Origin of the sequence: Streptomyces sp. NPDC001407 (genome assembly GCF_042895325.1) — a bacterium.
Lineage (GTDB): Bacteria > Actinomycetota > Actinomycetes > Streptomycetales > Streptomycetaceae > Streptomyces.
Genome location: NZ_JBIAWF010000014.1, coordinates 55082 through 112752, shown reverse-complemented (window position 1 = coordinate 112752; position 57671 = coordinate 55082). Strand labels below are relative to the sequence as shown.

Below are 57671 nucleotides of genomic sequence, written 5' to 3'. Positions count from 1 at the left end.
AGCAGCACCTCACGCCGCACGCTCAGCAGCGCATCCCGCAACAGCGGGTCGGTTAAGACCTCCTGCTCTTCCAGGCGGTCCACCATGGCCTGCCGCGCCTGCGCGGCCTCCTGGAGCTCGGCCGCGGGCGAGGGAGCGGGGGATGGACGGTGGGACACAGCTGCCTCCAGCAAGGGGTCGTCGTGGTGGTCGGGCCAAGTGCCGGTCAGCGCCGGGGCATCACCCGCTCCAGGACGGCCGAGGGCCGGCGGAGCGGGGGAGAGGTCACCGGGGCCAGCCCATGTCCGTATACGGCCAGCCCTGTGCGATGCCCTCCAGCGCCGCGACCGTGTACTCCACCGTCGGATCGGGGAGATCACGCAGTGGCCACCACTGCCACTGCACGCACCGGTCCGGCTCCATCACCCGCGGCTCGCCCTCCCACTGGTGGACGCGGAAGAACAATCCCAAGCGCGGCACGGCACCGTCGGCGTCGAGCAGGTGCACGGTGTGCACGAGCTCGAGGTCGCTCTCGGCGACGGCGACGCCGAGCTCCTCGCCGGCTTCCCGTACCGCGCAGGCCCGGACGCTCTCCCGCTCGACGTGCCCCGCCGGCACATGCCACACATTCGCCCCGAACAGTGCATCCGGCGGCCGGAGCCCCAGCAGGACGTCGCCCTTCCGCTCGAACATCAGATGCGCGCCAACGATGTTGGGCAAGTACGGCACGATCTCCCCTTTCCCCTGGCACGGCCGCCGCTCAGCGACGGCCTGGATGCCTCGACTTGGCGTGCCCGCTCACGGGCCGCTCCCGACGGCGCGGTCACGGGCGCAGCGGCGTTCCAGCGGCCGCCCCCGGCACCCGATGCCGCCTGCGCCACGTCGAACGCATAGATGAAGAAACCGTCAACCGCGCCCACAACCCCGCTCTCCTGCCGAAGGGAGATGTTCGAACGTGGCGGCGCAGAGCGGAGGCATTGGGCACAGGGGGCACGGGTCCTCCGTGGGCGAGCAGTCGAGGTGGACGTCCGACACAACGCTGCTGATCAGTAGGGCGTAACGGGCACGGCCGGGCGAACGATGGAACGAAGGTTCGACGACCGCCTGCACTCCAAGGCGTACCGAGGCTTCGGCGTCTGGCGGCCTGTTCGAAGCCACTCGTGCGAGGTGTCTCACCCTTCCGAGGGATTGCCCTCTTCGTGCACACGATCGCTTCCCAGTAGCCTCCCGGGTCAAGACCTCTCACCGCCCGTTGACGTCCGTCGGCACGCGGGGACAGCCGCGTTCCTGTCCCAGACCGTGCCGACGCAGCCACAGCCGCACCGCCGGATAGACCCGCCGGTTGGCATCGGTCACGCTGCGCGAGAAGGATGTGCGCGCCCCGCAGACGCCACAGCGCAGCACCACGAAGTTGCGCCGCGTCGTGGTGAGTTCGAATCTGGCGCGCTTGGCCTTTCGGGCGAGATCGGCGAGGCGCTTGCTGCGTGCTCCGCGTAGCGGGTCCGTGGTCCCCATCTGCTCACCGTCGTCTTGAGGTGTCAGGGCAGGTCGCGCAGCCGGCCGCGAAGGCGGTCGGCGTCGCGGGAGCTGAACGGTTCGTAGGTGTTCAGGGACTGGGTGAACAGGTCGCGAGCCGCGGGGACGTGGCCGGCCTCGTGGTTGGTCTGGCCGAGCATCTCCAGGCTGCGCGCGATCCAGCGGCGCGATCCTGCCTGGGTGAACTCCTCCACGGCGGTGCGGCCGTGGTCGAGCGCGACCTGGGTGTCGCTGCTGAGGGCGTGGGCGCGTCCGAGCCAGGCCAGGGCCCGGGCGGCGTTGTGCGGGTCGTCGACCTGCAGCAGCAGGGCGCGGGCGGTGGTGAAGCGGGTGATGGCCTGGTCCGGCTGGCTGTCGTCGAGGGAGATCTCCCCCAGGACGATGTCGGTCAGCGCCTGGCCGCGCAGATCGTCGAGCTCGACGCGCTGCTGGCGGGCAGTCAGGAGGAGGTCGTGGGCCTGGCGGCGTCGGCCGGCGCCGTGGTGCGCGACGCCGAGTTCGTGGACGGCCTGGGCCTGCCCGGCGGCATCCGCTGCGGCGGTGGCCATGTCCCGGACTCGGGTGAAGGCCTCGATCGCGGCGTCGTGCTGGCCGGCGCTGCGCAGCCCCACGCCGTAGGTGTTGAGGAGCGCCCGGTGGGGGAGGCCGGCACGGTCTCGGTGGGCGGCGTCGACGGCGAGCCGGTGGGCCTCGAGCCACAGGCTGTAGGCCTGGCTGTGATGCCACAGGGGCCACAGAGCCCACACCAGCATCCACACGCACGGGTACAGGCCGGCGGCGTGGCCCGCGCGGATTGCCGCCATGAGCTGGGTCTGCTGGCCGTCCAGCCAGGCCAGGGCCTCCGTGCGCTGGGTGAACGTGATGGGCTGGGCGGGTGGGTAGGCGAGGGGGCGGTCGAGTCGGCGGTGAGCGGGTGTCAGCACTTCCTCGGCGGCCGTGGCCCCGGTCTGGAACCAGTCCAGGGCGCGGTGCAGGACCTCCTCGGCGGTGCCGTCGGTGTCCTCGTGCCGGGCCTGGGCGCGGGCGTGGGCGCGGGAGGCGTCGTGGAGGCGGTGGACGCGGCCGCGGACGGGGTGGTCGGCGACGTCCTCCAGGAGCCGGGCCGCGGACAGCGCGCGCAGGGCCTGGTGGGCTTCCTCGGCCGTCAGATTGCAGATGGCCGCGGTGAGCGCGGTGTCGGTCTCGGGCAGGGGTAACAGTGCGAGCCGCCGGTAGACGCGGGCGACGTCCCGCGGCAGATGCCAGTAGACGCGGTCAAGTCCGTGGGCCATGGCTCCCTCGAGGCTGTCGGCTCGGTGGCGGGGCGCGGCGCCGGCGTCCGGTCCCGCGCTGGAGGTGAGGAGGTCGGCCAGTGGCCGACCGGGGTGCGCGGCGAGCTCGGTGACCACCAGGCCCAGGGCCAGCGGGAGTCCGAGCGTCGTGGCCGCGATCTGGCGGGCGGCGTCCGGTTCGCGGGTGATGCGGCCGGAGCCGAGGCACCGGGCCAGGTATTCGCTCGCGGCGGCGGGATCCAGCGGGCGCAGTTGGTGCAGCCGGGCGCCGTCGCGGGCCAGGTCGGCCAGTAGTTCGCGGCTGGTGACCACCACCAGGTGCCCGTCGCCGCCGGGCAGCAGGGTCCGGATCTGCTCGGCCGAGGCGGCGTTGTCGAGCAGCAGGCACACGGGCTTGTCGGGGCGGGCCGCGGTCACCGAACGCCACCATGCGGAGAGTTCCTCCGTGGTGGCGGGCAGCGGTCCGGTGCGGCAGGAGCGCAGCAGCCGGACGAGGACCTCGTCGGTACGGGCGGGGCCGTCGGCCGCGTGACCGCGCAGGTCGGCGAAGAGCTGTCCTCCGGGGAACTGGTGGCGGAGCCGGTGGAGCCACCATGTGGCGAGCGCGGTCTTCCCGACGCCGCCGGCGCCGCTGAGGGACGCCAGCCGCACGCCGTGGGAGGGCTGTTCCCGAAGCCACTGCGAGAGGTCTTCGACATCGGCGTTCCGGCCGGTGAACGCCACGGGTACTGGGGGGAGTTGGTACGGAACCGGGGGCGTGGCGTCGGTGGCCGTGGGTGCGGGGTGGACATGGAGGGTGCTGATGTCGCGGGCCTGCACGCTCGTGGACACCGTGGCCTGTCCCTCGATGGCGTTGGCCACGCCGCGCTGGTCCGGGCTCATGACCGAGGTCCAGCGGAGCGCGGTGCCCGGCGCCGCGTCGTGCGGGCCGGCTGGGGCAGTCTCACGGTGGCGGGGGGAGCGCCGGTGAGAGCGCGCTTGAGGTCGCGCGGGTGGGTTCCTCCGTCCTTCTCGGGCAGGACGAGCCACCGGACGTCTTTGCCGTGGGTGGTGGTCGGCGGGGGTATCTCCACCATGGTTCCCGGGCGCAGCAGGCGCGTTCCGTGGACGTTCCAGACCGTCAACAGGTGCAGCTCGATGAGGAAGGTCACGTGGCCGGCGAGTTCGTTCGCGATGACGGGGCCGATACGGACGTCGTAGGACTGGAGGGCTCGCAGGGCGCAGCGCCCGTCGTCGTAGGGGACGCGGATCGCGTGCCAGCGGTCGCCGGCGGCGATACTGCGGACGCGGTCGAGGGGTACCCAGCCCGGCAGGTTGAGGAAGTTGAGGCCGTGGGCGTGGGAGGAGCCGTCGGGCCAGTCCGGTTCGTACCAGTCGTCGTCATCGAGGTCCGAGGGGCGGGGACGGGCAACCGGGGTCCGTTTCTTCATGCTGTGTTCTCTCGTTCGGCTGGTCGTCGGTACACGCCTGCTGATCCGTACCGGGTCAGGAGCCCCGGCGGTTCGCCGTGGTGTGAATGCGGTTGACGGCGGGCTGGATGGTGGGTCACCGGCGCACGGCGCGGATGAGCCAGCTGGCCACGGCCTGCTTCGGGTGGTCCGGGTTGGCCAGCCGCTGACGGTGCTGGACGGTGAAGTCGCGGTCGAGCAGGTGCTGCCAGAGGGAGAGGCTGAGGACCCAGCGGGGCAGCGTGACGACGGCGCCGTCGTCCTGCGGCAGGAGCGCGGAGGAGCACGACAGCACAGGACTGGCGGGGGTTCCGTCGGCGTGCTCGGCCATGGTCGCCAGGACGAACACGCCGCCCGGGCGCAGCGCGGCCGCGACCACGGGCAGCAGGAGAAGCGGGTCGGTGAAGCAGACGGCGCCGAAGCGCGAGTAGACGACGTCATAGCCCAGGGGTGCTGCGCGAGGTGACCGATCGCGTCGGCTGCGACGTAGCTCAGGCGGGGGATGGCGCCGAAACGGGCGGTGGCGACCTCGGTCGCGACGGGCGAGATGTCGAGGCCGACGCCGCGTGCGCCGTGCTCGTGCACGAGGTGGGCGATGGTGCGTCCGGCGCCGCTACCGAGGTCGATCACCCTGCGGTCGGCGAGGGCGCCCAGGAGCTCGGGGCCGGGACCGGTGCTGTTGTAGAGGTCCCAGCGGAACGGGGCTCCGACCGGGTGGATCTCCTTGAGGGCTTGCTGGTGCGCGTGCTGGTTCCACAGGTCCAGGGGCGGGCTGATGGGAGGCATGGGTAGTCCCGTGAGTCGGTGTGGAGGATGGCCGGGCGGGCTGCCCGGGGCTCTAGGCCGGGATGGGCATCGAGAGGTCGGTCGTGGTCAGGAGGTAGTGGGCGGCCTCGGTGACGGTCGCAACCACGCGGTCCGGCCGGGCCCCGCCGCGCTGCAGAGGCTGCCCGTGGGAGACCCAGACGGTGTGCAGACCCGCGGCCCCGCCGCCGGCGATGTCGTCCTCGAGCGAGTCGCCCACCATGGCGGCCGTGCGCGCCCGCAGTGAGTCGAGCGCGATGTCGAAGAGCTGCCGGTCCGGCTTGCGGGGCCCGTAGTCGCCGCTGATCACGACCCGGTGACGGGGGAAGAAACGGTGCAGGCCGCTACGCCGGAGCTTGATCCACTGGGCGTCCGGGGAACCGTTGGTCAAGACCGCCATCCGCCAGCCCGTATCGGACAGTGCGCGGATCATCCGGCACACCTCCGGCCGGTACGGCGTCAGTTCCGCGCAGTCCCGCCGGTAGTCCGCGTGCAGCTTCGTGATCGTGGCCTTGAGCGTGTAGCGGTCCCTGAGGTCGGCGAAGAACGCGTGACGAAGCCCCGCGTGCAGCGCGTTGACCGCCCGCACTTCGTCCACCGGCACGCCGTGCGCGTCGGCGAAGCACTGGGACCACGCTGCGAACGCGCCGGCCGTATCGACGAGGCAGTCGTCGAGATCGAAGACAGCAGCAAGGACAGGGGACGCGGGGGACATGACGAACAGCTCCAGGGAAAGAGAGGGCGGCGAGGTTCAACAGGGGGCTTGGCTGCCGCGCGCGGCGCCGTGGCGGGCGAGGTAGGTGTGGGCGGCGGCCCGGGCGAGGTGAAGGGCGACCGGTTCGTGGGCCGGATCGCCGAGGGTGCGCAGGTAGTGCTCGTGCAGCAGGGCCCGCACCACGGCCCCGGTCGGCCTGCCGCCCGTGGCCAGGAGTTCGCGGTAGCCCGTGAGAGCCCGCGGACGGGTGCCGCGCGGGCCGGTCAGCCAGCCGATGCCGGCGCGCGGGGCCATCTCCGGCGGGACAGCGGCGGGGACCAGATGGCGCGTGGCCTGCTCACGCAGCCGCACCGGCAGTTTCATGGGCAGGACGGGCTTGGGCTGCCCGTCGAACCAGCGGGCTCCAGCCACGATCCCGCCGCACAGGCCGGCCGCGATATCGAGCATGTGCGCGGCCGCGAGGATCCGAGAGTCGAGGGCCGCAGGACGGGCCAGCAGCCGCGCCACGACACCGGAGTCCGCGGCGAAGCACTCCTCCGCCGCACGCAGCAGCGGGCCCTCACCCCACAGACCGGTGTGCGGCCGGTACGGCACGAAGGCGAAATCGGACAGCACTCCCGTCTCGGTCAGATGCTGCGCCCAGGTCCCGAGCTGCTGCATCACGCGGATCGGTGCCGCTTCGTCGTCGCCACCGTCGGCCCGGAGGTACAGCTCCAGGCACGCGGTGGTGGTGCCGGTGCCGTGGGGCCGGTACCACCAGCGGCAGGTGCCGAGCCGGGAGAGCAGGTCCGGCAGGTGGCGGGAGACCAGTTCGGCGCGGTCCTGGGATGGTCCGTAGAGACGGGCGCACAGGTAGGGCCCGGCCCCGGGGAGGCGGCCGTGGCCGCGCGGGATCACCGGAGCGTCCTGCAGCCGGGGCGCCGGGCTCGCGGGCGCGGCCGAGCGCAGCAGGACGGCGAGTTCGGTGGGCCGTCCGCCGCACCAGCCGAAGGCGTCGTCGGTGGGCGCCTCGACGAACGCGAGCGGGCCGGGCTGCTGGCGTTCGAGCTCGTGGCGCAGCAGCTCCAGGTGCGCCGGATCCTCGAGGTCGAGGGGCAGGCGCATGTCGTAGAGGGTCAGGAACACCTGTGCGGGAATGTCACGGCGGTCGCGCAGTGCGGTGAAGTCCTCCTGCCACCGGGCCGTTCCAGTGCTGTGGTCTGGGAGGTCGTTCCGGTTCCAGTGCCATGTCCGGGGGGAGAGGACGGTGCGGCCGTGGCGCAGGCGGGGCAGAGCCGGGAGGTGCCCGGCGGCGCCCCAGTCGAAGGGCATGAGCGTGCCGGGCGGGCCGGTGATGCGGGCCGTCTGGCCGCGCACGAGTTCGTCGAGGAACCGGGCGATGGCTGGGGTCTGGTATTCGATCTGCAACGGGTGCGGGAAGGACGGCTCCAGGACCTGTCGGCGCGCGCGGGAGACCAGGTGCAGACGGTGGCCGTCGCAGGTGACCGCCAAGTCGTGCACGGGCCAGAGGGTGGTGCCCGGCCGCGGCTCGCGGTATTCGGACAGGCTGATCAGGTCCGGCAGCAGCTCGGGGGTACGGATCAGGCTGGTCGCCGAGGGGCGCAGCGCCGGGAAGACGAGCTGGACCGGCGCGGCGCCTTCGGTGCGAGCCGGCCGGTCGGCCAGTGCCGCGGAGAGGCGGGACGAGGACGAGGCGGCGAGCAGGCCTGCGAAGCGTCCCCCGGTGAAGTAGCCGAGCCCCCGCGAGAGCCCCCGGACCACGGCCCGGAAGTCACCGGCGTCCAGGGCCTGTTCGGAGGGGCTGTGGACCTCGATCAATACCTCGGTGTGCGGCGGGACTTCCATCCGCACGGGATCGCCCGCCGCCAGGGCCTCGGTTGTCGCGTCATCGAGCTCCAGGTCCCGGCCCTCGGCCAGAGCCTGGTGGGCGAGTCTGAGCAGCTGTTTGTCGCGGCGGGAGACGGCCGGCCGCGCGGCAGGAACGCCACCGAGGAAGTCCTCCGGCAGCCCCAGCCCTGTCGCAGGGTCGAGGAGATCGGTCAGCGGCACCAGCACGCCGGGGCCGTACCGGCCGAGAAACCGCTCCCGGTACGCCCGCCAGGGCGCGGTCCCGTAGGGCTCGGGGCTGACCCGGGCCAGGGCCGCCACCGCGGACTCCACCTCCCACGCCACCGCCCGTGGGACCACCACCTCGCCGTCGAGATGCATGTCCACCTGGAGCGGCTCCGCCTCGGACAGGTCCCTCATCCGCGTCAGCAACGCGGCCCGGCGCGCGCTCCCGTGAGCCGCCGGGAGCTGGTTGTGCTCGCCCACCAGGCGGTGGATCTCCCGCAGACCGGCGACCAGGCCAGCGGCCTCGTCGACACGGTCGATGCCGCACCGGCCGAGCTGAGCGACCAGGTAGCCCAGGGGGTCCGGCGTCGTCGACGTCGGGTGGAGGTTGCTGATCAGCACCCGGCAGACGATCAGTTCGTCCAGCACCTGCCGGACGCTGTCCTCGCTCGCGTCGCCCTGGGCGAGGACCTTGCCCAGCACATCCCTGTAGGGCACCGGTGCCTCGGCCGTCTCCACCACCGCGCGCACGAGCGGCGTGTACCGCACGGACACTTCGCGCACCGTGGTCGTCGTCGCCCCGGGTGTCCGGGGCTGCCACGGCACCACCAGGCGCTCCCCGCGCGCGAGCACCATGTTGTTGGCCGTGAGGAGCAGCCGTTCGCGCACCGCGGGGATCGCCTCCAGGAGCGCCACCACCTCGGCCATCCAGACACCGTCGGCCTGCGCAACGGCGCGGTGCCGTTCGCCCCACCGGGCCGTGGAGCGGTCGCCGAAGGAGCCCTTGGTGATGCCGGCGAACAGCCCTCGGGGGGTTGGACGGCGCATCCTCAGGCAGTACGCGGCGAGCGACAACCCGGCCTTGCCTACGTCGGCCGTCTCAGGGGAGGGCGTGCGCAGCAGGGCATCGATCTCGGAGGCGAACCCCGGAGCGGCCAGCCGGACGGCGTCGGCAAGGTCCTGGTTCTTCCAGGTGGCGCTGATCCATGTCCGCCAGCTGGAACCGTCCTGGGACGCGAGGCCTTCGCCGTCGGGTAACGCTGGCGCGGGGTCTACGGCGTGGTGCACCGCTCGTACCAGCAGGCTCTGGTCGCTGCGGAACCGCAACGCCCTTGCGCCCCGGCCGGAAGGAACGGGCGGAGCCTTGGCGACGGTGTCGTCGTCACCGCCGAAGAACATGGCGAAGGCGTGCTCGGTGCCCGGTACCGCGGTGTCCTGCACATCGAGCGCGTCGGCGCCTTCCGGTGCCGCTGTCATGACGCCCCGCTGAAGGCGAAGCTCCGCGCGTGGCTGGCCAGCAGTCCGGGGAGCTTGTCCAGGAGAACGCCGAGCTCGTAGCCGACGTCACCGATGTCCGCGCCGCTGCTGGCGTAGAGGCCGACCACGTCGGTCTGCGCGATGGTTCCGAACACGCACAGTCCATAGTCGGTTTCGACGATTACCTGCCTCAGCTCGCCCATGCCCTCGGCCTTCGTCATCGCCGACGCGAGGCTCGCCAGCGAGCTGGCCATGGCCGCGCGCTTCTCCGCCTCCCCGTCGTTGTTCGGGGGGCAGACGGGGCTGTGGAACCGCAGCAGCCCGTCGACGCTCACCACCAGCGCGCATCGCAGCTGAGGCACCCTCTCGCGGCTGTCGTCCAGGAGCTTCTGGACCGTGCTGGTCACGTTCATCACCGGTTGTGTCCTTGACGTTGGAGGTGGCCGAGGGCCAGGAGTTGACGTTGAAGAAAAGCCGGGGGCGTCTGTTCAAGTGGCGGTCACCGCGTGCCGGGACCGCGGGAGGGGGCGCTGCTGTGTCGGCGAAGGTGGACCGGCTGCCGCGGGCGTATTCACGCGGCAGCCGGGACGCGCGACGCTCGCCGTGACGCGTTGCCGTCACTCCGGACTCCCGGATCGTCGGGCGCAGGCTGTCGCCGACGCCCCGGGGGGACAGGAAGACCGGAGCCCACGGTGGACGCCCGGTCCGCGGGGAAGAGAGAGGAGGAACCCGCGCGCCGGTGTCCGGACCGGGAGAACAGGGACGCTCTGAGCTGTGGGCGGCAAAGGCTTCTAGCGCGGGTGCGGGGGCGGCCTGCGCCGATGCGCGAGCAGGCCAGGCGGGTGCGGGGACGGCGACGTCATGACGGGACTCCGAAAGGGAGGGGAGGTCGGGGATCCGGCTGCCAGCCTTGCGGAAACCGCTGCGCATCGATACGGCATCTGTGCCTCATCTGTGCCTCATCTCGCCGCGTGACGACACAACTCCGCAGCTCCTTATCGGCTGGTTCGTCGGCAACTGTGCGGCGGGGCCGAGCCGTGAAATGAGGCACAGATGAGGCACAGATGCCGTATCGATGGACAGCGGCATCGGGAGAGGCTGGAGGCGTGCCGTACTCGGATCGCGAGGAGACGCCCGTGCCACCGGCAGACACCGCCAGCCCGTGCCTGGGAGCCCTACTGGACCACCACGCCGTCGACCTCGACGGCGTGAAGGCCCCTCAGAAGCTCGCCCGGGACTCGGTACGTGCGACGTGCAGCGAGCACGGCGGCTACAGCCGCGACAACGTCGCCCTTGTAGCCGATGAACTCGTGGGCAACGCCGTCCGGCACACCGAACACGGCCCCCGCGAACTCCTCGTCGACGTCTACCAGCGCGGCATGACCGTCGGCGTCGCCGACTGGGACCCCGACGTCACCGCCGTCCCCGCACGCCCCGCGCAGCGCCCCGCACCCCCCGGCGCCGACGACGACGAGGACGTCCCCGCGAGCGGCCGCGGGCTCTTCCTGATCGACCTGTACTCCACCACCCGCACCGTGGAAGAACACAACGGCGGCAAGATCGTCCGGGTGTCCATCGCCCAGGCCGGGGCGAGCTGATGGCGGCAGCATCCCTCCCGGCGCGCCGCTTATGCCGGCAGACGGCCGTGCACCCGCTCGGCGTGCACTGCGCCACCGTCGGCGACCGTCCCGGCCCCCACGATGAGCTCTTGCGCCGCGGGCTGTGGAGCGCGGCCGAACACGGTGCGACCCTTCTGGACACCTCCGACTCCTACGGACTTGGGCACTCCGAACGCCTCATCGGCCAGTTCCTGCGCGAGTGGACCGGCCACCGCCTCCAGGTGAGCAGCAAGACCGGCCTGGTCCGCGGCACCGCCCCCCACCCCTACGCCGGCCGCCACATCCACCACCAATTCGAGCAGACCATCGAGAACCTTTACATCGAACCGCCCCTCGACCTTTTCACCCTGGCGTCCCTGGACTTCGGCCCCGGCGACCGGTACCTGTACAGCGCGATCGAGCAGATGCGCATCCTGCGCCGCAACGGCGACATCACCGCGATCGGCATGCGCGGCCCCCACGCGGACCTCGGCGCGCCCCTGGAGGAGTGGCGCCGGCAGGCCGCGCGCTTCGTCTCGCTGTTCCGAGCGATTCAGCCGGACGTGGTGTGGACCCAGTTCCACGGCCTCACCCCGGCCGTGCCCCTGACCGACGAGGGCGAGGACCTCTTCACCTTCACCCGTCGCCATGGAGTCGGTCTCGTGCTCGCCGCTCCCCTGGCCCATGGAGTGCTCGTCGGCAGGCCCTTCGGCCCGCGCGATGGCGGTGCCCAGCCCTCCGACCTGGTGGCCGCCGGTCTGCAGGAACTCCGCGGTCACTTCGGTGACGCGCCGGGGACCCTCAGCCGCCTGGCGCTGCGGCTGTGTCTGCAGAAGGCCGACCACGCCGTCGTCATCGTCGGCGTCCGGGACCAGGAGCAGGCCGAGGAGAACTTCGGCTGCCTCGGCGATCCGCTGACCGACGACGAACTCGAGGTCGCGGAGAGTGCCTATGCCCGGATACGGGCCGGACTCCAGGACGCTGACGCACCACCGGCCTGGGAGGCCGCCGGATGACTGTTCACTGCCGCTGTCCGTGATTCACGACTCGGGCCGCATGGCCCCTCGGCGCACAACGAAAGAGGACCACGTCCACTCGCCTGACCGGCAACCCTCCGGAGGCTCACAATGCACGTGGCACTGGTGTACCCGGAAGTCCTCGATCTGGCCCGATTCAAGGAAAAGCGCAGGGAGTTCCCGCCCTTCGGCGTGCTCTACCTCGCCGCGGTCGCCGAACAGGCCGGCCACGACGTCTCCATCGTCAAAGTCACCCACGGCGACCACGTCCGCGACTTCTCCGGCGCTGATGCCGTGGCCTTCACCATCCCCTCCTCGGCCACCTACGGCGTCATCCGTGACTCCCGGCGCGACAGCCGCTACAGCGGCGATCCGCTGATCCTCGTGGGCGGGGTGCACCCGAACTTCTACCCCGAGCAGACACTCGCGGACATCGAGCCCGACGCGGTCGGGATCGGCGAAGGGGAAGAGACCTTCCTCCAGCTCCTGGGCCACGCCCGCAGCCGCCGCTTCGACGACGTCGACGGCATCTGCTACCTCCAGGACGGCAAGGCCGTCCGCACGCGGCCGCGGACGCTGCTGCGCAGCATCGACACCCTGCCCTTACCCGCCCGGCATCTCCTGCCGGCCGAGGACCTGGTGATGAGCGACCGCCTCGCGGACACCGACCTGAGCATGGCGCACGTCATGTTCAGCCGCGGCTGCCCGTTCCCCTGCCGGTTCTGCGCCGCGGCCCAGACCCGGATCCAGTACCGCTCCGGCGCCAGCGCCCGCCGCGAACTCCTCGACATGATCGAGCGGTTCGGAATCGAGGGGTTTGCCATAGTTGACGATAATTTCATCGTCAACAAGAACAAGGTCCGCGACATCGCCACGAACATCGCCGACCTGGGGCTGCGCTGGTCGGCACTCTCCCGCGTGGACACGGTCGACGAGGCGCTGCTGGCGGACATGGCCCGCTCCGGCTGCCTGGAGATCAAATACGGCATGGAGTCCGGCAGCCCGACGATCCTCAAGGCCATGCGGAAGAACATCACCGCCGACCAGATCCGCCGCACGCTCCGCTGGAGCCGCACCGCGGGCATCAACGTCAAGCTCTTCCTCATCCACGGCTACCCCGGCGAGAACCGGCAGACCACCGGCGAGACCATCGACCTGCTCACCGAGCTCGCCCCGCTCATCGACCGCGTCTCCCTCTTCCGCTTCGTCCCCCTGCCCGGGACCTACGTCTACGACCACCCGGCCGAGTTCGACCTCCACGGCACCAGCAGCCAACCCGGCTGGAGCGGGGACTGGAGCCAGTACCACATCCACCACAACCACAAGCACTGGTGGGGGACCGAGAAGCAGTTCACCGCCGTCCAGGCCGGCTACGAGGAGCTCGCCGCGCTCGTCGCCACCTTGTGGCCCGACCGCCACGAATCCGGCCCTTCCCACCCCGCGCCCCGGTAGATCCCACTACGCTCAGGTGCCGCCCTGGCACCTGAGCACCGGCCAACCCCCGCCCAGCACAAGGGAGCCCCAGACCGTGGCCGCGAGCGTGACCCTGCCCGCCCAAGCCGAACGCGCGGCCATCGCCGCCCGCCACGGCTGGGGCCCCGACTCCACCCCCCTTCCCCTCGCCGCTCTCGCCGCCGCCCAGTCCGGCCTCCACGCCGCACGCCTGCTCACCCCCTACATCACCGCCCACACCCGCAACCCCGCATTCACCCCCGACGAGCTGCGCGCCGCCCTCGCCCCCGGCGGGAGTCTCGTGAAGATCCGCTGCATGCGCCGGACCCTCCACCTGTGGCCCCTCGCCCAGGCCGCCGACGCCCACACCGCCACCCTGCGCCTGCGCCTGGGCGCCACCCGCGCCACCGCCCGCCGGCACGGCCTGACGGAGGCCGGGCTCAGACGCTGGGGACAGCGAGCCGCCGACGCACTCGCCAGTGGCCCCCTGCCGTACCGGGACCTGCAAGACCACCTCGCCAAGCAGCACCACGGGGACAGCGCGGCCGTACGGCTGGGCATCAAGTGGGCTTGGGAGTCCGGGCACATCACCTACCGCAACGCCGCCGCCTCCCTCCACCGTGAGGACCGGCACTACGCCCTCCTCGAGCACGCCCACCCCGGCCTCACCCTCACCGGCCCCGATGCCCGCACGGCCACCATCGCGCTGCTCCGCCGCTACCTGCACGCCTACGGGCCGGCCGCCGAGGGCGACCTGCTGTGGTGGACGGGCCTGACCCGAGCCGAGATCACCCCGGCCCTCGCCGCCCTCCACAGCGAACTCGTCCCCGTCCGCATCAACGGCCTGCCCCACGAACTCCTCGCCCCGCAGGAAACCCTCGAGAGCATCCGCTCGGCGCCCCCGCTGCCGCCCGACCACGTGCGGCTGCTCGCCTTCGAAGACCCCACCTTCAAGGGCTACTTCACCACCCGCAGTCGCTACCACGACCCCGCCCACACCGCACACGCGTTCAACACCATCGGCGAAGTCCGCGCCGCCATCACCGTCGCGGGCCGGATCGCCGGAACCTGGGAGTGGGACAAACGCACCCGCACCGTGAAATCCGCTCTCTTCGCAGCCCAGCCCGCCCCCATCCGCCGCCGGATCCACCAGCACCTCGAGCGCGCCGAGACATTCCTGCGCACCGAGCCGTGCTGACGCCGCGATACCAATGACGCAAATCCGCCCCACCCGGGCGCAGGGCGACGCCATAATCGGTGACTCCACCGGCCCCGCGAGGAATCGACTGCCACCGTGACCGCACAGCGCCACCGCCGTATCTGCGACGTCCACATCCTCCTCGTCCGCGACGACCAGGTTCTTCTCAGCCTCCGCAAGGGCGGCTACGCCGCCGGCCTGTGGCAGGTGCCCTCCGGCCATCTCGAGGAGATCGAACCGACCGACGACGGCGCCGCCCGCGAGGGCCTGGAGGAGATCGGCGTCCGCGTTCCCCCGGGCGGCCTCGACTTCGTGCACTTCCTCGACCACCGCGCACCGGGCGAGGAACCAAGGCTCGGCGTCTTCTACCGCGCCCGCTCCTGGGAAGGCGAGCCGCACAACGCCGAACCCGACAAATGCGGCGGCCTGGGCTGGTTCCGTTTCGACGCGATCCCCGACAACACCGTCCCGTACCACGCCGCCGCCCTGGCCCACATCGCCCAGGGCCGGATGCGCTCCCGCTTCGGCTGGGAGCCCGCGCTGACACCCTGAACCCGGCCGCGCCCGCAGCGCGACTTTCCCGCCATCCGAAGACCTGGCCGGCGGCCACCGGGACGACGGCCGGTTGCGGCTGTGGCCGGTGGGTCGTCAGACTCCGGCCCATGACGACGACATGCGCTCGGGTGATCACGGTGGCGAGGGCGACCCGAAAGGGCACGCGCGAGCACAACGCGGACGCCGCCGCGGTCCACGTGTACCCGGTGGCGGACGTGACCGCCGCGGCGGTGGTGGACGGCATCGGCAACGACCCCGAGGTCGTCGCCGCGGCCCGGATCGCCGCCGAGGTCGCGGTGCGGGTCGGAGCCCGTAAGGGCGGGCTCGCCGGGTTGCTCGCGGCCGCCGAACTCTACGCCGACCCCGGCGCGGACCCCGTCGAGCCGGACGCCGTGGCCGTGCTCGCCCTCGCCGAGCCCGGGCAGGAGACCCGCGTGCACTGGATCGGTGACTGCCGCGCCTGGGGGTTCGACGGCAGGCGGCTGCGGCAGTACACGATCGACCACACCATGGGCGAGCACCTGCGCCAGAAGGGGGCTTCGCTGGCGGAAGCCGCGCTGCACGACAACTGGGTACGTACGTCCTTGGGAACGGCGACGGTCGGCACCGTAAACTTCACGGAGGTACCCGACCCGTTGGTGATCCTCACCAGCGACGGCGTGCACGATGCCCTCGACCGCGATGTCCTCGACGGCCTGATCCACGCTCACCCCGACTCCCCGCAGGCCCTGGCCGACGCCCTGGTCCGCGCCGCCCAGGCCGACACAAGCGGATACCGGGACGACGCCACGGCCGTGGTGCTCCTGCACCACACATAGGCCCGGCGGCGGAACGTCACCAGATCCCATCAGCTTCCCCCCAGGGTCGCCCGTCGCAGCGCACAACAGCCGTCCCTGGCCGACGGGTTCATGCAGTGGCGGGGGCGAGAGGGACGCTGTGGACGGTGGTCCACCGGTATGTCCGGCCGTCGCGGCGAAGTTCGACCAGGTCGACGGTATCGACATACAGAGGGACGGGCGGCAGGGTCCGCAGTGCGGCGGTGGCGTCTATGACGGGGCGGGCGTCGCGGGGGGTGTTGCTGTAGAGGATTCCGAGGTGGGGGCGGAAGCCGGTGGTCGGCTTGCCGGGGGTCAGGCCGATGTCGCGGGCCGCGGCGCTGAGTTCCGCGTGCAGGTGGACGAGCGGGGTCCAGGGGGCGAGGGAGAACCGGACAGCTCCGCGGGAGCCGGCGAGAGGGTGGGCGTCCAGGTGGAACGCGGGAAGGGCACAGTCGTCTACCGCGGAGGCAAGGCGGTCGAGGTCGGTTGCCGTCACCCGGTCGACGGGGCCGATGCGCGTGAGGGTCACGTGGAGACCATCGTGGGGTACGGCGTCCATTTCCAGGTGTCGCAGGGCGTCCTGGCAGTACCCCGCTCGGTTGATCAGGGTTCTGGCGTGCGGGAAGGTCAGCAGCCAGTAGTACGCACGTTGGCCGTTCTCCCAGCCCGGACGGTCCCAGTGGTTGACCATGCGGTCCACCGCCGTGAAGGCTTCCCAGTCGTGCCGGGCGATCACGTCCGGGTCGTCGAGCACGGCGGGTGGCACGGCGGGGAAGGCGCACTGGTCGGTGGCCAGGGCCGGGTGCTGTGCCACTGCCGAATCCTCCTCGTTACGGGACGATCGCCGTCAGAGGGTGACGGCGACAGGCGCGGCCTGTGGCTGGGCGCGCCACATCCGCAGGTCCTCGGCATAGTCGCCCACGGCGGGCTCGCCGCGCCACCGCTCGGCCGCATGAACGTACAGTTCGCTGGCCCGTTGCCATACCGACCGGATGGGCGCGGTGGTGCCGGCGTGCAGGGCACGGCGGCCCAGGAGCATGGCGTGTTCGAGCTCGGGAGCCTCCTGCCGGAGGAGCGCGGTGGCCACGTCGAGGCGGACGAGGGCGCGGCTCCAGTCGGAGTCGGAGTGCTCGATCAGCTCGTCGATCTCGGCGGCGTGGGTGTGGACGTGGTCGTAGTCGGTCAGGGACAGGCGGGCGGTGATGGCGTTGGCCAGGGTCCGGGCTGGGGAGTAGGGCACGAAGTCGATGCAGGAGGTCAGACCGGTGGGCAGGTGCGGTTGCCGGTCGGAGAGGGCCATGGCGGTGCCGATGGCGGCTTCGGCCCTTAAGCGGTCGCCGGTGCGGGCCAGGGCGCGGGCGCAGCCGTTGATGAGGAGCCGGATGGCCTGGGGGTTGCCCGGGTCCAGATCGATGCCGGCCTGCGCGGCGGCGTGGGCCTCGGCGTAGCGCTGGTTGTAGTAGAGGGCCAGCGACCGGGTACCCGCGGTCCACATCCGCAGGCCCAGCACTGCGTCGTCCTCCCCGTCCGGCCGGCCGGCGGCTTCGGCCAGTTCCTCGGCCTCGGTGCAGTACGCGTCCGCCACCTGGAAGGGCGCGTTCGCGTTGACGGCCATGTAGGCGAGCAGCCCGGAGACCTTGGCCGCCATGAGGAAGAGATCGGTGCGCATGCCCGCAGGCTGCTGCCCGGCGATCAGGGTCTGCAGCGTGGTGCGCAGCATCCGTGCCTCGCCCGCCAGTTGCTGGGGGCCGAGCACCTCGTAGCGGTCGATGATGCGGCGGATCGAGGCGGAGGCCATCGTCAGCAGAGCGGGATCGGTGTTCGAGCTCGTCAGGGTGCGGGCCTGGGCTATGACCTGGAGCGGGTCGTCGAACTCGACCCCAGGGCCGATCGGCGCCTGCGGATGCAGAAGCGGGGTGCTCTCCTCGCTGACGGTCTGGAAAAGGCGCTCGACTGACATGCCGAACATGTGGCGCAGCACGGTGGCGGCGGCGTTGTTCGGGGTGCGCTGGATCTGCCCGGTTATCCACCGGGCGAAGGTCGCCCGTGAGACGAAGGTATGGGCGAGTGCCGGGTCGCTTTCCTCTTTCGCCGCGTGCTGGGCCGTCTTGCGGAACGCGGCGCTGAACCGCTCGAACGACTTCAGGTCGCGGTCTTGGACCTCCAGGGAGAAGCGGGTGACCCGCGCGATCGGAGCCATCGCTCACCACCCGCCCGGAGCGGTGGCGTCGTCGAAGCCCAGCAGCGGAACGTCGTAGAGGTCCGGGGCCCGGCGGCGGATGAGGCCGGGGGCGAGGATCTCCTGGACGACGAGCTCGTTGACGAACTGGACCGTCGCACCCAGCAGGTGGCTGGTACGCCCGCTGGCGGAGTCGGCCTTCAGACCTGCTGCGACGTGGATATGGGGCGCCAGGCGGTCGGTCTCGACGTCCCAGGCCAGTGTGCCGCCACCGAGGACTTCGAGGCTCTCGAAGGTGACTTCGTCCCACACCGGAGCCTCGGGGTCGGCCAGGGGCTGGCAGCTGCCGACGAGCTGGGCCGTGCGGAAGCCGCCGATGAACGTGGGGATGTGGGCCGAGCGGATCTCGTGCTCCCGGCAGAAGTCGCCCAGGGCGGTGAAGAAGTCCTCCCCGTGGTCCAGGATCAGGACGAAGGACCGGCCCCAGATGATCGAGCGGGCTCGCATACTGCAGTCTCCTTGGCTGTGGGGCAGGTCAGTGCTGGTCGGCGAAGGCGGCGGCAATGGCCGTCCGGTCGGAGCCGGCGGTGAGGTGGGCCCACAGCAGCAGGCGGGCCTTGAAGGGGTCGAGGGAGCCGCCGCTGATCAGGCTGCGGCCCAGCAGGTCGCTCTCGGACCCGTCGAAGCTGTACGTCGCACTGAGCACGCTGCCGGAGCCGGTGCGGGAGGTCAGGACGACCGGGATGCGGGCCGCCAGCTTCTCCAGGCGGTCGGTCCAGTTGCCGGGGACGTGCCCGGCCCCGAACGCGGCGACAACCAGCCCGTCCAGCCGGTCTTCCAGGCCGTCCAGCAAGAGGCCGTCACTGCCCAGTGCCGCGTGGAGGACCTCCACCCGGGCCGACTGGCCTTGCGGGGGCAGTGGCGCGACGACGCAGGGCGCGCGCAGCGGAGTGACGCGCAAGTGCACCGCGCCCTCGACGATGTGGCCGATGGGCCCGGTGCCGGGGGAGGCGAAGGCGCTGGTGCTGGTGCTGTGGACCTTGCGGACGTGGCGGGCCGCGTGGATCTCGTCGGCGAAGACCACCACGACGCCCAGGTCCCGGACCGCGGGGCTCGAGGCCGTGTGCACGGCGGCCAGCAGGTTCGCTGGCCCGTCCGCACCCGGCGTCTGCGGGGGACGCATGGCACCGGTCAGGACCACCGGCGTTGGGCCGCGATGGAGCAGGTCCAGCAGGAACGCCGTCTCCTCCAGGGTGTCGGTGCCCTGGGTGACCACAATGCCGTCGACTCCCGAAGCCTCGGCCGCGCAGACACGTTCGGCCACCGCGGCCACGTCCTCGAAGGTCAGGGAAGCGCCGGGGACCTGCCGGACGTCCTCCACGAGGATCTCGGCCTCCGCATCCAGCCCGGGCACAGCCGCAACAAGATCGGCGCCGGCCAGCCGGGGCGTCACACCCCCTTCGCCGGCGGTGGCCCGGGTCATCGCGATCGTGCCGCCCAGGGTGAGGACGAGGACACGGCGGCGGGCAGCAGAGTTCACGGGAAATTCCCTTCGCAGACGGGACGGAACTGGCAGCGCAGTACAACGCGGGAGAGCCCTGGGCATGCGGCTCACCGGCCGGGCGCGAGAGCGCCGACGAATCGCAGGGCCTCGTCGAGGGCATCCACGCTCAGCAGACGACTGCGCGGCCGGATCAGCCGAGCGACGCCCAGCGCGGCGAGCTCGCGACAGCGGCTCACGAGCCATCCCCAGTCGAGGCCGAGGTAGTCCGCCAGCGCCCGCAGACGCTGCTGCGGCTCCCCATCGGCGGCAACCGTGCCGGTGCGCGCATCGGCAATGACGTCCTCGAAGTGCCGAAGGTCCGCAGGTGCGGAGGTGGTGTCGGTCTTCCACAGCCCTTCGGCGCGGACCCACGTGGCCAGGACAGCACGCTGCCCGGGGACCAGGGCGAAGCCGTCCACCGCGCCGAACTCCGGACGCGGTGTCACCCACACTCGCACCCCCAGGCGTTCCATCAGCGCGACGGCAAGGAGGAGTAAAATCCGCTCGTAGCCGCCGCTGCGGCGCACCACCGCCTCGGGCACGCAGAACACCCGAGACAGGTCGCCACCGGCGAAGCGCCGCGCCTGGGCGTACAAATAGTCGGCTTTGTGGCGGTAGAACAGCCAGGCCGCGGCTTCCTCACCGGTCTGCTCCCGGGTGAAGCACACCGGCGGGCCCGCGACGTCGAGCAAGTGCCGCCCAAGGTGGCGGGCACAGAACAGACTTCCGAGCCAGCTGCTGCCCACCGAGGAGAGCCCGGGGACAGCCATGTGGCTGGGCGCCGACCGGTCCTGCGACAAGTAGGCCGCCAGAACCTCCTGCCCGCCGTCGAGAGCCTGATCATCGGCCAGCAGCCCGTCATCGAGCTGCACCAAAGCCCACAGGATGCCGTAGGTCAGGTCATCCAGCTCATGGGCCGCCGACAGCACCACCTCGCCCGCCCTGGAGGCAAGCGTGTTCCGGGCGATCCGGGAATCCACCACATACAGCCGTAAGCCCTCCGCCCGCTCGTCAACACCGACCAGCAGCCCGCGCCGCGCCGGACGGAGGAAGCCCTCGAGTAACCCGGGGTCGAGGACCTGGAAGACGGCCGCGCCGTCCCGGACGATGACCGGGTGCAGCTGGACGGCAGCCGTTGTTCCGTCCAGCACCCGGCGCCCCAGCAACTCCCAGGAGTCCGCCACCTCGGGTGCGGCGGACAGAAAAAGACGGGAAGTCGGCCAGCGCCGACTGATCGCCAAGGACGCCTGGAGATCCCCGCGGCCATGCGCCTGCGACAGCCGGGGCAGCATCGTCTCCGGAGCCGGGCTGAACAACTCGGCGACCGGGAACCCGAACAGCGCTTCCAGCACCCGCGCGGCGTCGTGCTGAGGCCGGCCGAACCAGTCGCCGGAGTACCAGCGGTCGAAAGTCGCCCGGCTGACCGTGACAGTGCCCAGACGAGGTTCATCCTCGGCGAGCTGTCTCGCCATGGCCTCGAACCTCTCACAGAAGGTGATCCACGCGTCCCACGCGCGCTCCTGGAGCAGCAGGCGGAACAGAGTGGGGGGCATCGCGACCTTCCTCCGGCGGAGAGACGGGGACGAGCGTCGGCCGGTACGCCAACGGCATATGCAGCACTGGGCAATTGAGCGCACACACCTCGTGACGTCTGGCTAGGATGCTCCCCGTACCGCGCCCTTAGCAACATGGGTCAACAAATTGTCGGAAGGATTGGTTGTCGGGTGACGGCGGCAGCCACCACACTGACGCACATGACGGAAGGGACCCGCGCCCCGGGCTCGCTGACCCTCGGCGAAGTCGGCCAGCGCCTCGCAGAGCTCCGCAACCGCGCCGACCTCACGCTCGTGCAGGTCGCCAACCAGCTGCGCAGCCGCGACCTCAAGATCGACGCGAGCGGACTCAGCCGCCTTGAGCGCGGCCAGCGCGCCCGGGTGAGCGAAGACCTGGCCAACGCGATCCTGGACTGCTACCTGGCCAGCCCGGCGGAGCGAACGGAGATCCTCGGCCTGCTCGGCACGGACACCGCGCCCACAGGCCGCCCCCGGCCCAAGCTGTGGCTCCGCCACGCCGACCTGCTCACGCCCATGCAGTTCGAGGGATACCTCAAGCAAGAACGGCAAGCCGCAGCCATCTGGAACTGGGAACCCTTCATCATCCCGGGTCTGCTACAGACACCGGACTACGCCCGCGCGGTCATCGAAGGCCTCCGCCCCGAACTCACACCGACCGCCGTCCGAGGCTTGGTCGACATCCGTGTCGACCGCCAGCACAAGGTCTACGACGGAGCCCTCACCGACTTCCGCGCCCTCATCGGCGAAGAGGCCCTCCTCAGCACGATCCAGGACACCGCTGTGATGCACGGCCAACTGCAGTGCCTACTCGACGAATCCACCCGACCCACCGTGGACATCCGCATCCTCCCGAGGAACACCGGATGCCACCCCGGCATGGCCGGACCCTTCGTACACATGCGCTTCCCCAAGACCACCAGCAGCGCCGTGTGGGTCGAGACGATGGCCACCTCGATCTACCTCGACCACCCCCACGAGACCACCCGCTACGCCTCGGCCTTCAAAGGCCTCTGGCAGCGGGCACTCAGCCCAGACGAAACCCGGGCGCTCATCACAAGAACAAGCAAGGAGCAGCACGCGTGACAGTGGACAAGCCGAACCCCGCCGAGCTCGACCTGACCAACATCGAGTGGGTCACCGCCAGTGGGGGCGGCGGCAACTGCGTTCTGCTGGGCAGGCAAGGGGAATTCATCCTCGTGGGTGACTCCAAGAACCCCGACCGCCTGCCGCAGATCTACACCCTTGACGAAGCGCGCACATGGGTCCAGGGGGCCAAGGACGGAGTCTTCGACGCCCTCCTCTGCCCGTAGCCGCGAAGTAGGGCACTCGCCGGGAGCCATGGGCATGCGAAACCCAGAGGACGGCCAGGACTTGCGGTACGAGGTGAGGTTGGGCCGTCAGGCTAGCCACAGAGAGACCGACAGCGCCCCGGTCAGGAGAAACGGACCGAAGGCGATCTGCTGCTTGCGGTGGGCCTTGCCGGTGACGGCCAGGGTGATGGCAGCGACGGCGCCGAGGAGAAAGCCGGTGAAGGTTCCGGTGAGGACGGCGGGCCAGCTGTGCCACCCGAGAAGGGCTCCGGCGGCAGGGGCGAGTTTCGCGTCGCCCATGCCCATGCCGGCGAGCGCGAGCACGAGGTAGGCCACGCCGAGGGCCGCGGCGGCCGTGAGCGCGCGGGGCAGGCTGCCGTTCTCGCCGGTGAGCCAGGCTCCGGCCAGGAGCAGGATCGTTCCGGCGCAGGCAGGCAGGGTCAGGATGTTGGGCAGGCGCTGGACGGCGATGTCGATCAGGACGAGGGCGACGCCGCAAGCGGCGAGCCAGTAGTGGGCAGCGGCCGTAAAGCCGGTCACGCCGGTGGCGGCGATCGCGGCGAAGGCCGTCCCCGCCAGAAGCTCGGGTACAGCCGGCGTCGGCCGGAGCCGGTGTTGGCAGGTGGGGCACCGGCCGAGCAGGAGCGGGCCGGGGCGGCGGAGGGAGAGGAGGGCGGTGGCGCAGCTGGGGCACTTCTCGCGCGGCGGTTCGCCGGCGGGGACCGCGCGGGTGAGGACCAGGGGCCGGGCCGCGGCGCCGGAGAGTGCTCCGGCCACGAAAGCGACAGCGACGGTTCCCAGCATCCAGCACTCCCCACGGCGGCGTGTTCCGGCCACCGGTGTGGACGGCCTGTGAAGCGTAACGAAGCCGTACGACATCCCGTCCGGGCGGAGGCCGGACGGATAGGCTCTCCCTTCTTCCGGGCGGGCCGGAGTGCCCGGGCGGGCGTAAAACGGGTGCTTCGTAGACTTCATGTCCCATACCGTTCGGATTCGCCGGATGGGCGACAACTGAGGACGACAACCGGGGAGTCCGGGTGGCTGGTTCGTGGCGCACGGAGGCAGCCCGGCATCCCGGTGTGAGGGGGAGCGCCGGTGCGCGCGGATGTGGCGAAGAGGACAGGCGGGATATCAGGGTCGGTCCCCGCCGCAGTGGACAGGGTGCTGTTCGATCCGCGTTTCACCGTCCTGGTCCTGCCCGGCGGCCGCGTCCACGCCAACGGGAAGCTGTTGTCCGGCCCGGAGCTGTGGCCCCTGATCCACCAGGCCTGGCATGTCCCGCGCGAGGCCGCCGCACGGCTCGGATACCCGGTCCGGATCAGCGTCGGGCGGCCTGACGGGAGCGTGAGCGCCTACTTGATGTCCGGCGACGGCGGCCACACCAGAGTCGCTGCGCACCCCGAGCTCGTCCCCTTGATGGCCGTGGATCCGCGGTGGAGCGACGGCGTGCTCGGCCGGCACCCCCTCCTTGCCTCCGTACGGGCCGCGGAGACTACCGGGGACTTCTCCCGGGTACGCCGGGCCGCCCGGAACCTGACGGACCACCTCGAACGGGGCGTCGGCACCACGCACCCCTACAGCGTCATGGCCCGTGAACTGGAAGGGCACTTCGCTCTGCTCGACCACGACGGGCTCGGCGCCGCCGCACACTTCACCTCAGCCGCGGAGACCCGCTACCGCATCCAGGCCCCGGCCCAGACGACGTCCTGCGCCCTGGATACCGCCGTCGCTGCCTTCCTGGCCGCCGTGGATTCCCGGGCGCCCGGCGCCTGGGAGACCGGCTACCGCCTCGCCCACACGCTTGTGCACATCGCTCCCCGCGGCACGGAACGCATCGCCGCGGTGCTCGAGCGCCTCGGCCCGGCATGCCTCGAACAGCGCGCCCTGTGAAGTGGCAGTTCGCCGGCGGGGGAGGGATGTGGTGGAGGCTCCATTGTTCTCCCGCCGCGACTGGGCCGCGCGGCCGGCGGTGGCCGTCGGCGGCCGCAGCGTGCCCTCGCCGGTGAGCCGGGCGCTCTGCTGCTTGTCCCGGGCTCGTCTTCGGGGCCCGGGGCAGGGAGTATGTGCGGTGCCTGTGCGGCGAGCAGCGCGGTGCGAGGGGAACCGGGAATGACGGCTGCTTCGCTTCCTGCCCCTGTCGCGGGTGAGCGGTGCGGCTCGTGGAACAGGGATACCGATGAATGGGGAGACCCGTTGGCCGGCAAGAGCGTCTTCCTGCGGAACCGAGCGGCCCGCCGTCTCTTGCGGGACCTGCAGGGTGTCGGATTCACCGATCTCGAAGTGTCGGACGTGGTCGGGCACTTCGATCGCGTCGTTGACTGGAAGCGCGGCGGTCTGTCACGGGACGAGCTCGGTCTCCTCACGGGCTGGGGTGAGCGGGGGTACCGCACCCTGACCGCTGCCCGGGCATTGCATGAGGCCAAGCGCGCACTGGGTGCTGCGATGGCCAGGGACTATCGCATGGGCAGGGGCGAAGAGGAGATCGTCGCGGAGGCCGCGTTCGTCATTCCCCTGGCAGAGGGCCGTAGGCTGCTGCACGACTCCCGGTTGCTGCACGACGCCCTGGCAGCGCTCCAGCCGTGGACACGGGTGTTCCTGATGCCGCACGGGGTGACGGCGACGCGACAGGGGATGGCGCCCACGACCATCTGCGTGCAGTGGAAGGGCGAAGACGAGGCCGCCCGCCGACAGGTGCTCGGCGGCCTGGACGAGGCGCTGCGGGCCGTCGGCATCGGATACCGGGACTGTGCGACGAAGGCGCCGCTCAACGAAGCGAGCCTGGCTGGGTGGACGGCGCGATCGTTTTGGGAGCTCTACTGGCTGGACGCCCCGCACACGCTGGAATCCGCCACGGAGTGATCCGTGACCAGCCCAGACCTCCGTCGGCTGAGGCTGCGGGAGCTGCCGACGCGATCGCCGGACGGTGCCGCGATGCGCTCGGCCCTCGGATACGGCGGGCCAGCTCGCCGACGTGCCCCGGGCCCTGGCTGCCGGACCAGCTGGCCCGATCCGGTGACAGTCGGTCATGTTCAGGTAAAAGCCGCCTGATCAAGGTGGGCGGTGACGATACTCCCCGGAGTCCGTTGAACGCGGCGGCGCGGTCACCAGACGCATCACCGCATGCGTCGCCGCGCCCACTCGCCGCGTGGTCGAATCCCGGAGGTTGCCCGTGCACCAGCAGACCACCGCCCCCGAAGGCGGCATGCAAGTGATCTCCGAGGCACTGCTGACGGCGTACCAGCACCTCGGTGCCGAGCACCAGGCCCTGGCCACGGAGACGCGGGGGACCAGCGCCAAGGAGCGGCTCGGGACGCTACGGCGCATGAAGCAGAGCCTGGCGGACGCGAGCATCCAACTGGTGCAAGGGCTGGAGCTGGTAGCCACCGTCCACGGGAAGCAGGCCCTCGGCCTGAGCGGTCAGGCCTCCCAGGATGCCGACGGCAAGGACTACTTCAGCCTCCCCTCCCTCGTCGATGCCGGCGAGAACCTCTTCGGCGCGCAGCGGCACATCGCCGAGGCCGTACGCTGCCTGGGCAAGGCCTACGAGCCCACGCAGAAGTACCGCGCCCTCGCGGTCGCTCGCCGCCCGCAGCACATGAGCACCGTTTTCCGCGGCCTGCGAGCCGCCATCACCGCGCTGCGCACGGAACTCACCACACGCGGCCAGGGCGATGAAGCCGCCGAATGCGACACCCTGACCGGCCTCCTGGACCAGCTGGAGCCCCGGGTGTGCCGTCCCGTGCCTGCCCAGACCTCCGGCCCCACGGCCGACGACGTGACCACCGCGATCCTCGCGGACCCCACCATCGCCCGGGCGGCCGCCGATGCCCTGAAGCAGCTCACGAACACCTGACCCAGCATCGCCGTCCGGGCCGCGCCCGCGGGCCAGGTCCGGGCAGGGCGGCTACCAGGTGACGGGTCCCCGACCCGGACCTGGCATGGCAGCGTTCCCCCGTCGGGCTGGGCTCGTTGACCTGGACATGGACGTCATCGCGCTGGCCCGGGCAGGCTCCCGCCTCCAGCACACCGACCAGATGCTCTCCCATGCCTGTGACCACCTGGCGTCCCGGGGCCGTCACGGCGTGAGCGGCAGCAGGGCGGACACCGCGCTCGGCAAGGTGCACCAGCGCGTCGCGCAGGCCCGCGACGACGTTCTCGTCGCCTACGGACTCGCAACGATCACTGCAGCTTCACAGTCAGAGGCGAGGGACCGCGCGCTGACGGCCTACAGCGAGCTCGCTGACCTGTCGGACGGCTTCGACAGCTCCCTCGAGGCATTGCGGAGCGCGGGTGTTGACGTGTCCCTCCTCGCCCGCGTGTGCCAGACGCTGGGCCAGGCCGTGGTCCAGCTCGCGCACGGCATCGGAGACGGGGACCTCGCGGCCGGCGGCGACGGACGAACCCCCGTGCGCCTTGCCATGATGTTCACCGTCCACGCGGAAGCAGTTGCCGCTCCAGCCACGCCGCGGTAGCCACCGGGCTGGAAGGCGCCGGGCCCGGATGCTCCGGGCCGCCGGATGCCTCCGGGTCGGAAACCATGGAGAGGCCACCGCCTGGCGGTCTGCCCCGTCGGGCACGGCCTGGCGGGCGGTCCTCGCTCGGTGGAGTCGGCCGGTCGGCCGAGCGTCGCGCTGCTCTATCCCTGGACGTCTTCGACGGTCATGTCACCGCGCAGGCGCAGGTAGCGCACCGGGTGTCGGTACCGCCCCCGGTCCACGGCGGTGTCGGCGGTGAACTCGGCGACGAGCTCGGGAACGACGACCTGGAAGAGGAGGGGCTCGGAGCTGCCCCAGCCGGCCGTGAAACGACGGCCGTACCAGGGATGGCCGGGCCCGGCGGTGCGCAGGACGGCGCCCAGCTCGGCCGACGCCGCCGGGCGCAGCGGTGTGGAGCGGGCGATCAGACGCAGCTCGCCCGCGGGGTCGGGGTGTCCGAGCAGAAGCGTCTGCGGCGCGGTCGCGGTGCCGGTGACGGCGCCGATGATCCCCTCCGCCGTCGTCCGGGTCCGCAGCTTCAGCCACCCGCGCTGACCAGGCCGGTACCGGGAGCTCAATTCCTTGATCATGACGCCTTCGATCCCGGCTGCGCCCCAGGCGGGGTCGAGCCAGGCGCGGGCTGTCTCCTGGTCGGTGGTCTGCGGGCACAGTGCCCAGGGCGCGCAGAGCCTCAGGGTGGCGAACAACTCCTCCAGCCGGGCGCGGCGCTCGCTCAGGGGCCGGTCGAGAAGGACGGTGCCGGAGACCTCGAGCAGGTCGAACACGATCAGGTGGGCCGGCCGCTGCTGTGCGGCACGCGCTGCCGTGAGCCCCCGGCGGCGGGCCCGGTGCTGGAGAGCCGCGAAGTCGAGCCGCTGCCCGTCCCACACCACCAGTTCGGAGTCGAAAACCGCTTCGACTCCGAGAGCGGACGCGGCCCGGGTGATCTCCGGGAACGCCGGACCCAGATCAGCGCCGCGCCGCGACTGGACGTAGGGCACCGGCCGGGCGAAGACCAGAGCACGGTAGCCGTCGACTTTCTGCTCGAACGCGGTCTGCCCGGCCGCCCCGGCATAAGGGAACTCGTGGACAGGCCGTGCCAGCATCGGCTCGAGGGGAGGCGACAGGTGCACGCTTCACTTCTACGCGATCCGCGCCTCCTGCGCGCCCGCGGCCCCACGGGTGTCTTCTGTCGCGGAAGGTGGACCGTTTGCCATCGAAGCTGGACCGAGGTGACAAGCCGGAGCACGACGGGCTGGCGTGCGGTAGGACAGGGCTCCGAACCTGGTGGTGACCTGCGAACGGCGCCACCGCTGATGCGGCGACGCCGTTGCATCGGGGCGCCCGACGGCGCTTTGCCCCCGGTAACCGGAGGTGCTGGTTTGGCATCGCTGCCGAGGCAGACGGCCTGGCGCCGTGTGCCCGAATTCTGCGGCGCCACCCAACAGAGTAGCGGCAGCTGCCATTTGCGCGGGGGCCGTCGACGAACGAGTACGGGACGCCAGTCCAACTTGGGTGACAAACGGTCCACCTTCCGTGTCGGAGGACAACTAGGGACATGTGCGTAACCCGGGCCGGGCTCCGGTCGTTGAGCCGGACGAAGTCCGGCCCCGCGCCCCGGCACCTGCATATGGTGCGGCAGACTGCGCAGATGACCACCCCCGCACACGGCCGGACACCGCTCGGCAACGGCGTCCGCGCGATCATCCCGTCCTCGGATCCCAGGCCCAGTGAGCGAGCCGCCCGCGCCCTGGCTCCTTTCCAGCACATCCCGGTCCCCGCGGGCGTCATCGAGGCCGCCAGACACCTCATCGAACCTCTGCTCCACGGCGAGAACGAGCAGGACCGTGCCAGTGCCGAGGCGATCCTCGCCCACTTCGACGCTGCGATAGCCCAAGCCGTATCCAGCGTCACCGCCGGCTGACCACGCCGGCCCGGGCCGCTGAGGGCGCCGGTGTGACGACGCTGCGTCGTAACCCGCCATACCTCCAGTGAACGCCCACGGCGGCCGCCAGGCTTAGCTCAGCGCCAGCCGCTGGCCGTCCTGCCTCGAGCACGGGGGATCTGGGCGCCAGGACCCCGCTCCGTCCGCGTCCTCGCGGACTCCCGGTGGGCACGAAGCGGGCACGTTCACGCGCGTGGTGGAGCGGGTGACCAGCCGCCGCAGCGCCGGCAGTCGGTGAGGATCGCTACGCCGCGCTGCTCGGTGTCCAGCAGCAGCCCGGCAACCTCGGGGGCCGGGGCGTCCAGGACTTCCCATGTCCCGCTGCTGATCACGATCTTGCCGTTCGCCGGCACCGTCGGACACTGCTGCCGGTGTGCACTGACCCGAACTTCCTGCCCGGTGGTGCTGCGCCTGAGCCGGGCGAGGAGAAACCGCTCGGCGGGGTCGGACACTGGGGCCGGAACAGTGGAGATCATCTCGGGCATTCCCGCACCATAACCGGCTAGGGGGCGGCTCTTCGCCCCGCCGCGTTACGGGGGAGCACAGCACTGTGCAATCAGGCGGGCAGGTCCTGGCACTGAAGGGCTTGCGGGGTGCACATGCCCGACGAGCACGCCGGTCCGGGCCCGCGAGATCTCTGCGCAGTGGGTGATCGCCGTCGGCCGCCGCGCGCCCCGCAGGGGCGGCGGTGGCGCGGCCTCATCGGCGGCGCCGGGAAGCCAGCGCGAAGGCGGTGCCGATCCCAGTGAAGATCAGCCCGATTCCTCCGAAGAGCAGCGGCAGCAGCCACAGCGAGAGGAACCCCTTGATCCGCGCGTCCTCGGGCGCATCCGGGCGGTAGAGCACCTCAACCTGCTCACCCACCTTGTACGAGGGCGGATTGGACCCCGCGGAGTCCTGGAACCTCGTCCGGGCGCCATTCGCCGAGGTGAACTCGACCACCGGGTACGCCACAGGCGGGTTGTCCTGGCGGGATCCGCCGTCGCGGTCCTCCTGCCAGTCCAGGGCCACTACCGTGCCCCGGGCGCGTTCCGCATTCGTGAGGAAGGCAACCGATATTCCCGCAAAGACCAGTCCGATGACCAGGCACAGCGCCCCGATCGCGATCATCGCGACATTGAGCCCGCGGGGGACACCACGCCCGCGTACCTGAAACTCGATCTGCACAACATCCCCCTCGCTCCGGACAAGCGAGAAGGACGGTATCCCACGCGTCCCGGTCGTCACGCTGCTGGCACGGGCAGGCCGGGCACCACGTCGCCGCGGACTGGCCACCCAGGGCAGCGGGACCGGCTGTTGTTTCGGGCCGGGACCCGCACGCCGCCGGGTTGCTGTTCAAGCGGTCTTCGGGGCCTTGCGGGCGGCCTCCGCGATCTCCCAGCAGGCGACGCACAGCGTTTTGGCGCCCGGCCCGTACCGGCAACACGGTTGGCGGCAGCGCGCACAGGGTCCGACCTGCGACGGCGGGCAAGTCAGGGCGGGGACCTTGATCGATTCTCGGGTGACCACGGCTGGGGTTCCTCTCGGCTCTCATCACAGGACAAAACGGTTGCCGCGCACATTCCCGACGGGCATGTGAGATGCGATGTTCGATTTCCGTTCGATACTGTAAAGATATCGGCCACGGTGGCCGGAAGGGGAGGGTGGGCAAAGACCGGAGGCAGCGATGAGCGGCGGGACGCACCTGCACGTCTCCTCCGGGTACTCGGCCCGCTACGGCGTCTCCCACCCGCACGTGCTGGTGGAACGGGCCGCGGAGCGGGGCATCGGTGCGCTCGCGCTGACCGACCGCGACACCGTCAGCGGCGTGGTCCGGTTCGCCAAGGCAGCCATGGCTGCCGGGGTCCGGCCCATCTTCGGTGTCGACGTCGCGGTCGCCCCGCACGAGCCTGGCCCGCTGCGGCCCGAACGGCAGCGCACCCCCGTCCGCGGCGGTGCCCACGTGGTCGAGCCGCCCCTGCGGGTGACTCTGCTCGCGCAGAACCGGGGCGGATGGGCGCGCCTGTGCCGGATGGTCTCCGCCGCCCACGCCCAGGCTGCCGGCGGGCCTCCGGTCCTCACCTGGACCATGCTCCGTGACTACGCCGGTGAGGGCCTGACCGTGCTGCTGGGGCCGGTGTCCGAGCCGGTGAGGGCACTGTCCGCCGGACGGGCCGACCGAGCCGAGCAGCTCCTCGTCCCGTGGCGCGACCTGGTCGGGGACGGCCTTCGCCTGGAGGTCATGTGGTGGGGCCTGCCCGGCACCGGTCCGGGCTCGCTGCGCCTGGCCGCTCGTACCCTCGGCCTGGCCGACCGGCTCGGCATCCCCGCCGTGCTGACCAACGCCGTCCGCTACGCCGACCCCGGCCAGCACCCCCTCGCCGACGTCCTCGACGCCGCTCGCCTGCTGCGGCCCGTCGACCGGCGCCGCCTGGACAGCGGCCGGCGCTGGCTGACGGACCCCGCGACGATGGCGGCCGCTGCCGAGCGGATCACCGAGGCCGCAGGCGCCGGGCCCCGCCGCGCCGCCCAGCTGCTGGCGCAGACCGCCCTGAGCGCAGAGCAGTGCGTCCTGGACCCGGTGACCGACCTCGGTCTGGGCCGGCCGCACTTCCCGGAACCGGAGGTCGTCGGCGCGCAGGCCGGTCCGGGCGGCGCGATGCGGCTGCTGCGCCAGCGCTGCGAGACCGGGATGATCGCGCGTGGCCTGGAGCGTGACCGGCGCGCCGTAGAGCAGCTCGAGTACGAGCTCGGCGTGATCGGCCGGCTGGGGTTCGAGCCGTATTTCCTGGCCGTGGCCCAGGTGGTGGCGGACGTCCGGGCCATGGGCATCCGGGTGGCCGCCCGCGGCTCCGGTGCCGGATCCATGGTCAACCACTCGTTGAGCATCGCCACGGCCAACCCCTTGGAGCACAACCTCCGATTCGAGCGGTTCCTCAGCCTGCGCCGGGCGTCCCTGCCGGACATCGACCTCGACGTGGAGTCCGCCCGCCGCCTGGACGTCTACGACAAGATCATCTCCCGGTTCGGTGCCCAGCGCGTGGCGGTGACCGGCATGCCGGAGACCTACCGCGCGCGGCACGCGCTGCGGGATACGGCCCTGGCCCTGGGCATCCCGCCGCAGGAGGCCGGGCGGATCGCCAAGGCGTTCCCGCACGTGCGGGCCAGGGACATCCGCGGCGCGCTGGCCGAGCTGCCTGAACTGCGCTCCCTGGCCGCGCAGGCGGACTCGTACGGGCGCCTGTGGGAGCTCGCCGAGGGCCTGGACGGGCTGCCGCGGGGGTTCGCGATGCACCCGTGCGGGGTGATCCTCTCCAACGCCGGCCTGCTCGACCGTCTGCCTGTCCAGCCCGCGCCCGGCGGGCAGTACCCGACCCTTCAGGCCGACAAGGAGGACGTGGAGGACTTGGGCCTGCTGAAGCTCGATGTCCTGGGGGTGCGGATGCAGTCGGCGATGGCGCACGCCGTCGCCGAGATCCGCCGGACCACCGGCCGGCAGCTCGACCTGGACTCTCCCGACCACGTGCCCCTGGACGACGCGGAGACCTTCGAGCTCATCCGCTCCGCCGAGACGCTCGGCTGCTTCCAGATCGAGAGCCCCGGGCAGCAGGACTTGGTGGGCCGCCTGCAACCGCGGACCGTCCAGGACGTGATCGCGGACATCTCGCTCTTCCGTCCCGGCCCCGTGCAAGGCGGCATGCCCGCCCGCTTCATCGCGGCCCGCCACGGCGCCGCCCCGCACTACGCCCACCCCGACCTGGAACCGCTGCTGGCCGACACCTACGGCGTGGTCATCTGGCACGAGCAGATCATCGACATCCTGGCCACGATGACCGGCTGCGACCGGGCCCTGGCCGAAGTCGCCCGCCGTGCCCTGGGCGATGCCGACCGCCTGCCCGGCCTGGAGGCCTGGTTCCGCCACGAGGCCGCCGCCCGCGGCTACAGCCCGCAGGTCCTGACAGAAGTGTGGAATACGGTCAAATCGTTCGGCGCGTACGGCTTCTGCCGCGCGCACGCCGTCGCCTTCGCTGTGCCCGCCATGCAGTCCGCCTACCTCAAGACCCACCACCCGGCCGCGTTCCTCGCCGGCCTGCTGGAGCACGACCCCGGAATGTGGCCCACCCGCGTCCTCATCGCGGACTTCCGCCGGCGCGGCGTCCCCGTCCTGCCCGTCGACATCAACCGCTCCCACCCCTCCCACCGCGTGGAGAAGACCGACGACGGGCGGTGGGCGGTGCGCCTCGCCCTGAGCACGGTCAAGGGCATCTCCGAGGACCAGGTCGAACGCATCGCCGCCGGGCAGCCCTACGTCTCGCTCCAGGACCTGTGGCAGCGAGCCCACCCCGCCCTGCCCATCGCCCAGCGCCTGATCGAGATCGGCGCGCTCGACGCCCTGCGCGGCACGCTCACCCGCCGGGACCTGCTCCTGCAGACCACTGAGCTCCACCGCCACACCCGCACCCACCACCCCGCTGCCGGCCAGCTCCCCCTCGACGGCACCCTCGTGACGGCCGAGCCGTCCGGCCTGCCGGAGATGACCAGCCGCGAAGCCCTCAGCGCCGAACTCGCCACCCTCTCCATCGACGTCAGCCAGCACCTGATGGACCATCACCACCGGCTTCTGCGCGAGGTCGGCGCCACCAGCGCCGCCCGCCTGCGCACCCTCCAGCCCGGCCAGAAGGTCCTGGTCGCCGGCGTACGCGCCTCCACCCAGACCCCGCCCTCCTCTGGCAAGCGGATCATCTTCGTCACCCTCGAAGACGGCACCGGCCTGGTCGATCTCGCCTTCTTCGACAACACCCACGAAGCCTGCGCCCATACGATCTTCCACTCGGGAATCCTGCTGGTCAGAGGCACGGTGGAGGCTCGCGGGCCACGCCGTACGGTCGTCGGGGAGACTGTCTGGGACCTCGAACAGCTCGCCACCACCCGCCGCGACCACGGCCCCGAAGCCGTCCTGAAGCTCCTCGGCCGTACCCGCCCCGCGCCCACTCCCGCCCAACCGCCCACCCAGCAGACCCTCGCGAACGGCACCAGCGGAGCGCGCCTTCACCCCTGGGCAGACCTCCAAGCGGCCGGCACCCCTTCCGCCGACCTCACCGCCCTCGGCTACACCAGCCCCGGGAGCGCCGGATGACCCTCCCCACCACACGATCGCGCACGATCGCGCGCATCCACTTCCACCCGGCCGAGGCAGCGCCCGGGCTGTATGAGCAGCTCCTGGACGTCCTCCACGGCATCAGCCCCCTCGTCGAACCCCATCCCGCGGACTGGTCCGCCACCGTCGACCTCACCGGCGCCCTGCCCTACTGGCGCATGGACGCCGCCGACCTGACCGCCCTGATCCGCCTGCGCCTGCTCGCCCTCCACGGCGTCCCCAGCTCCGCCGGCACCGGGTGCACACGCATGATCGCCACCATGGCGGCCGCCACCACACCCCCGGGACACACCACGATCATCGGCAGCACCCCCTACGACATCCACGCCTTCCTGCGCCCCCAGCCCACCGCGGCGCTCCCCGGCATCGGCCCGGCCACCGCCCGCACCCTGACCCGCTACGGCATCCACACCATCGGCGACATCGCCGACACCCCCACGGCCACCCTCCAGCGCATCCTCGGCACCGCCGCCGCCCGCCAGGCCCACGCCCGCGCCCACGGCATCGACCCCCGCCCCGTCATCCCCACCGCCCTGCCCAAGTCCGCCAGCGCCACCCACCACTTCACCCGCGACACCCTCGACCCGGCAGAACACCGACGGGCGATCCTCGCCCTCGCCAACCACCTCGGCCAGCGACTGCGCACCAACGGCGAAGCCACCGGAGCCCTGGCCCTCATGGTCCGCTACGCCGACCGCTCCTCGACGAGCCGCAGCAGAGTGCTGCCCGAGGCCACCCACCACAGCCACCTCCTGGTCAGCGCCGCCTACGACATCCACGCCTCGCTCGCGCTCCAACGGGCACGCGTAACCGCCTTCTCGCTGCGCGCCGAGGCGCTGCGCCCCATCGAACAGGCCGCGCGCCAGCTCACGTTCGACCCCGCCGACGAGCGCACGATCGCCCTCGAAGCAGCAGCCGACCGCGCGCGAGCCCGGTTCGGCCCCGGCATCATCAAGCCCGCAGCCCTCGCTCCGGCTCCGGCTCGCACCGGCCCGCGGGCGGTGAGCTCACCGGTACCCGCAGGGTGAGTGGCGCGCTGACGCCTTCGCCTCGACGGTGCGCTTCATGGCCCCGCCCCCGCCCCGCCAGTGACCTGCCGAAGAAACCTGCCCGCTGCTGTCACACGAAGGCCGCTTTTCACACCTGTAGCAGGTGAACACCACGAACGAGAGGGAGCTACTCATGACGACACCGACTTCGCCATCAGCACTGCCCACCGCTCCCGCGCAGGCGAACGGGCAGCCCTTTGCCCCGGCGTGGATCGAAAGCGTGGCGGACACGAGCAGCCGCATGGCGCCCTACCAGCTGATCGCGGACCAGCTCCGCCGGGAGATCGCGGCCGGCTCATTCGCTCCCGGCAGTCGCCTGCCGTCCGGGCGGGAGCTCCAGCAGCGTCTCGGCGTCTCCAGTGGCACGGTGCGAAGTGCGGTACGCCTGCTCAAGCACGAGGGGCTGGTCTACTCCGTCCAAGGCCGCGGCAACTACGTACGACGCGACCAGGCATCCGCCCCCCGAACCGCGACCATGCCCTCGGATCCCATAGGCAGTTTTTCGCCGTCCCAGCAGATCGCCTCCGAGCTGCGCCAGCAGATCACGACGGGCCGCCTCGCCCAGGGCTCCAAGCTCCCCTCGTACCGCGAACTGGAACAGCGCTACGCCGTGGCGAGCATGACCGCCCGCAGCGCGCTGCGGGTGCTGCGGGCGGAAGGACTGGTCCACACCGTCTGTGGCCGGGGCACCTACGTGACTCGGAACACGCCGCTCTCGCCCGCTCCTGTCGGCGAGGAGACAACCGGTGGGGGGGCACGTCACACCGCATCCACCATCACTGACGCGGCTCTCGACGAGCTGTACGACCAGCTGGCCGACCTACAGCGGCGGGTAGCGGCATACGAGCGCGGCATGGAAGCCACAGCATGAGCCAGATGCCACCGATCGGCACCTGTGGGTCCTGATCTTGGCTGACCGTGATCCCGCACAGCGAGGCCCTTCAACTCAACAGCGGTTCGGCGTACCGGGCGCGAGCGTCTTCGCGACTCGCGTGGCCATCGACTGGCGGCCGCCGTCCGCCCAGCCCGTACCCGCCAGCAGGTCCCGGCATGGGCGGGGGCGGCCGGCGGACGGCCGTGCCGACACGCACGATCGCAGTGCCGAGCCCGACACACCCCGGTCGAGGCACTGGCCCACTACCTGTTCCGTCGCGCCCTGGCTCCTGGCGCCGCGCCTCGGCCTCGTGCGCCGGCAGTGCCCGACACGTTGAGAAGCTCTTCGCCCTGGAGAAGGGCGCGGGTGATCTCTTCCCGTTCAGCGGGGCCGAGTTCGGCGTACGGGACGTTGTCCCGTACGAGCTCGATGCGAGGGAGCAGCCCCTCGTCCTTCAGCTCGGCCAGCCACTGTCCCACTCGTGGGGATGGATTTTTCCGATGGCCGCAGAGGCGCACCCCCAGCGGCTGAATGCTCCGGCCGATGTACCGCCGCCGTCCATCGCGCGGGTCAACCAGTGCATACACCCTGCCCGTCCCCCACGGCGGCCTCGTCCATCGCATGGATCGACCCTGTGCGCAGCGAACCGACTCCGCACGTCGGCATCGGCATCCGGCTGACCACGGCTGCGCAGACCAGCCGCCACGTCCTCGGCGCCGTACACCCAAGGACAGTGCTGAGGCCGGGGCTGGCCGAGCCGGGGGCAGAGGGTGACTCTTTGGGGTGGGGTGGCGGCATTCGGCGCCGGCCCGGCCCGTCCGGCCGCTACGCTCGGCGCGCGGCACGTGTGGGCCGTGTCGAAAGGGGCAAGGGGGCTGGGCTCGTGGTATCCGTTCCGCCGGCCGTGAAGAATCCGGACGGCGGCCCAGACGCGATGGTGACGGCGGCGCAGATGCGTGCGCTGGCCGCATGCGCCGTGGTCTTCGTGCCGGCCGACCCTCCACGGGAGAGCCGCATGGCGTTCTGGCGCCCCGCCGGAACACCGCCGGACGCCGATGGTTGTGTGACGGTGGTGCGCCCACACGGCGCTTCGGTACGCCGCCGGGAGGTGCCCGCCACCCTCGTGCCGGTGTCACAGGCGCTGGCCGTCCTCACCGAGGCGCGCAGGATGCCCGGCACCGATCCGGCGGCAGCATTCTGGGGCGTGGCCACCACACTGAGCCTCCACATGATCGCCCGTGGCCGGCTGCTGCCCGGCGTCAGCCCGGGCGGGCTCGACGCGTGGCGGATCGGGCCGTACGACAGCGAGGACCGCGCGCGGCTTGCGGAGTTGGCGGCCGCGATGCCGCCCGAGGCGCGCGCCGTGCCGCTCCAGGGCCCCGCAGCGCTGGAACTGCCGCAGGCCGAGTCACTGCTGCGGGCCTTTATGGATGCGGTCGCCGATGTGCTCGCCCGGACTCCGGCGGGTCCCCTCGCTGCAGGTGGTGATGCCTGGACCGCGGCCGAGCCACAGCAGGTGGAGGAGCAGCGGGAGTGGGCGGCCGAGGTCGCCTCCGGCCTGGACGCGGGCGTGGGCGTATCGCTGCGGATCGAACTGCCCGGAACCGGCAGCGACCCGGGCGCCTGGGACGAGGAAGACCCGGCCGATCCGGGGGGTGACGACGGCTACGACCTGGATAGGGACGGCCGGTTCGGGGCCGTCGTCCAGCTGCACCACCTCGCCGAAGCCGTGGTCGCCGATGCGCGGGAGATCTGGTCGGGCCGCTCGGCCGCCGCCGGCCTGTTCGGACCGGGAGCCAGAGCGCAGGCGCTGCTGGTCCTGCGCCGGGCCGCCCGTGCATGGCCGCCGCTGGGCCGCCTGCTCGCCATGGCGGCACCGGCCGGGCTGTCACTGTCCGACACCGAGGTGAGCGACCTCCTCGGCGACGCCGCCACCTCCCTGGCCGCGGCGGGCATCCAGGTCCACTGGCCCAAGGAACTGGCCAAGCAACTGCTGGCCAGTGCTGTCGTCGAGCCCGCCGAGAAGACCGCCTCCGACCTGCCGTCCCTGCTCTCGACCGAAGCCCTCCTGGCCTTCCGCTGGCACTTCACCCTCGGCGGCCGCGAACTCGAGCCCGCCGAGCTCGACCGGATCGCGGAGGCACAACGGCCCATGGTGCGCCTGCGCGACCAGTGGGTCCTGATCGATCCCGAGATCCTGGCCCGGGCCCGCGACCGCAAGGCCCGCGAGCTCACCCCCGTCGAGGCACTGGGCACCGTCCTGGCCGGGAGCGCGGACATCGACGGCGAGCGGGTGGAGGTCACCGCCCGGGGCTGGCTGGCGGACCTGAAGGAGCGCCTCGCCGACCCCGAGGCCGCTGCCCGCCGCATGCCGGTGCCCCAGCCCGCCGCGCTGGCGGCCACGCTGCGCGACTACCAGGTCCGGGGCCTGACCTGGCTGGACCAGATGACCTCCCTCGGTCTCGGCGGATGCCTCGCCGACGACATGGGCCTGGGCAAGACCCTGACCACCATCGCTCTGCACCTTCACCGCGAGGGCAGCCCGGCCACGGCCGGCCCGACCCTGGTGGTCTGCCCGACGTCGCTGCTCGGCAACTGGGCCCGCGAAATCGAGAAGTTCGCGCCCGGCACCCCCGTCCGGCGCTATCACGGCACCAAGCGCAGCCTGGCCGGCGCCGACGAGGGCTTCGTGCTGACCACCTACGCCACCATGCGCCTGAGAGCGGCCGAACTCTCCGCGCATGCCTGGGGGTTGGTGGTAGCGGATGAGGCGCAGCATGTGAAGAACCCGTTCTCGGCGACCGCGAAGGCCCTGCGGACGCTGCGGGCGCGGGCCAAGGTCGCGCTCACCGGAACGCCGGTAGAGAATAATCTGTCGGAATTGTGGGCCTTGCTGGACTGGACGACCCCGGGACTGCTGGGGCCCTTGAAGGCGTTCCGTGACCAGTACGCCCGGGGTGCGGAGAGCGGCGAGGACCCCGACGCCGCCCGACGCCTGGCAGCGCTGATCGCCCCGTTCCTGCTGCGCCGCAAGAAGTCGGATCCGGGCATCGCGCCCGAACTGCCCCCCAAGACCGAAACCGACCACCCCGTCACCCTCACCAAGGAACAGATCGCCCTCTACGAGGCGGTGGTCCGCGAGACGATGGCCGCGATCCGCGAGAGCGACGGCATCGCCCGCCGCGGCCTGGTCCTCAAACTCCTGGCCGCACTGAAGCAGATCACCAACCACCCCGCCCAGTTCCTGAAGGAATCCGGTGCGAAGACCGCGGGCCGGTCCGGCAAGCTGGAACTCCTCGACGAACTGCTGGATGTCATCCTCGCCGAGAACGCCGCGACCTTGGTCTTCACCCAGTACGTGAGCATGGGCCAGCTGATCGAGGAGCACCTGGCCCGGCGGGGCATCGCCGCGCAGTTCCTTCACGGCGCCACCCCCGTCAACCAGCGGGAGGAGATGGTGCGCCGCTTCCAGGACGGCGAGGTCCCGGTCTTCCTGCTCTCCCTCAAGGCCGCCGGCACGGGCCTGAACCTGACCCGGGCCGGGCACGTGATCCACTATGACCGCTGGTGGAACCCGGCCGTCGAGGAACAAGCAACGGACCGCGCGTACCGCATCGGCCAGACCCAGCCCGTTCAGGTGCACCGCCTGATCGCCGAGGGCACGGTCGAGGACCGGATCGCCGAACTCCTCGAAACCAAACGGGCGCTGGCGGACGCGGTCCTCGGCGGCGGGGAGGCGGCGTTCACCGAACTGAGCGACGCCGAGCTCGCCGCCTTCGTCCAGCTCAGGAGCGTGCGCCGATGAACCACACAACCGGCGATGAGGCCGACCGCCGGCGCGTCTTCCCGCCGCTGCCCACCGCCCGCGGCCGCCGCTCCTTCGCCGAGTCCTGGTGGGGCAACGCCTGGGTCAGCGCCCTGGAAGGCCCTGCCCGCTCCGCCACCGGACGCCTCGCCCGCGGGCGCACCTACGCCCGCGCCGGCAACGTCCGCGAGATCACCATCACCCCCGGCCGCGCCACCGCCCAGGTGCAGGGCAGCCGCCCCGCCCCCTACCGCACGTCCATGGAGATTCCGCAGCTCACCGCCACCCAGTGGGACGCCCTGCTCGATGTGGCCGCAGCACAGGCCGGGCACCTCGCCGCCCTTCTGGACCGCGACATGCCGACCGCCCTGGCCGAGGACGCCGCACAGGCCGGTGTGCGGCTCCTGCCGACCAGCCACGACCTCCTTCCGTACTGCTCGTGCCCCGATGACGGCTACCCCTGCAAGCACGCCGCGGCCCTCTACTACCAAGTCGCCCGCCTCCTCGACCATGACCCCTTCGTCCTCCTGCTCCTGAGAGGCCGAGGGGAAAGCGAACTGATGGCCGACCTGCACCGGCGCAACGCCGCTCAGGCCGCCGCACCCGCCCCTCCGTCTCCACCGCCCGGTGTGCCTGCCCGGGAGGTGTTCGCCGCCGCCCGCGCCGGCCTCCCGCCTCTGCCCGCACCACCACCGCCCGTCGACCATCCCGGCCCGGTGGCCCAGCTGACCACGGCCGGCGAACCCGCACCCGGACTGGACCCGGCAGCCCTGGAGTTCCTGGCCGCCGACACCGCCAGCCGCGCCGCCCAACTGCTGCACCAAGCCCTGTTGCCCCCCGACACCCCTCAGCAGATCGCCGCCCCGCTGCCCCTCAGCGTCGGCGACGACGTCGTACGCCTTGCCGCGGCCGCACCCCCCACCGAGATCTTCACCCGGCTGTGCTGGAGCGCCCACCGCACCCCGGCCTCCCTCGCCCGGGCGGCCCGCGCCTGGCAGTACGGCGGAGCCGCTGCCCTGACGATCCTTGATGAGCCATGGGATCCGGACCCGGCTTACCTCGGCGCCGTGCGCGAGCAGATCAGACAAGCGTGGGACGGAGAACGCGCCCCTGCAGTGCGCGCCGCCGGGAACAACTGGCTCACGCTGATCGGGCACGACGCCCAGCTGCGCCTGGGCACCGATGGACACCTCTGGTACCCGTACCGCAAAAAGCACGGCAACTGGTGGCCCGCCGGATTCCCGCACCGGGACGTCACCGCGGTACTGGCTGACCTGCTCGCGGCGGACGCTGACTAGCCCCGAGGGCGCCCTCGTTGGTTTCGAGCCCGGGCTGGGGTTCTCGCACCCCCTTACGGGCGCTGTCCCGCACCGGCCCCGCCGACCGCGGCCCTCCCTCACCACCGGTGCCGACAGAGATGGCCGGCCGTGATTCCCTCGCTGCTCAGCAGGAGCATGTCCGCTCTGATCGAAATCATGTTCCCTTATGTGTGAGCGTCAGGTTACGGTCGGTGTGACGCAAGAACGACAAAGGGGGATTTCATGCCTGCCGTCACTACCTCGCCCGGCCGGCCTCCGGGCATCCGTGAGGACGCCGACGGGCTGACGGAGCGCCAGCGTGCCGTCCTGACAAGCATCCTCGACTCGGTGCGCAGCCGTGGATATCCGCCCTCGATGCGGGAGATCGGAGAAGCGGTGAAGCTGGCCAGCACCAGCTCCGTCGCCCACCAGCTTCTCGCGCTCGAGCGCAAAGGGTTCCTGAACCGCGATCCGCACCGGCCCCGCGCCTACGCCCTCGCCCCACACGCCCAGGCACTGGCCGATGCCCGCCCCCTGCCCGCCCCGTCCGACGCATACCTCTCCGCGCGAGCCGAAGAAGCCGAGCCGAACGCCGCCGTGGCACAGGTCCCGCTCATCGGCAGAATTGCCGCCGGGGCTCCCCTCCTGGCCGAACAGGAAATCCAGGACGTGCTCCCGATGCCACGTCAGGCAGTGGGCCACGGAGAGCTGTTCGCGCTGACCGTCGTGGGGCAGAGCATGATCGACGCCGGTATCAGAGACGGCGACGTCGTCACCGTCCGGCGCCAGAGCACCGCAGACCCGGGCGACGTCGTCGCTGCCCTCCTGGCCAGCGGCGAGGCCACCATCAAGAAGCTGCGCATTACCGACGACGGCGCGTGGCTGATGCCCTGCAACATCGCCTACCAGCCGATCCGACTGGAGAACGACGCCACGATCCTGGGCAAGGTCGTCGCGGTGCTGCGCTCCCTCTGACGGCAGGCAGGCCCGGCCGAGCACAGTAGCGAAAGCGCCACGGGCCAGCAGGCCGCCCGGAGAAACGGCCCACCCGTGCCCGTCGTCCGCCACGGCGCGCCCGGTCCGTCCCGGAAGAACCACGCCGGCCGTTGTGAGGGGTATGGTGCGGTCCGGCAGTCCCTGCTGCCCCTGCCTTGCGTCGGCCGGCCCGGACCCAGCGGCGCGTTCATGGTGGAGAGAGGCGCATCGCCCCGTCAGGTACGTGTTCGCGTGCGGTTTCTGCGTCCTGTCGGCGCGCCGGTCCGGGGAGTCGTGCCGCAGATGGGCCCCTCAATGATCTCCGGCGAGAGCAAGACCTCGCGTCTTCGCACCCGGTACACCGCCGAACCGAAGGCGGCCGCGCTCCACTACTTCCGCCAGTCCGGACTACGGTTCGGCCTGGTCCCCGACGCCGAGGACTTCCGCCAGCGCCTCCTGGAGGCGCTCTTGCTGCGCACGCTGGCCCGCCGGCACCCGGCGCTGGCACAGCTGTCGGAGCCCGGCTCGGTGTGGGGCCTGGCCGGAGCCAGTCCCGCCCCCGACGGCCTGGTGCTGTGGCCCGCGCCGGGACAGGTCCCCGGTCTGCTGGCGCGCTGGCTGCCCACCCGCACCCCGGACGGCTTGATCGGCGGCGTGCCGGGACTGCGGGCCGCGCCCCTGCCGTCCCGCAGCCACTACACCCTCAGTCTCGCCCTGGCCGGCCACGCCGCCCGCGTCGAACTGCGCGCCGAGCCCGCCGACGTCCGTGAGGCGGCCCGTCTGGCGGCCGAGACCGGCCTGACGGTGCTGTGGGAGGCGGATGCGGCTTCCCGCGCGGAGGACGAGGCCCTCGGCGGCGCCCTCGCGGATCTGAACGGCGCCGAAGCAGCTCTGTGGAGCGGGGCGTTGCGGCGCCTTGGCCTGGCCCGCAACTCCTACGCAGCCTGGCGCCACCGGGCCCCGCTGGAGTCGGAGCTCGAGGGCCCCAACCCGGAGCGGATCGCGCCCCGGGATTCAGGCCCTGGAGCGGGACTACGGGGCGTGGTCGCCGTGCTTCCCGGCGACGGCAAGGGCGGCCAGGGGTGCACCGCCGCGGCCTACCTGCTGGCCGCTGCCGCGGCTGCGGGCGGCGCGCGGGTCGGCCTGATGGCCACCGCCTACCACGCCCGTCTTCTGCGCCTGCTCGGCCGGGACGACAGCGCCCCCTTCACCGGCTGGCGCGACGTCTCCCGGCCGCTGCCCCCGGGCAGTCACCTCAAGGCGGCCCTGGTAGCCGAAGGCGACGACGCGGCGGCCGAGCAACTGGCGGCGGCGCGCGCCGACTTCGACCTGGTGGTCCTCGACGTGGGCAGCGGCCGGCAGCCGCGCCTGGCCGGACAGGCTGATGCCGTTCTCGCCCTCGTCGTCGACCGCGTTCCCTGGTACAGCCACGAGGTCCTCGACGACCGCTCGGCCCGGGCCCAGATCTGGAGTCACGTGAGCGAGCAACGTCTCCGCGGCCCAGAGCCCGGCCTGCCCGGCTTCCTCGACGAGACCTTCCAGTACTACGTGGAGTGGCGCGCCGGCAGGGAAGGCATCCCCGTGCCCCAGGACGAGGACGAGGACGAGTCGGGCACGGGCCTGACCGCCGATGCTGCTGAAGCCGATGCGACGGGCCCGCACAGCGAAGAGGACGACTACGGAGTCTGGACCGAGCCCTACGACCCGCACGATCCCGCGGGCATCGAGATGTTCTGGTCCCGCCCGGCCGAGTCCCACCTGCACCCGGACCTCCACGACGTCCTGCCCGCCGAGGACGACGCCCCCTACCTGGACACCTGGCGCGCGGACTTCCTGAGCATCCTCACGCCGGAAGGGCAGCACCGGCACCCCGAGCAGTGGCCGCACATCCTGGCCCACTGGAGCGAGCGCAACCGCTCCCGCAACCTCGAACGCCTCCCCGCCGGTGCCCCGACCGCCGACGAACGTCTGGCCGCGTGCGCGCAGCAGGCAATCGAACGCTGGGGCGAGCAGACCTGGCAGCGGGAGAGCGCGGCGTGGCGGGCGGCAAGCCCTGAGGAACGCGCCGAGGTATGCCGTGCGGAGCGGGACCGCGTGTGGACCGTGAAGCACCCGCGCCCCGCGCAGGATGTCGCCGAAGAGCTGCGCGCCATCGCCCCGATGGTGCCCTCCGGCCGCCCCGTCGTCCTGGCAGTCACCCGGGTGCGCCAGGACATCGACCGGCATCTGATGGATGAGGTGAGCCAGGTGCTCCAAGGCCAGGGCATCGCGGGGCTGACCGTAATTCCGCACAGTGAGATCCTTCAACAGCGGTTCGGCGTACCGGAAGCGGGCGTCCTGCCGACGCACGTCCTGTCCATCGGCCGGAGGCTGGCGGCCGCCGTCCGCCCCGCCTTGCGCCCCCGTCCGTAGCCGCCCGGCACCTGCCCGCAGGGTCGAGGCGGCTGGCCGCCTCGACCGCGGTATCGCGGTAGCCGGTCGTGCTGCGGGTCGGTGAAGATGGGGAGTCAGAGGATCAGCCGGGGAGGGGCGGTTGTGGGGAAGTCAGCGCGCGGTGTCCGTATCCCGTTCGTCCGGGACGCGAATGGTGACAGGTTCGACCGGTTCGCGATCGATATCCAGCCCCAGGCGCCTTTCGTGCCGCCCCTGACCTGTGACGGGTGCGGAATTCGCGTGGGCGTCCGTCACGGGAACGCGGAGAACCCCGACGGACGCTCCTCCCACTACTTCAAACGCGAGGACCACAAGCCGGACTGCCGTTTCGACCTCCAGCAGCGCGGCGCACGCATCGCCGCGGCATCCAAGGAAACGGTCGTGCGCCGCGACGGGCAGTGGCGGCTCAAGTGCCCGCCTCTGGAGGGCCGAGGAAGCGCCGGCAGCACGCGCCGCCCGCCTGGTCCGGCGCGGCCGCCCACCGCCTCAGGCGGTGGAGGCCGGCGCGCGACGAGCGACCTCGCCGGACCCGCGATCGCTTCCGCCCGCCGCATCGTCCAGCTGCTGGAGGACTTCGAGCACGATGCCGAGGCCCTCGCCGAGTTCGCCGCCACCGCTCCGAACGGCAAGCGCAACATCCCCTGGGACCGGTTCTGTTACGGGCGCGCCGGCGTCCACACACTGGCCCAGGCCCTCATCGACGGTACGGCCTCGGCGATCCCGCACGCGGTGTGGGGGCCTGCGAGCATGGCCGACGCCGTCGCCGGCAAGACGGGGGAGACGTACGTGGTGCAGTACGCCGCCCGGCACCCCGTCACCATCCAGGGCAAACAGGTCCAGCTGCGCATCGCCCTGCGCTCCACCGACCCCGATTGGATAGCTGCCGACTACCGCTCGGGGAAGTTCCTGGGCTACGGGTACTGGCGGCTCTTCCCCGCCGACCTGGCCCAAGCGGCTGCACGGGGCTGGATCGAACTGCAGCTCTGGGCCGACCAGCCCTGGCAGGTCGAACGCTGGGACCTCGACGCCACGCCCTCCGGCGCCACCGCGCGGCGCGCCCGCTCCCCCCGCCCGCCGCGGCGCCCCATGTCACCGCGCACGGGCAACCGTCCACCCGCGGCGGGGCCTGCCGTCCCACCCGTACCTGCCCCTGCCCCGGCGCCCCCTGTCCCACCCCAGGTCACCGCAGCCCTCCCGGCCACGGCCGAGCAGACGGACACGGCACAGCCCACCAGTCCCCACGGCCCGGATGAGCCTCGGCAGCCCGACGCGCTGCCGCCGGCGACCGCACCACAACCGCAGGTTCCAGCCGAGCCGAACGATCCGCCCTTCCCACCGCCGCCGGCCTACCCGCCCTCGGCCGCTCCGGCCGAGGGAGACCCGGAACCGTCATCAGCGATTCGCCGATGGCTCGGCCGATTCCGCCGCCCATAACGGGCCCAGGACACGGCACCAACAAGAAGAGGAAGCAGAAAGCGGTCACCAGCGCGATCGTGCCGCCGAACGCGTGGCCCCACAGTCCAGGAGGCGCCGCATGTCGTAAGCAGCAACTCCCACGAGCGGCGACTCGGGCAGCGTCCCCGAAACGTCGAACTCTGCGGGGACCAGCTTGTCGCCGTGTCCCACCGCTGCCAGCCCCAAATAAGCAGGACATCACCCTAACGGGCCCGGCCTTGTCCCGCCGGGGACGGGAGACCGGCCCCGCTGTGGGCGGACGCTCAGCCCGTCCACAGCTCCGAGACGGTCATCACCGACCAATCCCACTGTCGCTTGTCGTCAAGGCCGGGGAAGAGGATCATGTCCTCCTCGCTGCCCTGGGCTTGCTTTCGGGCCTCTGCGAGCTTGTGCAGCAGCGCCAGGTGGAAGTCCTCGGGCACGGGATGCGGCCCCTGGTATCCGTGACCCACGCTGTCCCGGTGGACCAGCGTGATCGTGTCGTCCGAGCCGATCTGCGAGGCAGTCACCTTCTCGGTGCTGGCCATGAGGTGGGTGATGGAGTCGGCGCGGACCAGCGGGCCGCTCCTGTCCTTGTGCATGCTGGTGCCGAGCACCCAGATGTCTGCCATGAGATTCCCCTCCTGGTGATCGCCACCTTCATCCTCACTGATGGCTCCGGCACCCTGCCCCGGCAGTGCGCGCGGAACCACCTCACTGTGCACGGCTCGGTGCTGGAATCCGAGGGCGGGACGGCAGGCCGCGCTTCGTCGAACGCCTCAACGGCCGTCATCCACGTCATCGAACCTTTGCATGGGCACGCCAGCCCGCGCGCAGCCGAACTGAGAGGCGTGGAACGCCCCACCCCGCGTACGACAGCGCCGCACACCGAGACTGTGTGCTGGCGGACCGGCGCGCGACGGACGGCTGCTGTACCTCGGTCCCGGGAGGGAAATCCACGCGTTCTGGAGGAGGGCTGTGGGAGTGCGGAAGCCGCCGGTGACGGTCAGCCGGTCCAGGCCACGGCGAGCATGGTGATACGGCGGGTGAGGGGGTTGCAGAGGACGACCATGGTGCCCCAGCTGCCGAAGGACGCTTCCCGCGTCATCCCGTCATCCTGCCCGAAGGGCACGGAGTGCCGGTACGGGTCGGCCTCGAGGCGGTCGACAAGATCCAGCGCCGCGGAGCGGGCATCCTCGGGGAGGCCGGTGATCTGGTCGAGCGTGTGCGGGCTGAGGTGGAACGTCCAGCCAGCCGTGCTCATGCGGCCCCGCGCTGCGCTGCATGCCGGCGGCGCAGTTCGGCGAAGGCGGCGGTTGCCGCATCGGTGGGCTCCAGCTCGGACGGGAGACTGCCGTGCGCGGCGAAGTGGCTGCGCGCGTCCTCGGCCTGCTCGCGCGTCTGCTCGAGTTGCGTCACGTGCCGCACCCACCGGTCCAGGACGCCCGGAAGGTCGGCAAGAGGCGCGAGGTTCACGTCCCGCAGGAACCGGTGGCGCTGCTCCGGGGACAGGGCATGGGCCAGGGCATCGATCGTCCACTCACGGTCGGTCATTGCGGTTCTCCTCCGCCCCGCGCGGGCACAGTGCTCGGTCACGAGCGTAGCGGAGCGCAACGCGTGCAGTCAGGGGGATCCCGGTTCGGGAGTCGCGATGCCGGCGCTGCGTCCGCTGCTGGCCCATGGGTCGGCTGGAGACGCGGGAGCCCCGCGGCCATGATGGGGCCCGCCACCTGCGGCGACGAGGCGCGCGCTGACGGTGGTGACCAGCCCCCGGTGCATAGCCGTCCTAGACGGTGTCTTGATTGGTGTCGGCTCCTGATCGGAAGTCGGCCGCATTAGAGCTGGTACCAGTCGTCACCACCGGCTCGGAGCGACCGGCCGAGGTAGTCCTGCAGGTTGTTGGCGACCCATCGACGGCTGTCGCTCTCGTGCTCCCAGACGAAGATGTCGGGACGCTCGGGCTTCTGAACGAAGGCGAACTGGTCGCCGCCTCCGCTGTCCCCGAAGAAGAGGAAGGCCTCGAACGTCATGTAGAGCTGCGCGAACGTCTTGTCGGACCAGAAGAGCAGGTTCCTCTCGACAATCTGATCGATGGGCCAGACGGTGTCCACGTGTGTGTGTCCGATTACCCCGTTGCTTTCGAGGAGCAATTGCCGAAGCTCTGCCGGCAGCGTTCGCCTGAGTCGCGTCTCCGCCGCGACAAGATCGGGTGCCTGGGCCGGTTCCCGGAAGCCCACGCCGGGAAAGACCGCTGTCGCTACTTGTCTCCACATGGTCCGGACCCTAGCCAACCATCTCCAGGGCTCCTGTACTGCATCGGCGATAGCAGATGAGCATGCTGGCGATGCCGACGAAGGCCAGGAAGTGTTCGGCCTTGCGCTCGTAGCGTCGGTGCACCGTCTGCCAGGAGGTACCGAAGACTGGCGGCAACTGCCGTCACGTACATCCCGTAATCGCCACGAAGATGATCGGCGCCAGCACGGGTGGGCCGAGGTCGTCAAGGATGCCGACAACCGCGGTTGGGGCCTGCTGGGGCTGCTGTTCTGATCCCCCTCCGCTCCGCGCGAACCACCGTGCGGTCCGGCCTCGGCAGGAAAGCGCACGAGTACCGTTCCGGGGACGCCGAAGGCGCCGCACGGCCTTCGCTTCGGCGGCGCGCAGCGTCGTTGTCAGTGGGGGCTGACATCATCGGCTGCCAGCCGTAAGGATCAAGGAAGGACGGCAGCTGTGCGGGAAGTGACGTGCCATACGGTCGGCGAGCAGCAGATCGCCCACGCGCTGGAGGATATCCACCGGCGGGTGTTCCACCGCTATCACGGGCTCCTCTACGACGATCTGTCCCTGAAGGGACTTCGGGAGATGCGCGACGACCTTCTTGACCACGCCGCTGCCCGCATCGCCGTGAACCCCGAGATCGCGCTCGACGAGGTGTCGCGCACGGCGCTGCTGACCGCAGCAGAGTGCTCCTTGGGGATCATGAGCGTCGGCTGCTATCCCGATGGCGACCAGGACATACCCCTCCCCTTCATCGGCGAGAAGCTCACCAGCGAGGAGCTCGTCTTCGGCGACGACGTCATCGACCAGGCCCCCACGGCCCGCACGTGGTGGGACACGCTCGCGATATGCCTGGTCAGCGGCCAGGTGTGGGAGTGGCAAAGGGTCACGGGACTGCTCCTGCGCGAGGACTACGCGCCCGCGATCCTTGACGGGGTTCCGTACTCGCAGCTGACCTCGGCGTCGGATCCGGCGGACCTCGCCACGATGGACGCGCTGCGCGACTACCTCACCCCGGCAGGCGGACACCTGCCCCGGGACTGGCCGACCGTGCCCCTGCGCCGGCCCGACGCCGACGAGCGCGCCGTAGCGGCCCACCGCCTAGACGCGGCCGGCCCTCTGACCCCGGACCAGCGCCTCCTTCGCGTGCTCCTCGACGATGATCAGCGCGCCTTCGAGCAGGCCCTGGCCGCCCGGCTCACCGAGCACCGCGAGAGCCGGGAACCCGATCCTGCCCCCAGGACCCTGCTGCCGCTCGGCCCCCTGGCTCTGGCCGTCCTTGCGGTCCAAGTCCACGGCTGGGAGCTGGACGTCCAGTCCGGATACCTGCCCCGCGGCATCCTCGGTTCCCCGCAGGCGCTGCGTGAAGCAGCTGATGCCGACGAGAACACCCTGGGCTACTGGACCGCCAAGTAGCCGGCCCGGGCCGGGCGCTTGCTGAAGCAGCGCGGGCGCCGCACTGACTCAACCGCCCCCGCGGGCACTACGCGGGCGCCCAGCGCGCCGCCGGCCACTGGTATTCGTCGAAGCCGTCCGGCACCCTGCCGCAGGGGGCGTAGGCGGTCACCGCGTACGTCCCCGTGGGGCGATACCAGTCCACGTCCACCCTCTCGCCGGAGCCGGGGCGCTCGAACCGGAAACCCCGGTCGGAGACGTTCTCGCTGATGAGCCGCCAGCCGTCCCGCACCAGACGACGACGCGTGCGCTCCTGCGCGGAACGCGCGGCGCCCTCCGGCACGTCCGTCACCTGCCACGACAGCCTGAAGTCGCGCACGTCACTGCGGCCTTGGTCGATGTGGGCGATCGACCTCAGACCGCGGTAGTCGCAAGCGCCCGTCTCCACCCGGGCGGGCGCCTCGAGCGCTCCCGGCAAGGCTGCCTCATCGTGCACACGCCCGGCCTCCGCCTTGAGCCGTGCGGCGACCCGGTCGGGATCGGCCGCTGGATAGGGCGGGCCGTTCCACAGCCACCGGACGGCCGCACCCATGCCGACGCTCACGCCGATGACGAGCAGGCCGCCGGCGCACCACAGGGCCACGCGGGCACGGCGGACCTTCAGAACAGAACGCATGATCGGAAGAGTAGGTGGCCGGCGCCGCGCCCCGCCTGAGCGCGGGTACTCAGCCGCGGGTGAGTATCCCCCCCCCGGACGTGGGTCCCGTCATGGGGACCGCCGAGGTCTGACCCCGGCTGTGGCCGCGCGTTCTAGGCGGGCTCGCCGTGCTCGATGGCGCTCAGTTCCGCGACGCCGGGCGGCATCGCGAACCGCTTGACGACGTCCTGGCCCGTGGTGTCGTCGTGGAGGAACAGGTCGAACGGCCGGGTGGCGGAGGCCATCTGCTGCGCGGGCATCTCGTGGGCGACGGTGTACCAGTAGAAGCGGCCCTGGTCCACGCGCCGGACGCCGGGCAAGACCATGGCCTGGCCCAGGAGCTCGGGCGTCCACCGGAACCAGGCCGTGGCCGCGTCACCGCTGCGGAACCGGTAGACGGCCTCCAGCGCGATCTCCGGTTCGACGATGCTCCTGCCGTTCGGGCCGGAGCCCACCGTGATGCCGTCGCTCTTGACCTCACCTGTGCGAATGATCCACAACACTGCGTCTGTTCCCCGCCCGTCCTGCTGATGCCCGTGCACGCTGTCAAGCCCGCCATGTCATGGCTGCCGGTTCTCGTTTGCAACGAGACCGGTTTCCGATGGTAGAGCAGGCAACAGATCGAATTCGCGCGGAAGTTGACAGATACAGAGCGCGGCCGGAAAGGGGTCATCCCGCGGCGTGGTTCCTGCGCTGATCCGTCGCGGATGCGCCCGGCGGGGCGGTAGGGTCCTGAGCCAGGCGCACCGAGTGTGCGCTCCCCTCCACGAGGAGCCTCCCCAGGGATCGGGCTTCTCGCCCAGGGGGTCCGATCCGGGCCTCCTCCGGCGCGGTCGCCGGCAACGGCCGCAACCCGTTGGAGGGGAGCGCGCGATGGCGCGTCACCGCAAGAAGCCTGTGTACGAACGGATCGCCGCAGTGGTCCGCGAGTTGTGGAGGTGGATGCGGGGCCGGTGACGGCCGCCCTCAGAGATATTGAGGGCGCCCGTGTAAGCACCGGCTCGGTCCTCGCCCGCGATTTTGCCGGTCCCGGGCGGGGACCACTCCACAGCCCACATTAGCGCTACCGGCGCACCGCCGTCAGCCGCTCGGCTCCGTGGTGTCTTTCGTGAAGCCGGTGACCTCAGGCCAGGCCCAAGGGGTCGTCGGGGCGAGCGCCGTCGGCGACAACGGTCACGCCCGGCCGCTCGATGCGCTGGACGGCCACCGTCGTCTTCTCCAGGCCACCGCGTTCCACACCACCCGCCAGGCAGCTTGCGCCGCCCAGAGGCCGCATGGTCGCTTCCCTCAGGACCTCGAGGCTGTCGGCCAGCACCAAGTCGCGCGACCAGTCACTCAGCTGCGGCTCCATGCACTGCCTCCCCCGGATCGTGGCGGCCGGAACCGGCCGCTGCTGACAGCAGTCTGCCACCCCACCCTGCCAACCGGCGGGTTTTCGAGCCGTACCCCGCTTAGGACCCGTGCCGGACGAGTACCGGCCTGGTCACCCGGCGACCGGCCGCAGGGGCCGCTGTCCTCGGCCGGTCCCCAGCGCAGCGTCGTAACCTCTTCGACCGGGGCGACAGGGAGAACGCCGTGGCCGGCGCGCACCTGAACCGTGCCGCGACGGTAAGGGCTGACCGCACGGCAGCGGTCGGCGGACTTCCGCTCGGAGCGTTCAGCGGCCGCCGAAGTAGTAGTCCGCGAAGGAGCCTTGCCCCTGCCACACGGCGAGCGCGGCGAGACCGGCGACGATCCCCGGCACAGCGGCCCGGGCCCCTTGGGCCTTGATCATCCTGGGCCCGGTCCGGCCGATGAGCGCGGTCCCGGTGAAGGCCACGGCGGCCGCCCCCGTGAACAGCAGCGCGGCGTGCGAGAAGAGGCCAGCCCGCTCCCCGATCGTCAGGGGAAGCGCCGCGCAGGCCAGCACCAGCAGCCCCAGCCCGGCCAGGGTCACGGCCTGGAAGCCGTTGAGCCGCTCCGGCCATCCCGGCCGGTGGGGTACCAGGACCTCCTCGCGGCCTACCCACCGTCCCGCACCTCGAACACAGCCTGCCTGGGGCACAACACCGTCCAGCCGCTGCTCGACGAGCAGGGCCAGCACCGCATCGCCGAGAGCAAGAGCCCGCTCGTGCACAGCGAACTCCTCGTCCTTGAGCCGGCTGGCTTCGGCGAGCCGCTCCGGCTGGATGCGTATTCCCGTGCCGGCCGCAAGGGCGAGGTTCACCGGGTGACCCCGGTCGGCGAACCCCGGCAGAGTAGGGGACGGGCGGCCGACCCCGGCCGCCGCGGGGCCCCTCCGGCCGGGGGCGGGGAGGTACTTCTCGTACATCCGCGGGTGCGTGCGGCGGGCGTGCAGGCTGGCCTGCAATGCCTGGGCCTGTTCGGTCACCGCGTCCATGAGGGGCCCGGGCCGGGCGCTGCGCATCTGCTCCAGCTCGCCCTGGCCGGGTACGGCCCGCCACACCCCGCCGGTCCGCGCCAGTACCCGCTCCTTCCACAGGTCGCGCACCGCCCGCGGCCATACGCGCGCCACGGGCAGCTGTCGCGGCGGCCGGTCACCGAGGTGGGCGCGCAGCAGAGCCACGGCGCTGCGCAGGTAGTCGGCCTCGGACGCGTAGTACACCGCGACGGCAGTGGTCCGGCGCCTGACGTCCTGCACTGTGCCGGCCCGAAGTTCGCGGACCCGGTCGGCGGCGGCCCTGGCTGCGGTGCCCTGCGCGCGCAGATCGGCGATCGCCCGTTCCCAGCCGCTCATCCACTTCTCCCCACCGTGCCGGACATCTCGTGACCGCACGAGGCTACCCGCGCCCTACGACACTGGGCCCTCCTCCCGGCCAAGGCGCGGGGGAGGGCCCGGTGGAGGTCAGAGCGTCTGGGCAGTGACAGGGTCGCCGTGCTGCTCGATGCTGGACCAGTCCAGATCGAGGTACCCGGCGCCCTCCCTTTCGAGGATCGGGCCGTGCACCTTGACCAGCCTGCGGTATTCGTTGCCGCCCGAGCGCGGGCTCTTGTAGCCGGCCCACTTGGCCAGGTCGCCCTTGTCCAGGGGCAGTCCCGCCACGAGGTGCGCGACGTAGATCCGTTCGGCGAGCTGGCGCGGGCCTTCGTCCTTGGGCAGGGTGGAGAGGTCGATCTGCACACGCTGGCGTTCGCGCGTCTCTTCGTTGCCGTCGGCCTCGGGTCCCGGTCGCTCGTGCCGGATCTCCGACTCCTCCGCTGCGGCTTCACCCTCGCCGGGCGCGGCGTCCTCCTCGGCCTGCCGGGGCTTCTCCGGCTCGCCCCCCTCGGATGCTGCCGGCTGGGTGCCGGCCTCCAGGTCGTCGCCGGTGTGGTACCCGGCCTGGCCGGCCTCCTCGGCGCGGTCCGGTCCCTCTTCGGGGGCTTCGGCACCTTCCGCCTCGCCGGTGTCCGGGACCGCTGCAGGTTCGGCTTCGGCACCTTCCGCTTCCACCGGCTGGTCTGCGGGCGAGGCAGGGGACACCGTGTCCTCCTCCGGCTCCCCCTGCGGGGCCTCCTCGGCCGGGAGCCCTCCGGGCCCGGATCCAGCGGGGCCGGCATCCGGCGCGGACACCGGCACGGGAACCGGCGCCGGCGCGGGGGTGCTGCTGGCCACTGCGGCAGGTACTGCCGGACCGTCGGGCTCCGGGGCAGCCGCCCCACGCACGGGCATGGAGGGGAACGGCACCTCGTCCGGTGCCGGCCTTCGGTGCTCCGGGAGCTGCGCCGGGACGGGCTTCTCCAGCATCACGGGGGGCTGGGCCGGCTCGACGGATGCCAGTTCGACGGGCTCGAGGGAAGCAGGCTCCTCCAGAACGGGCCCGGCGGTCGGGGCGAGGGGACGGCGGGAGCCGAGCACCCGGACGTTGTCGATCGTGGCCAGCAACTCGGACCGCCACGCCTTCCACATCTGCACGGGTGCGCCGATGGGCCAGGGGAGCCACAGGAGCAGACTGTAGCCCCGCTCGTGGTCGGGCTTGCTCTGCTTGTTCCGGCCCGTGATCACCTGCTCGACCTTGACGAGCAGCATCTCGAGCAGGACCGCGTAGACCAGCGGCGGAACGACCGCCAGGAATGCCCCTCCCGCGCCAGACTCCGGGGCATGCAGGAGGTTCATCTGGGCCGAGGACGCGACGAACAGGAACAACAGCAGCCGGGTCAGGCCGGAGGAGCGCACCGTCAGTGCCTCGAAGAACCGGATCAAGCTCAGGCTCAGCGCACCGGCGTCCAGCAGCATCGCGAACCCTGTGGCCGCGTCCCAGTCCCCGCCGTTGTGCGCGTGGGCGTACTCGCGCTGCGCCCCGAAGGAGAGCCAGGCGGCGATGCCCGCGAGGAGGAACATCATCAGGCAGCCGATGGCGAGGGCGATCACGGCCAGGCGGCGCCGCCATGCCTGACGGCGCTCGAGGTCGAGCTCGGCGCGTTCCTTGGCAGTGACCTGGTGTCCGCTGTTGCGGCGGATCACGATGACTGCGGCAACGAGGGCACCGATACCCACCACCGCCAGGCCGGCGGGCAGGGCCCACTGGGGCAGGTTCATCAGCGGCCTTCTTCCCGGGCGTGGTCTGTCGCTCCGGCTGGCGCCGGAGCGACAGACCCGACGTGCAGGGCAACGCGGTGCTGGCGGAGGGTCATGCGCGGTTCTTTCATGAGCTGTTGCCGGTGCGATTGGTGTTGGCCGACTTCAGTCACGGATGTCGGAGATGAGGCCGAGGGCATCGACTTCGAGGACCGTTCCGCAATCGCGGCAGGTGTACTCGATGCGGCCGTTGTCGAGGTCCCTGGCGGCCATGCCGGCTTCGCAGCATTCGGGCCTCTGGTCACGGCCGAGCTCGTCGCCGATGGACAGTTCGAGGTAAGAGACGCGCGGGGTCACGGGGATTCTCCTTTGTCGAGTGGTCGGCCGTGGAGGGGCCCTCGCTCTCTACAGGTGTGGTGGAGCGGTGCGGTGTGACAGCGGACCATAGGAAATTTGCGGGATGGGTCAGGAAGCAGCGGATTTGAGGGTGGGCTGGGCGCGTTCGCCCTTGAGGAGCGTCCGGAGCAGGCCCACCGTCTCGGGCGAGGAGTCGCACCCCTCTTCGGCGTTGATGCGGGCCAGCTGGTGCGCGGCGCGCTCCAGGCCCTCGCGGTCGCCCATCTCGTGGCAGATGGTGAACAGGTCGCGGTAGAGGAGCTCGGACTGGTTGTCCACGACCATGCCCTTGGTGACGGCCTGCGCCGCGGCGCGGTAGTCGCGCACGTGGCGGCGCCGCTCGGCGAGCTCATGGGCGACGTCGACGATCGCGCTGATCATCTCCTGGATGTCGCCCTCGGCCCAGACGTACTTGGAGGGGTCGACGTCGGCGAAAGGCCGGCCGCGGACCAGGGCCAGGGCCTGGGCGAGGGCGATGTCGGCGTCCGGCCCGTCGTGGTGCATGCCCTTTTGGTACAGGTCCTGGAACTGGTGCCAGTCGGAGGTGACCTGGTCGTTGAAGGCGTACACGCCTCCCTTGATGGGGGGCAGGTAGGCGGCCTGCGGGTCGCTCGCGGGAAGGAGCGGGTCGCGGCCGACCCAGGCGCGCAGCTTGCTGATGGCCGAGTTGCGGGAGTCGGCGAGCGTGCGGATGCCGGGCCAGATTGCCTCGTCGAGGTCTTGGCGGCTGAGCCCCGGGTGCAGGACCAGCCAGGCGGCGATCTCCTTGAGGGAATTGCGGCGGTTGCTCTCGACGCGGCCGAGCGTGCCCACGATGTCGACGGCGCCGAGGACCTGCACCTGGGGGGCGGCCGGCGGCTCGGGCGGTGTGGCGAGCGCGGCCAGCACCGTGGAGGTGACGGCGCTCGGCCGGGGCACGATCCGCCGTTCCGCCGGGGCCGCTGGCTGGGTCTCGTGCTGGCCGAGGGCCGCGCTGGACAGGCCAGAGTCGGCCTCCTCGTCCTCGGCCGCGTCCGGCTGGTGCTCGTCGGCCTGCTCGGCGAGGACCTCGCCGAGCGCCTCGTGGAATGCGGCGGCGGACTCGGGCCGTCCCCAGACCTCGGCCCCCAGCGCGGAGTCGTCCTGCCCGTCGGCCTCTGCGGCGTACGGGTCCTGGCCGTCGCGTTCGTGGGAGGGCGCTGCCGTAGCGGTGTCGACGTCCGCGGGCGCCGGGATCTGGGCAGCGACGGCGGGGGACAGGGCGCTGGCCGACTCCGCCTCTTGGTCCGTACCGGTCTCCTGAACCGCGGTGTCGGCGTTCTCGTCCGGGTCGGGGACCTCGACGGTCGCCTCTCCCGCTTCTTCCACTTCTTCCACGGGCGGGGACGCGGGTGACGGGGCGGCGACGGCCGGGGACAGCGCGCTGGCGCCTTCCTCCTCGGTGTCGGCCGCGTCCCCGCCGGCCCGGGTTGCCGGTGCGGGCGGGAGGGAGGGGGTCAGAGAGGTGAAGCTGGGCAGAGCGGTTGCCAGGTCTCCCGCCTGAGCCGTGGCCTGGACCGTGGGGGCCGCGGGGGCGGCGGTGGTCTCGGGAGCAAGCGCGGAGGCATCCTCAGCAGGGGCGGCGACCGCACGGTGGGGGCCGTTGCGGTCCGCCGGGCCGGTGTGCCGGGTCCAGGACGGGGGCGGTACGTCGTCGGTGCGGCTGGAGGTGGCGAGAAGCTGCACGAGCCGCTCGTAGGCCGTGTCGTCGAGGTACTGCAGCTTCACCGCCAGGCCCAGGCCGGGCAGCTCGACCGGGGCACCGGGCCGGGCGGGAAGGGTCCAGTCACTGGGCAGCTCGAGCTCACCGCCGGTCGCGGAGACGACCGCGACGGAGGTGCGCGGGCGCGAGGCCAGCAGATCCCCGAGCACTCCGGCGGCCGGGCCGGACGGCGGGGCGGTGGAGATGAGGATGCGGGGGATCCAGGAGTCAGCGGCGGTCTCGTCGCTCAGTCGCGCGGCCCGCAGATGGTCATGGCTGCCCTCGTCGAGGGCATCGCGCTGGAACGCGTCGTGGGCCTGGAGTTCGGCGGTGGCGCTGTCCAGGTCCGTGTGGTGGTCGATCTGGTCGGGGTAGAGGGACTGCAGTTCGCTTCCGGCCCCGGCGAGCACGACCTGCGTGGCGGGTGCCAGCTGCGAGGAGGCGAGCTCGACGGCGAGCGCGAGCATGACGGCGCGGACCTCCTCCGGGCTGCCGTCCAGGCGGAGCAGGCCGATCGTCTCCAGGTCGACCAGCACCGCGTCGCCGTCCTCGGTCTCGCCGAGGCTGACCAGCGCCGGGTAGGGCGGGGCGATGTCGGCGGCCTGGTCCTCGGTGAGCAGGTCGGCGCCGCGGGCCGGGCACCACCACAGGGCCGGGTTGTCCTCGCGCTCGGTGAACGGCGCAACCGGCGGTGTGGCCGCGGCCAGGTACAGCTCCAGCCCGCGCGCGGTGATGCGCAGCGCCTCGACCTCGGGCAGCGCACGGCCCGCCTCGCGGCAGCGGAAGGCCAGGGTGCGCAGGGCGCGGTCGGCGAGCGCGGTGCCGGTGACGTCGGAGGCGATGCGCAGCTGCTTCTCGAAGTCCGCGGTCGCGCCGGAGGGCATGGGGATGCGCCGCTTGGCCCGGCGTCGGCGCTGCTGACGCGCACGGCGGGTGGCGACGACGGCGAGCACGGCGGCGG

51 protein-coding genes (2 of these 51 running past the window's edge) are annotated in these 57671 nt (G+C 71.7%); 22 read left to right on the top strand and 29 right to left on the bottom strand.

Annotated elements, in window-relative coordinates:
• From ACFY1P_RS20365 to ACFY1P_RS20325, 9 genes are all read right to left on the bottom strand, one after another.
• A protein-coding gene (locus tag ACFY1P_RS20365; protein WP_390751410.1) for a protein-L-isoaspartate O-methyltransferase crosses the window boundary here: on the bottom strand, positions 1-158 show its 5' portion. 586 nt of this gene lie to the left of the window's left edge; the window shows 158 of its 744 coding nt (coding positions 1-158); its start codon is at positions 156-158; the stop codon falls past the left edge of the window.
• Between the two features lie 106 nt (positions 159-264).
• The gene (locus ACFY1P_RS20360) at positions 265-699 is read right to left on the bottom strand and encodes an NUDIX domain-containing protein (protein WP_390751409.1); all 435 of its coding nucleotides are present in this window, start codon (positions 697-699) and stop codon (positions 265-267) included.
• A gap of 522 nt (positions 700-1221) precedes the next feature.
• Positions 1222-1494 (bottom strand): hypothetical protein, encoded by a 273-nt coding sequence (locus ACFY1P_RS20355; RefSeq protein ID WP_390751408.1) that lies wholly within the window; start codon positions 1492-1494, stop codon positions 1222-1224.
• A gap of 23 nt (positions 1495-1517) precedes the next feature.
• Positions 1518-3668, bottom strand: coding sequence for a hypothetical protein (locus tag ACFY1P_RS20350; protein WP_390751407.1), 2151 nt, complete (start codon positions 3666-3668; stop codon positions 1518-1520).
• The gene (locus ACFY1P_RS20345; RefSeq protein ID WP_390751406.1) at positions 3665-4216 is read right to left on the bottom strand and encodes a hypothetical protein; all 552 of its coding nucleotides are present in this window, start codon (positions 4214-4216) and stop codon (positions 3665-3667) included. The genes ACFY1P_RS20350 and ACFY1P_RS20345 overlap by 4 nt, the downstream gene beginning before the upstream one ends.
• Before the next feature lie 115 nt (positions 4217-4331).
• Positions 4332-4613 carry a hypothetical protein gene (locus ACFY1P_RS20340; RefSeq protein ID WP_390751405.1) on the bottom strand — a complete coding sequence of 94 codons (282 nt, stop codon included), beginning with the start codon at positions 4611-4613 and terminating at the stop codon, positions 4332-4334.
• A gap of 459 nt (positions 4614-5072) precedes the next feature.
• Positions 5073-5753 carry an HAD family hydrolase gene (locus ACFY1P_RS20335; RefSeq protein WP_390751404.1) on the bottom strand — a complete coding sequence of 227 codons (681 nt, stop codon included), beginning with the start codon at positions 5751-5753 and terminating at the stop codon, positions 5073-5075.
• 36 nt (positions 5754-5789) lie between these two features.
• On the bottom strand, positions 5790-9062 hold the full coding sequence (locus ACFY1P_RS20330) for a lantibiotic dehydratase (RefSeq protein ID WP_390751403.1): 3273 nt from the start codon (positions 9060-9062) through the stop codon (positions 5790-5792).
• Entirely contained in the window at positions 9059-9475 is a 417-nt protein-coding gene (locus ACFY1P_RS20325; RefSeq protein WP_390751402.1) for a roadblock/LC7 domain-containing protein, read from the bottom strand. The genes ACFY1P_RS20330 and ACFY1P_RS20325 overlap by 4 nt, the downstream gene beginning before the upstream one ends.
• A gap of 723 nt (positions 9476-10198) precedes the next feature.
• Here ACFY1P_RS20325 and ACFY1P_RS20320 point away from each other — a divergent pair.
• The 6 genes from ACFY1P_RS20320 to ACFY1P_RS20295 all read left to right on the top strand — a co-directional run bounded on the left by ACFY1P_RS20320 (position 10199) and on the right by ACFY1P_RS20295 (position 15699).
• Entirely contained in the window at positions 10199-10660 is a 462-nt protein-coding gene (locus ACFY1P_RS20320; protein ID WP_390751401.1) for an ATP-binding protein, read from the top strand.
• On the top strand, positions 10660-11676 hold the full coding sequence (locus ACFY1P_RS20315) for an aldo/keto reductase (protein WP_390751400.1): 1017 nt from the start codon (positions 10660-10662) through the stop codon (positions 11674-11676). The genes ACFY1P_RS20320 and ACFY1P_RS20315 overlap by 1 nt, the downstream gene beginning before the upstream one ends.
• Before the next feature lie 117 nt (positions 11677-11793).
• Positions 11794-13128 carry a B12-binding domain-containing radical SAM protein gene (locus tag ACFY1P_RS20310; RefSeq protein ID WP_390751399.1) on the top strand — a complete coding sequence of 445 codons (1335 nt, stop codon included), beginning with the start codon at positions 11794-11796 and terminating at the stop codon, positions 13126-13128.
• Positions 13129-13204: 76 nt separating this feature from the next.
• On the top strand, positions 13205-14326 hold the full coding sequence (locus tag ACFY1P_RS20305) for a DNA glycosylase AlkZ-like family protein (RefSeq protein WP_390751398.1): 1122 nt from the start codon (positions 13205-13207) through the stop codon (positions 14324-14326).
• A gap of 96 nt (positions 14327-14422) precedes the next feature.
• Positions 14423-14878 carry an NUDIX domain-containing protein gene (locus ACFY1P_RS20300; RefSeq protein WP_390751397.1) on the top strand — a complete coding sequence of 152 codons (456 nt, stop codon included), beginning with the start codon at positions 14423-14425 and terminating at the stop codon, positions 14876-14878.
• A 110-nt stretch (positions 14879-14988) separates the two neighbouring features.
• Positions 14989-15699, top strand: coding sequence for a PP2C family protein-serine/threonine phosphatase (locus ACFY1P_RS20295; RefSeq protein ID WP_390751396.1), 711 nt, complete (start codon positions 14989-14991; stop codon positions 15697-15699).
• 88 nt (positions 15700-15787) lie between these two features.
• On the opposite strand, the gene ACFY1P_RS20290 is transcribed toward ACFY1P_RS20295, so the two are convergent.
• The 5 genes from ACFY1P_RS20290 to ACFY1P_RS20270 all read right to left on the bottom strand — a co-directional run bounded on the left by ACFY1P_RS20290 (position 15788) and on the right by ACFY1P_RS20270 (position 20893).
• The gene (locus ACFY1P_RS20290) at positions 15788-16513 is read right to left on the bottom strand and encodes a 2'-5' RNA ligase family protein (protein ID WP_390751395.1); all 726 of its coding nucleotides are present in this window, start codon (positions 16511-16513) and stop codon (positions 15788-15790) included.
• Between the two features lie 33 nt (positions 16514-16546).
• Positions 16547-17899, bottom strand: coding sequence for a hypothetical protein (locus tag ACFY1P_RS20285; protein WP_390751394.1), 1353 nt, complete (start codon positions 17897-17899; stop codon positions 16547-16549).
• Between the two features lie 3 nt (positions 17900-17902).
• A complete protein-coding gene (locus tag ACFY1P_RS20280) occupies positions 17903-18385 on the bottom strand; it encodes a PPC domain-containing DNA-binding protein (protein ID WP_390751393.1) in 483 nt (160 codons plus the stop codon).
• A gap of 28 nt (positions 18386-18413) precedes the next feature.
• Complete coding sequence (locus ACFY1P_RS20275) at positions 18414-19361, bottom strand: asparaginase (protein ID WP_390751506.1); 948 nt, start codon at positions 19359-19361, stop codon at positions 18414-18416.
• 128 nt (positions 19362-19489) lie between these two features.
• Positions 19490-20893 (bottom strand): transcriptional regulator, XRE family protein, encoded by a 1404-nt coding sequence (locus tag ACFY1P_RS20270; RefSeq protein WP_390751392.1) that lies wholly within the window; start codon positions 20891-20893, stop codon positions 19490-19492.
• 282 nt (positions 20894-21175) lie between these two features.
• On the opposite strand from ACFY1P_RS20270, the gene ACFY1P_RS20265 reads away from it, so the two are divergent.
• Entirely contained in the window at positions 21176-22078 is a 903-nt protein-coding gene (locus ACFY1P_RS20265; RefSeq protein ID WP_390751391.1) for a helix-turn-helix domain-containing protein, read from the top strand.
• Positions 22075-22305, top strand: coding sequence for a DUF397 domain-containing protein (locus tag ACFY1P_RS20260; RefSeq protein ID WP_390751390.1), 231 nt, complete (start codon positions 22075-22077; stop codon positions 22303-22305). The genes ACFY1P_RS20265 and ACFY1P_RS20260 overlap by 4 nt, the downstream gene beginning before the upstream one ends.
• 87 nt (positions 22306-22392) lie before the next feature.
• Here ACFY1P_RS20260 and ACFY1P_RS20255 read toward each other — a convergent pair whose 3' ends face one another.
• Positions 22393-23109: a prepilin peptidase gene (locus ACFY1P_RS20255; protein ID WP_390751389.1), complete on the bottom strand. Its 717-nt coding sequence runs from the start codon at positions 23107-23109 to the stop codon at positions 22393-22395.
• Between the two features lie 357 nt (positions 23110-23466).
• On the opposite strand from ACFY1P_RS20255, the gene ACFY1P_RS20250 reads away from it, so the two are divergent.
• The 4 genes from ACFY1P_RS20250 to ACFY1P_RS20235 all read left to right on the top strand — a co-directional run bounded on the left by ACFY1P_RS20250 (position 23467) and on the right by ACFY1P_RS20235 (position 26777).
• Positions 23467-24195: a hypothetical protein gene (locus ACFY1P_RS20250; protein ID WP_390751388.1), complete on the top strand. Its 729-nt coding sequence runs from the start codon at positions 23467-23469 to the stop codon at positions 24193-24195.
• Between the two features lie 303 nt (positions 24196-24498).
• Positions 24499-25164: a hypothetical protein gene (locus ACFY1P_RS20245; RefSeq protein WP_390751387.1), complete on the top strand. Its 666-nt coding sequence runs from the start codon at positions 24499-24501 to the stop codon at positions 25162-25164.
• 310 nt (positions 25165-25474) lie between these two features.
• On the top strand, positions 25475-26158 hold the full coding sequence (locus ACFY1P_RS20240; protein WP_390751386.1) for a hypothetical protein: 684 nt from the start codon (positions 25475-25477) through the stop codon (positions 26156-26158).
• 85 nt (positions 26159-26243) lie between these two features.
• Positions 26244-26777 carry a hypothetical protein gene (locus ACFY1P_RS20235; RefSeq protein WP_390751385.1) on the top strand — a complete coding sequence of 178 codons (534 nt, stop codon included), beginning with the start codon at positions 26244-26246 and terminating at the stop codon, positions 26775-26777.
• Between the two features lie 164 nt (positions 26778-26941).
• Here the strand turns inward: ACFY1P_RS20235 and ACFY1P_RS20230 are convergent, their stop codons facing one another.
• Complete coding sequence (locus ACFY1P_RS20230) at positions 26942-27886, bottom strand: ATP-dependent DNA ligase (RefSeq protein WP_390751384.1); 945 nt, start codon at positions 27884-27886, stop codon at positions 26942-26944.
• 545 nt (positions 27887-28431) lie between these two features.
• Here ACFY1P_RS20230 and ACFY1P_RS20225 point away from each other — a divergent pair.
• Positions 28432-28704 (top strand): hypothetical protein, encoded by a 273-nt coding sequence (locus ACFY1P_RS20225; protein WP_390751383.1) that lies wholly within the window; start codon positions 28432-28434, stop codon positions 28702-28704.
• Between the two features lie 206 nt (positions 28705-28910).
• Here ACFY1P_RS20225 and ACFY1P_RS20220 read toward each other — a convergent pair whose 3' ends face one another.
• Together ACFY1P_RS20220 and ACFY1P_RS20215 are read right to left on the bottom strand one after the other, a co-directional pair.
• Complete coding sequence (locus ACFY1P_RS20220) at positions 28911-29210, bottom strand: hypothetical protein (protein ID WP_390751382.1); 300 nt, start codon at positions 29208-29210, stop codon at positions 28911-28913.
• Positions 29211-29424: 214 nt separating this feature from the next.
• A complete protein-coding gene (locus ACFY1P_RS20215; protein WP_390751381.1) occupies positions 29425-29892 on the bottom strand; it encodes a DUF3592 domain-containing protein in 468 nt (155 codons plus the stop codon).
• A 499-nt stretch (positions 29893-30391) separates the two neighbouring features.
• Between ACFY1P_RS20215 and ACFY1P_RS20210 the strand changes: the two genes are divergently transcribed.
• The 8 genes from ACFY1P_RS20210 (at position 30392) to ACFY1P_RS20175 (ending at position 45730) form a co-directional block, all read left to right on the top strand.
• Positions 30392-33841 carry a DNA polymerase III subunit alpha gene (locus ACFY1P_RS20210; RefSeq protein WP_390751380.1) on the top strand — a complete coding sequence of 1150 codons (3450 nt, stop codon included), beginning with the start codon at positions 30392-30394 and terminating at the stop codon, positions 33839-33841.
• Positions 33838-34890 (top strand): hypothetical protein, encoded by a 1053-nt coding sequence (locus ACFY1P_RS20205; protein WP_390751379.1) that lies wholly within the window; start codon positions 33838-33840, stop codon positions 34888-34890. Before ACFY1P_RS20210 ends, ACFY1P_RS20205 begins: the two co-directional genes overlap by 4 nt.
• A 154-nt stretch (positions 34891-35044) precedes the next feature.
• Positions 35045-35782, top strand: coding sequence for a GntR family transcriptional regulator (locus tag ACFY1P_RS20200; protein WP_390751378.1), 738 nt, complete (start codon positions 35045-35047; stop codon positions 35780-35782).
• 955 nt (positions 35783-36737) lie between these two features.
• Positions 36738-39590: a DEAD/DEAH box helicase gene (locus ACFY1P_RS20195; protein WP_390751505.1), complete on the top strand. Its 2853-nt coding sequence runs from the start codon at positions 36738-36740 to the stop codon at positions 39588-39590.
• Positions 39587-40888, top strand: a complete 1302-nt coding sequence (locus ACFY1P_RS20190) for an SWIM zinc finger family protein (RefSeq protein ID WP_390751377.1) — start codon at positions 39587-39589, stop codon at positions 40886-40888. The genes ACFY1P_RS20195 and ACFY1P_RS20190 overlap by 4 nt, the downstream gene beginning before the upstream one ends.
• Positions 40889-41131: 243 nt before the next feature.
• Positions 41132-41863, top strand: a complete 732-nt coding sequence (gene lexA, locus ACFY1P_RS20185) for a transcriptional repressor LexA (protein ID WP_390751376.1) — start codon at positions 41132-41134, stop codon at positions 41861-41863.
• Between the two features lie 303 nt (positions 41864-42166).
• Positions 42167-44275: a hypothetical protein gene (locus tag ACFY1P_RS20180; protein WP_390751375.1), complete on the top strand. Its 2109-nt coding sequence runs from the start codon at positions 42167-42169 to the stop codon at positions 44273-44275.
• A 261-nt stretch (positions 44276-44536) separates the two neighbouring features.
• Entirely contained in the window at positions 44537-45730 is a 1194-nt protein-coding gene (locus ACFY1P_RS20175; RefSeq protein ID WP_390751374.1) for a hypothetical protein, read from the top strand.
• 284 nt (positions 45731-46014) lie between these two features.
• Here the strand turns inward: ACFY1P_RS20175 and ACFY1P_RS20170 are convergent, their stop codons facing one another.
• The 4 genes from ACFY1P_RS20170 to ACFY1P_RS20155 form a co-directional block, all read right to left on the bottom strand.
• Positions 46015-46362, bottom strand: coding sequence for a hypothetical protein (locus tag ACFY1P_RS20170; protein WP_390751373.1), 348 nt, complete (start codon positions 46360-46362; stop codon positions 46015-46017).
• Positions 46363-46736: 374 nt separating this feature from the next.
• Complete coding sequence (locus tag ACFY1P_RS20165) at positions 46737-46994, bottom strand: hypothetical protein (protein WP_390751372.1); 258 nt, start codon at positions 46992-46994, stop codon at positions 46737-46739.
• The gene (locus tag ACFY1P_RS20160; protein ID WP_390751371.1) at positions 46991-47284 is read right to left on the bottom strand and encodes a hypothetical protein; all 294 of its coding nucleotides are present in this window, start codon (positions 47282-47284) and stop codon (positions 46991-46993) included. The genes ACFY1P_RS20165 and ACFY1P_RS20160 overlap by 4 nt, the downstream gene beginning before the upstream one ends.
• Positions 47285-47565: 281 nt before the next feature.
• Positions 47566-48003: an SMI1/KNR4 family protein gene (locus ACFY1P_RS20155; RefSeq protein WP_390751370.1), complete on the bottom strand. Its 438-nt coding sequence runs from the start codon at positions 48001-48003 to the stop codon at positions 47566-47568.
• A gap of 454 nt (positions 48004-48457) precedes the next feature.
• Between ACFY1P_RS20155 and ACFY1P_RS20150 the strand changes: the two genes are divergently transcribed.
• On the top strand, positions 48458-49420 hold the full coding sequence (locus ACFY1P_RS20150) for an immunity 49 family protein (RefSeq protein WP_390751369.1): 963 nt from the start codon (positions 48458-48460) through the stop codon (positions 49418-49420).
• A gap of 67 nt (positions 49421-49487) precedes the next feature.
• On the opposite strand, the gene ACFY1P_RS20145 is transcribed toward ACFY1P_RS20150, so the two are convergent.
• The 7 genes from ACFY1P_RS20145 to ACFY1P_RS20115 all read right to left on the bottom strand — a co-directional run.
• Complete coding sequence (locus tag ACFY1P_RS20145; protein ID WP_390751368.1) at positions 49488-50075, bottom strand: hypothetical protein; 588 nt, start codon at positions 50073-50075, stop codon at positions 49488-49490.
• A 134-nt stretch (positions 50076-50209) separates the two neighbouring features.
• A complete protein-coding gene (locus tag ACFY1P_RS20140) occupies positions 50210-50599 on the bottom strand; it encodes a hypothetical protein (protein ID WP_390751367.1) in 390 nt (129 codons plus the stop codon).
• Between the two features lie 620 nt (positions 50600-51219).
• Positions 51220-51447 carry a hypothetical protein gene (locus ACFY1P_RS20135; protein WP_390751366.1) on the bottom strand — a complete coding sequence of 76 codons (228 nt, stop codon included), beginning with the start codon at positions 51445-51447 and terminating at the stop codon, positions 51220-51222.
• 306 nt (positions 51448-51753) lie between these two features.
• A complete protein-coding gene (locus ACFY1P_RS20130; protein ID WP_390751365.1) occupies positions 51754-52833 on the bottom strand; it encodes a hypothetical protein in 1080 nt (359 codons plus the stop codon).
• A 108-nt stretch (positions 52834-52941) separates the two neighbouring features.
• Complete coding sequence (locus ACFY1P_RS20125) at positions 52942-54615, bottom strand: DUF2637 domain-containing protein (protein ID WP_390751364.1); 1674 nt, start codon at positions 54613-54615, stop codon at positions 52942-52944.
• A 144-nt stretch (positions 54616-54759) separates the two neighbouring features.
• Positions 54760-54951 (bottom strand): hypothetical protein, encoded by a 192-nt coding sequence (locus ACFY1P_RS20120; RefSeq protein ID WP_390751363.1) that lies wholly within the window; start codon positions 54949-54951, stop codon positions 54760-54762.
• Positions 54952-55059: 108 nt separating this feature from the next.
• Positions 55060-57671, bottom strand: partial view of a LysM peptidoglycan-binding domain-containing protein gene (locus tag ACFY1P_RS20115; protein WP_390751362.1) — the 3' portion only. The gene runs 1309 nt beyond the window's last position; 2612 of the gene's 3921 nt are visible here — the last part of the coding sequence; the start codon falls outside the window, past its right edge; it ends in the stop codon at positions 55060-55062.

Excerpts from the sequence above, each read along its gene's own strand:
- ACFY1P_RS20295 (WP_390751396.1), top strand. The coding sequence starts at position 14,989 with ATGACGACGACATGCGCTCGGGTGATCACGGTGGCGAGGGCGACCCGA.
- ACFY1P_RS20355 (WP_390751408.1), bottom strand. The coding sequence starts at position 1,494 with ATGGGGACCACGGACCCGCTACGCGGAGCACGCAGCAAGCGCCTCGCC.
- ACFY1P_RS20220 (WP_390751382.1), bottom strand. The coding sequence starts at position 29,210 with ATGCCCGAGATGATCTCCACTGTTCCGGCCCCAGTGTCCGACCCCGCC.
- ACFY1P_RS20130 (WP_390751365.1), bottom strand. The coding sequence starts at position 52,833 with ATGAGCGGCTGGGAACGGGCGATCGCCGATCTGCGCGCGCAGGGCACC.
- ACFY1P_RS20275 (WP_390751506.1), bottom strand. The coding sequence starts at position 19,361 with ATGACCCGGGCCACCGCCGGCGAAGGGGGTGTGACGCCCCGGCTGGCC.
- ACFY1P_RS20160 (WP_390751371.1), bottom strand. The coding sequence starts at position 47,284 with ATGACCGACCGTGAGTGGACGATCGATGCCCTGGCCCATGCCCTGTCC.
- ACFY1P_RS20125 (WP_390751364.1), bottom strand. The coding sequence starts at position 54,615 with ATGAACCTGCCCCAGTGGGCCCTGCCCGCCGGCCTGGCGGTGGTGGGT.
- ACFY1P_RS20170 (WP_390751373.1), bottom strand. The coding sequence starts at position 46,362 with ATGGCAGACATCTGGGTGCTCGGCACCAGCATGCACAAGGACAGGAGC.
- ACFY1P_RS20345 (WP_390751406.1), bottom strand. The coding sequence starts at position 4,216 with ATGAAGAAACGGACCCCGGTTGCCCGTCCCCGCCCCTCGGACCTCGAT.
- ACFY1P_RS20210 (WP_390751380.1), top strand. The coding sequence starts at position 30,392 with ATGAGCGGCGGGACGCACCTGCACGTCTCCTCCGGGTACTCGGCCCGC.
- ACFY1P_RS20145 (WP_390751368.1), bottom strand. The coding sequence starts at position 50,075 with ATGCGTTCTGTTCTGAAGGTCCGCCGTGCCCGCGTGGCCCTGTGGTGC.
- ACFY1P_RS20180 (WP_390751375.1), top strand. The coding sequence starts at position 42,167 with ATGGGCCCCTCAATGATCTCCGGCGAGAGCAAGACCTCGCGTCTTCGC.
- ACFY1P_RS20230 (WP_390751384.1), bottom strand. The coding sequence starts at position 27,886 with ATGCTGGCACGGCCTGTCCACGAGTTCCCTTATGCCGGGGCGGCCGGG.
- ACFY1P_RS20255 (WP_390751389.1), bottom strand. The coding sequence starts at position 23,109 with ATGCTGGGAACCGTCGCTGTCGCTTTCGTGGCCGGAGCACTCTCCGGC.
- ACFY1P_RS20205 (WP_390751379.1), top strand. The coding sequence starts at position 33,838 with ATGACCCTCCCCACCACACGATCGCGCACGATCGCGCGCATCCACTTC.
- ACFY1P_RS20280 (WP_390751393.1), bottom strand. The coding sequence starts at position 18,385 with ATGCGAGCCCGCTCGATCATCTGGGGCCGGTCCTTCGTCCTGATCCTG.
- ACFY1P_RS20195 (WP_390751505.1), top strand. The coding sequence starts at position 36,738 with ATGCGTGCGCTGGCCGCATGCGCCGTGGTCTTCGTGCCGGCCGACCCT.
- ACFY1P_RS20315 (WP_390751400.1), top strand. The coding sequence starts at position 10,660 with ATGGCGGCAGCATCCCTCCCGGCGCGCCGCTTATGCCGGCAGACGGCC.
- ACFY1P_RS20335 (WP_390751404.1), bottom strand. The coding sequence starts at position 5,753 with ATGTCCCCCGCGTCCCCTGTCCTTGCTGCTGTCTTCGATCTCGACGAC.
- ACFY1P_RS20325 (WP_390751402.1), bottom strand. The coding sequence starts at position 9,475 with ATGAACGTGACCAGCACGGTCCAGAAGCTCCTGGACGACAGCCGCGAG.
- ACFY1P_RS20285 (WP_390751394.1), bottom strand. The coding sequence starts at position 17,899 with ATGGCTCCGATCGCGCGGGTCACCCGCTTCTCCCTGGAGGTCCAAGAC.
- ACFY1P_RS20200 (WP_390751378.1), top strand. The coding sequence starts at position 35,045 with ATGACGACACCGACTTCGCCATCAGCACTGCCCACCGCTCCCGCGCAG.
- ACFY1P_RS20190 (WP_390751377.1), top strand. The coding sequence starts at position 39,587 with ATGAACCACACAACCGGCGATGAGGCCGACCGCCGGCGCGTCTTCCCG.
- ACFY1P_RS20165 (WP_390751372.1), bottom strand. The coding sequence starts at position 46,994 with ATGAGCACGGCTGGCTGGACGTTCCACCTCAGCCCGCACACGCTCGAC.
- ACFY1P_RS20330 (WP_390751403.1), bottom strand. The coding sequence starts at position 9,062 with ATGACAGCGGCACCGGAAGGCGCCGACGCGCTCGATGTGCAGGACACC.
- ACFY1P_RS20350 (WP_390751407.1), bottom strand. The coding sequence starts at position 3,668 with ATGAGCCCGGACCAGCGCGGCGTGGCCAACGCCATCGAGGGACAGGCC.
- ACFY1P_RS20225 (WP_390751383.1), top strand. The coding sequence starts at position 28,432 with ATGACCACCCCCGCACACGGCCGGACACCGCTCGGCAACGGCGTCCGC.
- ACFY1P_RS20135 (WP_390751366.1), bottom strand. The coding sequence starts at position 51,447 with ATGGAGCCGCAGCTGAGTGACTGGTCGCGCGACTTGGTGCTGGCCGAC.
- ACFY1P_RS20270 (WP_390751392.1), bottom strand. The coding sequence starts at position 20,893 with ATGGCGAGACAGCTCGCCGAGGATGAACCTCGTCTGGGCACTGTCACG.
- lexA (WP_390751376.1), top strand. The coding sequence starts at position 41,132 with ATGCCTGCCGTCACTACCTCGCCCGGCCGGCCTCCGGGCATCCGTGAG.
- ACFY1P_RS20235 (WP_390751385.1), top strand. The coding sequence starts at position 26,244 with ATGGCAGCGTTCCCCCGTCGGGCTGGGCTCGTTGACCTGGACATGGAC.
- ACFY1P_RS20265 (WP_390751391.1), top strand. The coding sequence starts at position 21,176 with ATGACGGAAGGGACCCGCGCCCCGGGCTCGCTGACCCTCGGCGAAGTC.
- ACFY1P_RS20155 (WP_390751370.1), bottom strand. The coding sequence starts at position 48,003 with ATGTGGAGACAAGTAGCGACAGCGGTCTTTCCCGGCGTGGGCTTCCGG.